This is a genomic window from Enterobacter sp. GER_MD16_1505_Eko_090 (genome assembly GCF_003331015.1).
Classification (GTDB): domain Bacteria; phylum Pseudomonadota; class Gammaproteobacteria; order Enterobacterales; family Enterobacteriaceae; genus Enterobacter; species Enterobacter roggenkampii.
Genome location: NZ_PUQF01000008.1, coordinates 115,343 through 173,013 on the forward strand (window position 1 = coordinate 115,343; position 57,671 = coordinate 173,013).

Annotated in this window: 51 protein-coding genes (2 of these 51 running past the window's edge); 17 read left to right on the plus strand and 34 right to left on the minus strand. The window is 57.1% G+C overall.

Translation table 11 applies throughout. The features are described from left to right. The 7 genes from C6A40_RS11205 to C6A40_RS11235 all read left to right on the plus strand — a co-directional run. Window positions 1-560, plus strand: the 3' portion of a protein-coding gene (locus C6A40_RS11205) for a MurR/RpiR family transcriptional regulator (protein WP_021241828.1). 274 nt of this gene lie to the left of the window's left edge; only the last 560 of its 834 coding nucleotides appear in the window; its start codon lies beyond the left edge, outside the window; the stop codon is at window positions 558-560. Window positions 561-787: 227 nt separating this feature from the next. Beyond that, window positions 788-2,026: a PfkB family carbohydrate kinase gene (locus tag C6A40_RS11210; RefSeq protein WP_025912804.1), complete on the plus strand. Its 1,239-nt coding sequence runs from the start codon at window positions 788-790 to the stop codon at window positions 2,024-2,026. A 229-nt stretch (window positions 2,027-2,255) separates the two neighbouring features. Continuing rightward, window positions 2,256-3,089: an ABC transporter permease gene (locus C6A40_RS11215; protein ID WP_224162564.1), complete on the plus strand. Its 834-nt coding sequence runs from the start codon at window positions 2,256-2,258 to the stop codon at window positions 3,087-3,089. Continuing rightward, on the plus strand, window positions 3,089-3,988 hold the full coding sequence (locus C6A40_RS11220; protein ID WP_021241831.1) for a carbohydrate ABC transporter permease: 900 nt from the start codon (window positions 3,089-3,091) through the stop codon (window positions 3,986-3,988). The genes C6A40_RS11215 and C6A40_RS11220 overlap by 1 nt, the downstream gene beginning before the upstream one ends. A 15-nt stretch (window positions 3,989-4,003) precedes the next feature. Next, window positions 4,004-5,416, plus strand: a complete 1,413-nt coding sequence (locus C6A40_RS11225) for an extracellular solute-binding protein (RefSeq protein WP_045335319.1) — start codon at window positions 4,004-4,006, stop codon at window positions 5,414-5,416. Beyond that, window positions 5,413-6,612, plus strand: a complete 1,200-nt coding sequence (locus C6A40_RS11230; RefSeq protein ID WP_032667598.1) for an ADP-ribosylglycohydrolase family protein — start codon at window positions 5,413-5,415, stop codon at window positions 6,610-6,612. Before C6A40_RS11225 ends, C6A40_RS11230 begins: the two co-directional genes overlap by 4 nt. A gap of 1 nt (window position 6,613) precedes the next feature. Beyond that, on the plus strand, window positions 6,614-7,669 hold the full coding sequence (locus C6A40_RS11235) for an ABC transporter ATP-binding protein (RefSeq protein WP_021241834.1): 1,056 nt from the start codon (window positions 6,614-6,616) through the stop codon (window positions 7,667-7,669). Between the two features lie 46 nt (window positions 7,670-7,715). Here the strand turns inward: C6A40_RS11235 and guaA are convergent, their stop codons facing one another. Beyond that, window positions 7,716-9,293: a glutamine-hydrolyzing GMP synthase gene (gene guaA / locus C6A40_RS11240; protein ID WP_008502126.1), complete on the minus strand. Its 1,578-nt coding sequence runs from the start codon at window positions 9,291-9,293 to the stop codon at window positions 7,716-7,718. A gap of 67 nt (window positions 9,294-9,360) precedes the next feature. Beyond that, window positions 9,361-10,827 (minus strand): IMP dehydrogenase, encoded by a 1,467-nt coding sequence (gene guaB, locus C6A40_RS11245; RefSeq protein ID WP_008502128.1) that lies wholly within the window; start codon window positions 10,825-10,827, stop codon window positions 9,361-9,363. Window positions 10,828-10,985: 158 nt separating this feature from the next. On the opposite strand from guaB, the gene xseA reads away from it, so the two are divergent. Genes xseA through C6A40_RS11260 form a run of 3 tightly spaced genes read left to right on the plus strand, consistent with a single transcriptional unit; the run spans window position 10,986 to window position 13,788 of the window. After that, on the plus strand, window positions 10,986-12,359 hold the full coding sequence (xseA, locus tag C6A40_RS11250; RefSeq protein WP_058657734.1) for an exodeoxyribonuclease VII large subunit: 1,374 nt from the start codon (window positions 10,986-10,988) through the stop codon (window positions 12,357-12,359). A gap of 58 nt (window positions 12,360-12,417) precedes the next feature. After that, window positions 12,418-13,437 carry a M4 family metallopeptidase gene (locus C6A40_RS11255; RefSeq protein WP_045335324.1) on the plus strand — a complete coding sequence of 340 codons (1,020 nt, stop codon included), beginning with the start codon at window positions 12,418-12,420 and terminating at the stop codon, window positions 13,435-13,437. Continuing rightward, window positions 13,438-13,788 carry a protealysin inhibitor emfourin gene (locus C6A40_RS11260; protein ID WP_021241848.1) on the plus strand — a complete coding sequence of 117 codons (351 nt, stop codon included), beginning with the start codon at window positions 13,438-13,440 and terminating at the stop codon, window positions 13,786-13,788. Here the strand turns inward: C6A40_RS11260 and C6A40_RS11265 are convergent. The 17 genes from C6A40_RS11265 to C6A40_RS11345 form a co-directional block, all read right to left on the minus strand. Further along, entirely contained in the window at window positions 13,785-14,006 is a 222-nt protein-coding gene (locus C6A40_RS11265) for a zinc ribbon domain-containing protein (RefSeq protein ID WP_045335326.1), read from the minus strand. The genes C6A40_RS11260 and C6A40_RS11265 overlap by 4 nt on opposite strands. 50 nt (window positions 14,007-14,056) lie before the next feature. Next, window positions 14,057-15,091, minus strand: coding sequence for an oxidoreductase (locus C6A40_RS11270; protein ID WP_114191283.1), 1,035 nt, complete (start codon window positions 15,089-15,091; stop codon window positions 14,057-14,059). Between the two features lie 57 nt (window positions 15,092-15,148). Further along, on the minus strand, window positions 15,149-16,693 hold the full coding sequence (locus C6A40_RS11275; RefSeq protein ID WP_021241851.1) for a peptide MFS transporter: 1,545 nt from the start codon (window positions 16,691-16,693) through the stop codon (window positions 15,149-15,151). A 300-nt stretch (window positions 16,694-16,993) separates the two neighbouring features. Further along, window positions 16,994-18,469 (minus strand): ribosome biogenesis GTPase Der, encoded by a 1,476-nt coding sequence (gene der / locus C6A40_RS11280; protein WP_008502134.1) that lies wholly within the window; start codon window positions 18,467-18,469, stop codon window positions 16,994-16,996. A 112-nt stretch (window positions 18,470-18,581) separates the two neighbouring features. Next, on the minus strand, window positions 18,582-19,760 hold the full coding sequence (bamB, locus tag C6A40_RS11285) for an outer membrane protein assembly factor BamB (protein WP_114191284.1): 1,179 nt from the start codon (window positions 19,758-19,760) through the stop codon (window positions 18,582-18,584). 10 nt (window positions 19,761-19,770) lie between these two features. Continuing rightward, on the minus strand, window positions 19,771-20,391 hold the full coding sequence (locus tag C6A40_RS11290) for a YfgM family protein (RefSeq protein ID WP_008502136.1): 621 nt from the start codon (window positions 20,389-20,391) through the stop codon (window positions 19,771-19,773). 13 nt (window positions 20,392-20,404) lie between these two features. Continuing rightward, window positions 20,405-21,679 carry a histidine--tRNA ligase gene (hisS, locus tag C6A40_RS11295; protein WP_045335329.1) on the minus strand — a complete coding sequence of 425 codons (1,275 nt, stop codon included), beginning with the start codon at window positions 21,677-21,679 and terminating at the stop codon, window positions 20,405-20,407. Between the two features lie 80 nt (window positions 21,680-21,759). Continuing rightward, entirely contained in the window at window positions 21,760-22,878 is a 1,119-nt protein-coding gene (gene ispG, locus C6A40_RS11300) for a flavodoxin-dependent (E)-4-hydroxy-3-methylbut-2-enyl-diphosphate synthase (protein ID WP_008502138.1), read from the minus strand. 26 nt (window positions 22,879-22,904) lie between these two features. After that, window positions 22,905-23,921 carry a cytoskeleton protein RodZ gene (gene rodZ / locus C6A40_RS11305; RefSeq protein ID WP_045335330.1) on the minus strand — a complete coding sequence of 339 codons (1,017 nt, stop codon included), beginning with the start codon at window positions 23,919-23,921 and terminating at the stop codon, window positions 22,905-22,907. A 292-nt stretch (window positions 23,922-24,213) separates the two neighbouring features. Continuing rightward, window positions 24,214-25,380 (minus strand): bifunctional tRNA (adenosine(37)-C2)-methyltransferase TrmG/ribosomal RNA large subunit methyltransferase RlmN, encoded by a 1,167-nt coding sequence (locus C6A40_RS11310; RefSeq protein WP_014171168.1) that lies wholly within the window; start codon window positions 25,378-25,380, stop codon window positions 24,214-24,216. A gap of 169 nt (window positions 25,381-25,549) precedes the next feature. Further along, window positions 25,550-25,981, minus strand: coding sequence for a nucleoside-diphosphate kinase (gene ndk / locus C6A40_RS11315; RefSeq protein ID WP_003860625.1), 432 nt, complete (start codon window positions 25,979-25,981; stop codon window positions 25,550-25,552). A gap of 121 nt (window positions 25,982-26,102) precedes the next feature. Further along, on the minus strand, window positions 26,103-26,978 hold the full coding sequence (locus C6A40_RS11320; protein ID WP_045335332.1) for a 4Fe-4S binding protein: 876 nt from the start codon (window positions 26,976-26,978) through the stop codon (window positions 26,103-26,105). After that, entirely contained in the window at window positions 26,978-27,766 is a 789-nt protein-coding gene (locus tag C6A40_RS11325; RefSeq protein WP_039266850.1) for a dimethyl sulfoxide reductase anchor subunit family protein, read from the minus strand. The genes C6A40_RS11320 and C6A40_RS11325 overlap by 1 nt, the downstream gene beginning before the upstream one ends. Next, window positions 27,759-28,388 (minus strand): DMSO/selenate family reductase complex B subunit, encoded by a 630-nt coding sequence (locus C6A40_RS11330; RefSeq protein WP_003860631.1) that lies wholly within the window; start codon window positions 28,386-28,388, stop codon window positions 27,759-27,761. The genes C6A40_RS11325 and C6A40_RS11330 overlap by 8 nt, the downstream gene beginning before the upstream one ends. Further along, entirely contained in the window at window positions 28,385-30,763 is a 2,379-nt protein-coding gene (locus C6A40_RS11335; protein ID WP_045335333.1) for a DMSO/selenate family reductase complex A subunit, read from the minus strand. The genes C6A40_RS11330 and C6A40_RS11335 overlap by 4 nt, the downstream gene beginning before the upstream one ends. Window positions 30,764-30,849: 86 nt before the next feature. Then, on the minus strand, window positions 30,850-33,177 hold the full coding sequence (gene pbpC / locus C6A40_RS11340) for a peptidoglycan glycosyltransferase PbpC (protein WP_045335334.1): 2,328 nt from the start codon (window positions 33,175-33,177) through the stop codon (window positions 30,850-30,852). 1 nt (window position 33,178) lies between these two features. Further along, on the minus strand, window positions 33,179-38,131 hold the full coding sequence (locus tag C6A40_RS11345) for an alpha-2-macroglobulin family protein (protein WP_045335335.1): 4,953 nt from the start codon (window positions 38,129-38,131) through the stop codon (window positions 33,179-33,181). Window positions 38,132-38,419: 288 nt separating this feature from the next. Between C6A40_RS11345 and C6A40_RS11350 the strand changes: the two genes are divergently transcribed. The 4 genes from C6A40_RS11350 (at window position 38,420) to C6A40_RS11365 (ending at window position 43,050) form a co-directional block, all read left to right on the plus strand. Next, window positions 38,420-39,964 (plus strand): PTS transporter subunit EIIC, encoded by a 1,545-nt coding sequence (locus C6A40_RS11350; RefSeq protein ID WP_045335336.1) that lies wholly within the window; start codon window positions 38,420-38,422, stop codon window positions 39,962-39,964. A 12-nt stretch (window positions 39,965-39,976) separates the two neighbouring features. Continuing rightward, window positions 39,977-41,344, plus strand: a complete 1,368-nt coding sequence (locus C6A40_RS11355; RefSeq protein WP_008502148.1) for a 6-phospho-alpha-glucosidase — start codon at window positions 39,977-39,979, stop codon at window positions 41,342-41,344. A 90-nt stretch (window positions 41,345-41,434) separates the two neighbouring features. Beyond that, window positions 41,435-42,280 carry a 3-mercaptopyruvate sulfurtransferase gene (gene sseA / locus C6A40_RS11360; RefSeq protein ID WP_021241863.1) on the plus strand — a complete coding sequence of 282 codons (846 nt, stop codon included), beginning with the start codon at window positions 41,435-41,437 and terminating at the stop codon, window positions 42,278-42,280. Further along, window positions 42,280-43,050 carry a MurR/RpiR family transcriptional regulator gene (locus C6A40_RS11365; protein ID WP_021241864.1) on the plus strand — a complete coding sequence of 257 codons (771 nt, stop codon included), beginning with the start codon at window positions 42,280-42,282 and terminating at the stop codon, window positions 43,048-43,050. Before sseA ends, C6A40_RS11365 begins: the two co-directional genes overlap by 1 nt. A gap of 17 nt (window positions 43,051-43,067) precedes the next feature. Here C6A40_RS11365 and sseB read toward each other — a convergent pair whose 3' ends face one another. The 11 genes from sseB to trmJ all read right to left on the minus strand — a co-directional run bounded on the left by sseB (window position 43,068) and on the right by trmJ (window position 51,863). Beyond that, window positions 43,068-43,844 carry an enhanced serine sensitivity protein SseB gene (gene sseB, locus C6A40_RS11370; RefSeq protein WP_023325875.1) on the minus strand — a complete coding sequence of 259 codons (777 nt, stop codon included), beginning with the start codon at window positions 43,842-43,844 and terminating at the stop codon, window positions 43,068-43,070. A gap of 141 nt (window positions 43,845-43,985) precedes the next feature. Beyond that, window positions 43,986-45,272, minus strand: coding sequence for an aminopeptidase PepB (pepB, locus tag C6A40_RS11375; protein WP_032663032.1), 1,287 nt, complete (start codon window positions 45,270-45,272; stop codon window positions 43,986-43,988). Between the two features lie 60 nt (window positions 45,273-45,332). Continuing rightward, window positions 45,333-45,533 carry a Fe-S cluster assembly protein IscX gene (gene iscX / locus C6A40_RS11380; protein ID WP_003860650.1) on the minus strand — a complete coding sequence of 67 codons (201 nt, stop codon included), beginning with the start codon at window positions 45,531-45,533 and terminating at the stop codon, window positions 45,333-45,335. Window position 45,534: 1 nt separating this feature from the next. After that, on the minus strand, window positions 45,535-45,870 hold the full coding sequence (gene fdx / locus C6A40_RS11385; protein WP_003860652.1) for an ISC system 2Fe-2S type ferredoxin: 336 nt from the start codon (window positions 45,868-45,870) through the stop codon (window positions 45,535-45,537). Between the two features lies 1 nt (window position 45,871). Further along, window positions 45,872-47,722 (minus strand): Fe-S protein assembly chaperone HscA, encoded by a 1,851-nt coding sequence (hscA, locus tag C6A40_RS11390; protein ID WP_045335337.1) that lies wholly within the window; start codon window positions 47,720-47,722, stop codon window positions 45,872-45,874. Window positions 47,723-47,736: 14 nt separating this feature from the next. Next, a complete protein-coding gene (hscB, locus tag C6A40_RS11395) occupies window positions 47,737-48,252 on the minus strand; it encodes a co-chaperone HscB (RefSeq protein WP_008502155.1) in 516 nt (171 codons plus the stop codon). A gap of 80 nt (window positions 48,253-48,332) precedes the next feature. Next, window positions 48,333-48,656 (minus strand): iron-sulfur cluster assembly protein IscA, encoded by a 324-nt coding sequence (gene iscA / locus C6A40_RS11400; RefSeq protein ID WP_008502156.1) that lies wholly within the window; start codon window positions 48,654-48,656, stop codon window positions 48,333-48,335. A 13-nt stretch (window positions 48,657-48,669) separates the two neighbouring features. Continuing rightward, window positions 48,670-49,056, minus strand: coding sequence for a Fe-S cluster assembly scaffold IscU (iscU, locus tag C6A40_RS11405; RefSeq protein ID WP_003860661.1), 387 nt, complete (start codon window positions 49,054-49,056; stop codon window positions 48,670-48,672). Between the two features lie 24 nt (window positions 49,057-49,080). Next, window positions 49,081-50,295 (minus strand): cysteine desulfurase, encoded by a 1,215-nt coding sequence (iscS, locus tag C6A40_RS11410; RefSeq protein ID WP_008502157.1) that lies wholly within the window; start codon window positions 50,293-50,295, stop codon window positions 49,081-49,083. 119 nt (window positions 50,296-50,414) lie between these two features. Further along, window positions 50,415-50,906: a Fe-S cluster assembly transcriptional regulator IscR gene (iscR, locus tag C6A40_RS11415; protein ID WP_008502158.1), complete on the minus strand. Its 492-nt coding sequence runs from the start codon at window positions 50,904-50,906 to the stop codon at window positions 50,415-50,417. A 231-nt stretch (window positions 50,907-51,137) separates the two neighbouring features. After that, window positions 51,138-51,863: a tRNA (cytosine(32)/uridine(32)-2'-O)-methyltransferase TrmJ gene (gene trmJ / locus C6A40_RS11420; RefSeq protein ID WP_008502159.1), complete on the minus strand. Its 726-nt coding sequence runs from the start codon at window positions 51,861-51,863 to the stop codon at window positions 51,138-51,140. 131 nt (window positions 51,864-51,994) lie between these two features. On the opposite strand from trmJ, the gene suhB reads away from it, so the two are divergent. Further along, window positions 51,995-52,798 carry an inositol-1-monophosphatase gene (gene suhB, locus C6A40_RS11425; protein WP_003860668.1) on the plus strand — a complete coding sequence of 268 codons (804 nt, stop codon included), beginning with the start codon at window positions 51,995-51,997 and terminating at the stop codon, window positions 52,796-52,798. Window positions 52,799-52,857: 59 nt separating this feature from the next. Here the strand turns inward: suhB and C6A40_RS11430 are convergent, their stop codons facing one another. Both C6A40_RS11430 and C6A40_RS11435 read right to left on the minus strand, forming a co-directional pair. Then, window positions 52,858-53,838: a nickel/cobalt transporter gene (locus tag C6A40_RS11430; RefSeq protein ID WP_045335338.1), complete on the minus strand. Its 981-nt coding sequence runs from the start codon at window positions 53,836-53,838 to the stop codon at window positions 52,858-52,860. Beyond that, on the minus strand, window positions 53,829-54,467 hold the full coding sequence (locus tag C6A40_RS11435) for a DUF1007 family protein (protein WP_045335339.1): 639 nt from the start codon (window positions 54,465-54,467) through the stop codon (window positions 53,829-53,831). The genes C6A40_RS11430 and C6A40_RS11435 overlap by 10 nt, the downstream gene beginning before the upstream one ends. 125 nt (window positions 54,468-54,592) lie before the next feature. On the opposite strand from C6A40_RS11435, the gene csiE reads away from it, so the two are divergent. After that, window positions 54,593-55,870, plus strand: coding sequence for a stationary phase inducible protein CsiE (gene csiE, locus C6A40_RS11440; protein ID WP_008502162.1), 1,278 nt, complete (start codon window positions 54,593-54,595; stop codon window positions 55,868-55,870). On the opposite strand, the gene C6A40_RS11445 is transcribed toward csiE, so the two are convergent. After that, entirely contained in the window at window positions 55,865-57,010 is a 1,146-nt protein-coding gene (locus tag C6A40_RS11445) for a 3-phenylpropionate MFS transporter (RefSeq protein ID WP_008502163.1), read from the minus strand. The genes csiE and C6A40_RS11445 overlap by 6 nt on opposite strands. Before the next feature lie 173 nt (window positions 57,011-57,183). Between C6A40_RS11445 and C6A40_RS11450 the strand changes: the two genes are divergently transcribed. After that, a complete protein-coding gene (locus tag C6A40_RS11450) occupies window positions 57,184-57,606 on the plus strand; it encodes a DoxX family protein (RefSeq protein WP_008502164.1) in 423 nt (140 codons plus the stop codon). A 54-nt stretch (window positions 57,607-57,660) separates the two neighbouring features. Here the strand turns inward: C6A40_RS11450 and glyA are convergent, their stop codons facing one another. Next, window positions 57,661-57,671: the 3' end of a serine hydroxymethyltransferase gene (glyA, locus tag C6A40_RS11455; RefSeq protein ID WP_008502165.1), read on the minus strand. 1,243 nt of this gene lie beyond the right edge of the window; the window shows 11 of its 1,254 coding nt (coding positions 1,244-1,254); its start codon lies off the right edge, out of view; it ends in the stop codon at window positions 57,661-57,663.

A 57,671-nucleotide genomic window follows, 5' to 3' on the forward strand; every position in this document is an offset into this window, starting at 1 on the left:
CCCGACTGTTCCGCGAGATGGAGAGCGAGGCCGTGCCGGAAACGCCGCTCGATATCCTGCAGGAGTTTGCCCGTTCAAACGCGCAGGCGCTGCAGCAGCTGGCCGCCCGCGCCGAGCCGGAGATGCTGGAGCGCGCGGTACAGCTGCTGGCCGACGCCGACACCATCTACATCGCCGGACTGCGTCGATCCTTTAGCGTCGCCGCATACCTTACCTATGCCCTGAGCCATCTGGAGTGCCGCCCTATCCTGCTTGACGGCATGGGCGGGATGCTGCGCGAGCAGATCAGCCGCATTAAGGCGCGCGACATTGTGGTGTCGATCAGCTTCTCGCCGTACGCGGAAGAGACGGTGATGGTCAGCGAAACCGCCGCCAGCGTTGGCGCGCGGCAGATTGTGATTACGGACAGCCAGATCAGCCCGCTGGCGACGTTCAGCGATCTCTGCTTTGTGGTGAAAGAGGCGCAGGTGGACGCGTTTCGCTCTCAGTCGGCGACGCTGTGCCTGGTGCAGTCGCTGGTGGTGGCGCTGGCGTATCGCCGGGATAACAGCGAAAAATAGCTCACTTCCGGCCCGGTCCCCCGGGCCGCGGATTTAATCAGTGAATGCTCTCCTCCATCACGAAAAACAATAAAATAATTCCCCTCCGTAACAACATTTAATCAATTGATTTTCATAATCTAATTGCCATTTCATTTCCGATTCCTTTTGCTTTGCCAATCAATCTGTGAATACCCTCAAGGAATTAACACCACTGAAACAATAATATAACTTTCAGAGGTGACATCATGCTCAATAAAGAACGTCATTACGCAATACTGACCTACCTCAACCGATATGAGCGCGCGACGGTAAGCCATCTCGCTAAAATTTTTGGCGTCACCCGCGAAACTATTCGCAGTGACCTGAATATATTATCGAAAGAAGGGAGCGTTGAGCGTTGCCATGGTGGCGCCCTTATTAAGCGCCGTATTTTTCACACCCAGTCCGTCAATAACCTTGATAGCAATATCATTCATTTTTTTGAATCTGCTCAGTCAAAAAAAACAGCCAAATCTCGACATAAAGGGCGAAAGATGAAAGGCAAAGTCTGTATTTTAGGGTCGTTCAACGTCGATATTATTGCGAATGTGGATCGTTTTCCACAAAGCGGTGAATCGATATTTTCAGAAAATACCATTATCGGGCCGGGGGGAAAAGGCGCGAACCAGGCGCTGGCAGTGAGTAAATGTAATGTGAAAACGCACTTTGTCGGGAAAGTAGGAAACGACCAGTTTAGCCAGATGGCCTATGAGCATCTTACCTCGTCGGCAATTAACAGCTTTATGCTTTATCAGGACAAAGACAAGAAAACCGGTACGGCGCTTATTTATGTTTGTCAGGGCGATGGTGAAAATATGATTGCCATTAGCCCAGGAGCTAATCAATCGATTACCGCAGATGAGGTTGAAGCCATTATTCCAGAGTTAAAAAACTCGGATATCTTTTTAACCCAACTGGAAAATAATTTACCCGCCACGTTCCGGGCCATTGAACTTGCTCGTTTCTGCGATATTAAGGTGGTTTTAAACCCGGCCCCCTTCTCTTCTGAGGTGGCAAGCTGTCTGAAAAACGTTGATTTTCTTACGCCTAATGAAACAGAAGCATCTTTGCTATCGGGTATTGCCGTTACTGATATGGCCAGCGCGAAAGCGGCAGCAAAAGCGATAAAAGCCAAAGGCGTGGGCTGCGTCATTATCACGATGGGAGCCAAAGGCGCGCTTATTTATGACGGCGAGCAGTTTATTCATATTCCTGCGCTAAAAGCGTTATGCGTGGATACAACAGGGGCGGGAGATGCCTTTAACGGTGCATTTACGGCCAGTATGGCCAAAGGAGAGTCTCTCGTTCAGGCCGCAAAATTTGCCTGCGCCTTTGCCTCCCTGGCCGTCGAAAAAGAAGGAGCGTCAAATATGCCAGAGTACAAAGATGTGCTCACTCGTCTGACGCAATATGAAAACATCGCCATTCACATTGAGAAAAATTAACACCACGTTTTTTTCGCTTTTTTACGTCCGATGCAGGTTATACATTGCATTCGCTGCAACCATTAAAGTAATGGGAGTAAGTTCGATGAAGGCTTTAACTGAAACAAAACCCAGCGAGCGGATATCCCTTGCAAGCCACATATCACAGCAACGAACCGTTACTCGCGCCGCACGCTTTCGTCAAAAGATGCGCAGGTGGTGGCCATTTTATGTGATGGCGCTGCCGGGAGTGATTTACTTTTTTATCTGGCACTATTTACCCATCTGGGAAACGAAAATCGCTTTTGAGCAATACCGGATCATTCCTCCCAATATTTGGGTAGGCATGCAATATTTCACCACGCTGATGTCTTCTCCCGTTTTCTGGCAGGTAATACAGAATACGGTCATCATTGGCGCGATGAAACTGGTCTTTATTTTCCCGGTACCCATTATTCTCGCCCTGCTGCTCAATGAGGTGCGTTCATCCGGTTATCGTAAATTCGTCCAGTCGGTCATTTATTTACCGCACTATTTATCATGGGTTGTTATTGCCAGTATTGCTATCGCCACGCTGTCGCCCGTCGACGGCGCGATTAACGACGTCATTAAATCTATGGGATACGACCCGATTCCGTTTATGACGGATACTGGCACGATTCGCTGGGTGCTGGTTTTCACTGAAATGTGGCGCAGCGCCGGATGGGATTCTCTGCTCTATATCGCGGCAATTCTGGCCATTGACCCGCAGCTGTACGAAGCGGCGGAGATGGACGGCGCAGGCCGCTGGCGAAAAATCTGGCATATCACTCTGCCAGCCATTACGCCCACTATCGCAACGCTGTTCATCCTCAACGTCGGGCTGTTCCTGAGCCAGGGCTTTGATCAGGTGTTCAACATGAGCAACGACGTGGTGAACGGGCAGATAGATATCATCGACACCTATGTATACCGCATGGGCCTGCGCACCGGCGAATTCTCACTAGCAACGGCGGCAGGGTTATTCAAAGGCGTGATTGGCATGGTCCTTATCGTGCTGGCTCACAACGTCTCTAAACGCCTGACGGGTAAAGGAGTCTGGTAATGCGTTGGTCATCTCGAAGCACCCCATTTGAACGCATTGAATATGTTCTTATTCTCTCCGTTCTGCTGTTGCTGGTCATCGTTACGCTTCAGCCTATTCTGAATCTGGTAGCCGTCTCCTTCTCAAGCCCGGCGAAGGTCGCAGGCATGAGTGGCCTTGCCATTATCCCGGAGGGTTTCTCACTCGATGTCTGGAAGCTGCTGCTGAGCAATAAGGCCGTTCTTCGCGGGTTTGGAAACGCGATGCTCATCACCGTGGTGGGCACGATCGTCAACGTGATTTTCACCGTGCTGCTGGCCTGGGCGCTGGCGCAAAAACGCCTGCCGGGGCGCCGCCTGCTGTTTATGTTCGTGCTCTTCACGATTGTTTTTGAGCCGGGCATCATTCCCGATTTTTTGGTGATGAAGAAACTGGGCCTGCTGAACAGCTATTGGTCGGTCATTCTCTATCGCGCTGTTTTCGCATGGTACCTGATCATTCTGGTGCGTCTGTTCGAAGAGATCCCGGAAGAGCTGCTGGAAGCCGCCGAGCTGGATGGCGCGAATCCTTTCCAGACGCTATGGCACGTCATTCTGCCGGTTGCCAAATCCTCTATTGCCATGATCACGCTGTTTTATATGGTGCTGCACTGGAACGAATTTTTCCGCGCCATGGTGTATCTCAACGATCCGGACAAGTGGCCGCTGCAGGTTGTGCTGCGTCAGTTTGTCGTTGAGGGAGATAAGTTATCCATGGTCGGTGTGGAAAGTATGTCTAACTACACTGATGCCAGCCAGATCAGTATCAAGGCGCTCAAAGCCGGCATGATTACGCTGACGATAGCCCCTCTTATCGCCATCTACCCCATTATTTTGCGCTTCTTCACCAAAGGCACCATGTCCGGTGCGGTGAAGGGTTAACAAGGAGCGATGACGATGAACGTATTCAATATCCTTACCCGTGTCCTGCTGGGCAGTCTGCTACTGTGTCAGGTTGCACAGGCAGAGCCGGTGACGATCAGGGTGGTGGAGAAAGATCTGCTCACCACCAACCGGGAAGACGTGGAGCATATCCACCGCATAGAACAGGCGCTGGCGCGGCAGGGTCACGATATCAAAATTGAGATCGTGAATCTCTCCTCCTCCGGCTATTCCGACGTGCTGAACGTGATGCTGCTTTCCGGCACCATCCCGGATCTGATCTACTTCAACGGCAGCGATCAGAAAATGGTTGAGCAAGGCATTCTTGAGGACTGGCGTCCGTGGATCGCAAAGACCCATTATCTGAAAGAGGCGCTGTGGCCGCACAACAAGCTGCGGCTGCAAAACCATCCGACGCTGCTTTATGTCTATCCGCTGCGGGCGCGCCAACCGGTGATCCGCGAAGACTGGCTGCAAAAAAGTGGCTTCGGCGCGTCCCCCAAAACGCTGGAGGAGTACGTTACGCTGTTTAGCGCCATTCACAGCGGTGATTTCAACGGCGATGGCAAAGCGGATACGGCCGGGATCACCTCTGAAAAAGATCTCCGCGATCTGGATGGTTTTTTAAATCCGGCCTTTGGGCTCCGCGCTACGTGGCTTAAGGACGCGCAGGGTCAGTGGACACACGCGCAGATTAGTCCGCAGGAGCGCGACAAGCTGCAGTATTACCACTCACTGTATGAGAAAGGACTGCTCTCTTCGCAGTACATCACCACCAACTGGGAGCTGAAAGAAGATCAGTTTTACACCGGTAAAGTGGGCGTCGTTTCCGTCTCATCACCGGGGAACGTGGGGGTCTATCAGGAGAAAATGCGCCAGGTCCACCCGGATGCCACGCTGATGCTGCTCGATCCCCCCAAAGGTCCGGGAGGGCAAGGTCTCGCAGCGGTGGATGTGTCGATGGAGACCCGCGGTTTCGCAATGTCGACGCTGTCGAAGCATAAGAAAGAGGTCATGATTTTGCTTGATTTCCTGGCAAGTCCGGAAGGGCAAATGATGGAGCAGATGGGGTTTGAAGGCACTCACTACGTTCGTAAAGGCGATGCGGTTACCGTCACGCCAAAGATTAATGCCTGGTATCCGCGATTTATCTATGCCGCAAACTGGAAACCGCCAGTGGAGTGGCGCTCGCCCGCCATGCTGCGCTACATCGACAATTCACAACGCTATTTTGCGGCAGACAACGCGTTTATTTTCCCGTCAACCTTTGCGGCCGCGCTCGATTCCACCAGCAGCATTTATAACGAATGGGCCTACAAATTTGTCTCAGGCAAGGCCTCGTTCGATATGTGGGATCAATACGTCAATGCCTGGAAATCTGCCGGGGGTAACGCCATGACTCAATACGCACAGGAAAAATTAAAATGACAGATAACTTATCTTTCAGCTCCCGGGTTCTTGGCATGCTCTACGGCGTTGCATTTGGTGATGCGCTGGGTGGCCCGGTCGAGAAACTGTCCGCCCGTCAGATTCAGGAAAAATATGGCAAAGTCACCTCCATCAACCAGCGCTGGCACCGGATGGACGAGCCGTCCTCACGTCGCAATAACCGCATTCGCGGTAATGGGATCATTACCGATGACACGTTAATGACGCTGTGTCTGATGGAAGTGTACGACGAGCTGGGCCGCCATATTGATGCCTGGGACATGGCGGGACCGTTTGTCCGGAAAATCGCCTGGGAACCCCGCTGGGTGCCGGAGCTGGACAGAGAAGCGCTGGTCATTGAGCGCCTGTTTTACCCAGAAAAATGGATATTTCATCGTCTGCAACTTGCGGCCTGCGATCCTCGTCAGGGCGGGGTTGGTAATATGGTCAACTGCGGTGCCGCCATGTACGCCGCGCCCATCGGCGTAATTAACGCCTGTAACCCCACCGCCGCCTATCAGGAGGCTATCAACTTTACGCTGGGGCACCAGCAGAGCTATGGGCTGGAAGCAGCCGGCGTGTTCGCCGCCTGCGTCTCGGCGGCGTTCATCCCGGGGATCACCCTGGATGCCATCATTGATATTGCCCTGCAGCTGGCAAAAGACGGCACGCGTAAGGCTATCAACGCCACGCTGGATGTCGCCTGCTGCTACCGCGGGCAACCCTGGGATTACCTGCAGGTTGTCGATGCGCTCCACGAGGCGCTTCTGCCCTGGTCTCCAATGGGTGATGACCTGATGCACGGACCGGAAAAAGCCGGGGTGCCAACCATGGCGTACCAGCCTTCACGTCTGATGTCGATCGAAGAACTCCCCATGGCGCTGGCGTTCTGCCTGCTTCGGGAAGGTGACTTCCGTGGCGCGGTAGAAGATTCCATCAACTCGGGGCGCGACACAGATTCTATCGGGGTCATGAGCGGAGCCATTCTCGGTGCCCTCCACGGTAACACCATTATCGAGCCGGACGTGCTTGCCGGGATTGAACACGCCAACCGCCTCGATCTTCGCGACGCCGCGCGACGCTTTACTGAAACAGCGCAGCGCATTATTCAGCAGGATCTCTGTGCCGCAGAGGAATACCGCCAGCACGTCACCCCGTTTTTGCAACCGGAGCATCGCGCCGGTCGAGGAGAGTAACATGAGCCAAATCGTATTGAACCACCTGGGTAAATCCTACGGCAACGTCAGCATCATCAAAGACATCTCGTTGAATATTCATGAAGGTGAATTTATTGTGCTGGTCGGCCCTTCCGGGTGCGGTAAATCCACGCTTTTGCGGATGATAGCCGGACTTGAGGATATCACCTCTGGCGAGCTGCTCATGCAGGGCGAAGTGGTGACCACCCTGCCCGCAAAAAAACGCGATATTGCGATGGTATTCCAGAGCTACGCGCTCTACCCGCACATGAAAGTGCGGGACAACATGAGCTTTGCCTTAAAACTCGCCAACGTGCCCAAAGCAGAGCGCATGGCGCGGGTTGAAGAAGCGGCTGAAATTCTCGGGCTGACACATCTCCTTGACCGGGTGCCGCGTGAGCTTTCCGGGGGTCAGCGCCAGCGCGTCGCAATGGGCCGGGCCATTGTCCGCGATCCGAAAGCCTTTTTGTTCGATGAACCGCTGTCCAACCTGGACGCTAAACTGCGCCATAAAATGCGCGGCGAAATTCGCAAGCTCCACCAGCGAATCGGGCGCACGACAATCTATGTCACCCACGATCAAACCGAAGCAATGACCATGGCGGATCGCATCGTGGTGCTGAATGCAGGCAATATTGAACAGGTCGGGACACCGGAAGAGCTTTATCATAATCCGGACAACCTCTTTGTCGCAGGATTTATTGGCACCCCGGAGATCAACACCCTAAAAGGCGTAATCCAGGCCGGTAGCGTGGTGCTGGCGAACGGCTACCGCTTCCCCTGCCCGCTCAAATCCTATATTGACGGGATGAAGATCGTCTGCGCTATTCGTCCACATCACCTTCGAATCAGCAATACCGGGGTAGCAGCAGAAATTGTACTGGTCGAGATGACCGGCGAAGGGCAGGAGATTCTGGTTCGCGTCGGCGACCAGGAGATGATTGTCGTGTCGCATGAAAAACTGGATGTCAGCCCTGGCGATGCGGTATTGCTGGAAGCCGAGCTCTCCAGGGTCTTCCTGTTTGAGGAGAAAAGTGGGCGCAGGTTGCGTACGTAAATGACAAAAAGCCCGCATCATGCGGGCTTTTTTTAATGCAGGGGGATTATTCCCACTCAATCGTAGCCGGTGGCTTACCGCTGATGTCATACACCACGCGGGAAATGCCGTTCACTTCGTTGATAATGCGGTTAGACACGCGGCCCAGGAAGTCATACGGCAGGTGCGCCCAGTGCGCGGTCATGAAGTCGATGGTTTCCACCGCACGCAGGGAAACAACCCAGTCGTACTTGCGGCCATCGCCCATTACGCCGACGGAGCGAACCGGCAGGAACACGGTGAACGCCTGGCTTACCTTGTTGTACAGGTCAGCTTTGTGCAGCTCTTCGATGAAGATCGCGTCCGCACGACGCAGCAGGTCGCAGTACTCTTTCTTCACTTCACCCAGCACGCGCACGCCCAGACCCGGGCCCGGGAACGGGTGACGGTAGAGCATGTCGTACGGCAGACCCAGTTCCAGACCGATCTTACGCACTTCGTCTTTGAACAGCTCGCGCAGTGGTTCAACCAGGCCCATCTTCATCTCTTTCGGCAGGCCGCCCACGTTGTGGTGAGATTTGATGACGTGTGCTTTACCGGTGGCGGAAGCCGCAGACTCGATCACGTCCGGATAGATGGTGCCCTGCGCCAGCCACTTCACGTCGTCCAGCTTCAGCGCTTCTTCGTCGAACACTTCCACGAACACGCGACCGATGATCTTACGTTTCGCTTCCGGATCGTTCTCGCCTTTCAGCGCGTCCAGGAAGCGCTGCTCGCCTTCCACGTGAACGATGTTCAGACCGAAGTGGTCGCCGAACATGTCCATAACCTGCTGGGCTTCGTTCAGACGCAGCAGGCCGTTGTCCACGAAGACGCAGGTCAGGTTTTTACCGATGGCGCGGTGCAGCAGCATCGCGGTCACGGAGGAGTCCACGCCGCCGGAGAGGCCGAGGATCACTTTGTCATCGCCAACCTGCTGGCGGATACGCTCAACGGCGTCGTCGATGATTTTTGCCGGGGTCCACAGGGCTTCACACTGGCAGATATCACGCACGAAGCGCTCCAGCATGCGCATACCCTGACGGGTGTGGGTCACTTCCGGGTGGAACTGTACGCCGTAGAAGCGTTTTTCTTCGTTCGCCATGATGGCGAACGGGCAGCTCTCGGTGCTGGCAACGGTCACGAAGTCAGACGGGATAGCGGTGACTTTGTCGCCGTGGCTCATCCACACGTCCAGCAGCGGTTTGCCGTCTGCGGTCAGGGAGTCTTCGATACCGCGCACCAGCGCGCTGTCGTTAACCACTTCAACCTGCGCATAGCCGAACTCGCGCTCGCTGGAGCCTTCTACGTGGCCGCCCAGCTGCATGGCCATGGTCTGCATACCGTAGCAAACGCCGAATACCGGCACGCCAGCTTCGAATACGTACTGCGGCGCGCGCGGGCTGTTCTCTTCGGTGGTGCTTTCCGGGCCGCCGGACAGGATGATGCCGCTTGGATTGAATTCGCGAATCTGTGCTTCCGTGACATCCCACGCCCACAGCTCACAGTAAACGCCCAGTTCACGTACGCGACGCGCCACCAGCTGAGTGTACTGAGAACCGAAGTCCAGGATGAGAATGCGATGTTTATGAATGTTTTCCGTCATTGACGCTAATTCCGAGGCAAGTGAAACAAAAACAGAGCGCCCGGCAGAAGCCGGGCGCGGAAATTAATCAGGAGCCCAGACGGTAGTTCGGGGACTCTTTGGTGATCGTCACGTCGTGAACGTGGCTCTCCTGGATACCCGCACCGCTGATGCGTACGAATTCCGCTTTTGTACGCAGCAGGTCAATGGTACCACAGCCGGTCAGACCCATACAGGAGCGCAGGCCGCCCATCTGCTGGTGAATGATCTCTTTCAGACGGCCTTTATAGGCAACGCGACCTTCGATACCTTCCGGCACCAGTTTGTCTGCGGCGTTATCGGTCTGGAAGTAACGGTCAGAGGAACCTTTGGACATCGCGCCCAGGGAGCCCATACCGCGGTAAGATTTGTAAGAACGGCCCTGGTAGAGTTCGATTTCACCCGGGGATTCTTCGGTACCGGCCAGCATGGAGCCTACCATCACCGCCGCTGCGCCCGCAGCGATCGCTTTCGCGATGTCGCCAGAGAAGCGGATACCGCCGTCAGCAATAACCGGAATACCGGTGCCTTCCAGCGCTTCAACCGCGTCAGACACGGCGGTGATCTGCGGAACGCCCACGCCGGTCACGATACGCGTGGTACAGATAGAGCCAGGACCGATACCCACTTTCACCGCGCTGCAGCCAGCGTCAGCCAGCGCACGAGCGCCTGCGCCAGTAGCTACGTTACCGCCGATGATCTGCAGGTCAGGGTATTTGGCACGGGTATCACGGATACGCTGCAGAACGCCTTCGGAGTGGCCGTGAGAGGAGTCAATCAGCAGGACGTCAACGCCCGCGGCAACCAGCGCGTCAACGCGCTCTTCGTTACCGGCACCTGCGCCAACCGCAGCGCCTACGCGCAGACGGCCATGCTCGTCTTTACAGGCGTTAGGCTTACGTTCTGCTTTCTGGAAATCTTTAACGGTGATCATACCGCGCAGGTGGAAGTTGCTGTCAACAACCAGCGCTTTTTCAACGCGTTTTTCGTGCATTTTTGCCAGCACCACGTCGCGGGTTTCACCTTCGCGAACGGTAACCAGACGCTCTTTTGGCGTCATGTACACGCTGACAGGCTGGTTCAGGTCAGTCACGAAACGCACGTCACGACCGGTAATAATACCGACCAGTTCGTTCTCTTCGGTCACCACCGGGTAACCGGCGAAGCCGTTACGCTCGGTCAGGGCTTTCACTTCGTGCAGGGTGGTGGTTGGCAGAACGGTCTGTGGATCGGACACGATGCCGGATTCATGTTTCTTCACGCGGCGAACTTCTTCCGCCTGACGTTCGATAGACATGTTTTTGTGAATAAAGCCAATGCCACCTTCCTGTGCCAGGGCAATTGCCAGGCGCGCTTCAGTCACGGTGTCCATTGCCGCAGAGAGCATAGGAATGTTCAGGCGAATGGTTTTCGTCAACTGCGTGCTGAGATCGGCAGTATTCGGCAGAACGGTGGAATGAGCGGGAACGAGGAGGACGTCGTCAAACGTCAGTGCTTCTTTAGCGATACGTAGCATGGGCAATATCTCTGACCTGGGTGGTTAAATATTGCCGTGGCATTATACAGAGCGTAACCGATTGCATCTACACTTTTTTATAAAAAAGCTTGCGATTGCCTCTCAGCAGGTTACTATCGACTGAATAACTTGCTGATTTAGAATTTGATCCCGCTCACATGTTATCCTCTCAATCCCCCTCAATTTATACCGTCAGCCGCCTGAATCAGACGGTGCGTTTGCTGCTTGAGCAGGAAATGGGGCAGGTCTGGATCAGCGGTGAGATCTCTAACTTCACGCAGCCCTCCTCCGGCCACTGGTACTTTACGCTAAAAGACGATACCGCCCAGGTGCGCTGTGCGATGTTCCGCAACAGCAACCGCCGCGTGACGTTCCGTCCACAGCACGGCCAGCAGGTTCTGGTGCGCGCCAATATCACCCTCTATGAGCCGCGCGGTGATTATCAGATTATCGTCGAGAGCATGCAGCCTGCGGGCGAAGGTCTGCTGCAGCAGAAGTATGAACAGTTAAAGGCTAAGCTCTCGGAAGAGGGACTTTTCGACCAGCAGTTCAAAAAGCCGCTGCCCTCCCCTGCCCACTGCGTGGGGGTCATCACCTCGAAAACCGGTGCGGCACTGCACGATATTTTGCACGTTCTGAAGCGTCGCGACCCTTCCCTGCCCGTCATTATCTACCCGACCGCCGTGCAGGGTGACGATGCGCCGGGCCAGATTGTGCGCGCCATAGAACTAGCGAACGCGCGTCAGGAGTGCGACGTCTTAATCGTCGGACGCGGCGGCGGCTCGCTGGAAGACTTGTGGAGCTTTAACGACGAGCGCGTGGCGCGGGCAATCTTTGCCAGCCTTATCCCCGTGGTGAGCGCCGTCGGCCACGAAACGGACGTGACGATCGCCGATTTTGTCGCGGATCTCCGCGCGCCGACGCCGTCCGCGGCGGCAGAGGTGGTCAGCCGCAACCAGCTGGAGCTGCTGCGTCAGATCCAGAGCGGCCAGCAGCGTCTTGAGATGGCGATGGACTACTACCTCGCCAACCGGACCCGGCGCTTTACCCAGCTTCATCACCGTCTACAGCAGCAGCACCCGCAGCTGCGCCTGGCGCGTCAGCAGACCGTGCTGGAGCGCCTGCGCCAGCGCATGAACGTGGCGGTGGACACGCAGATCAAGCGCGCGGTGTCGCGCCAGCAGCGCGTGACGCAGCGTCTGAACCAGCAGAACCCGCAGCCGAAAATTTATCGTGCGCAAACGCGGATTCAGCAGCTTGAGTACCGCCTGGCGGAAACTCTCCGTGCGCGACTGAGCGCCACCCGGGAACGCTTTGGCAATGCGGTGACCCACCTTGAAGCGGTCAGCCCTCTCTCCACGCTGGCGCGCGGCTATAGCGTGACGACGGCAACGGACGGCAAGGTGCTCAAGCAAACCAAACAGGTGAGTACCGGCGATGTGCTGACGACGCGTCTGTCGGACGGCTGGGTAGAAAGCGAAGTGAAATCAATTAAACCGGTGAAAAAGACGCGTCAGCGTAAAACCGGATAATTCTTCGTAGGTTACTTACTATACTGCTGCTATTCCCTTTTTTAATAAGGAGAGCAGCATGCCCCATCTTCATAGCGTTATTCCCCCGTATATTCTTCGCCGTATTATCGAAAGCGGTTCCGAACCGCAGCAGCGCTGTGCCCGCCAGACCTTAACCCACGTCCAGACGCTGATGGCCCATATGCCGGGCAAACCCGCCGCGCCGCACGTGAATAAAGCCGGACAGCTGGAGCGCGATATCTACGACGCGAAGCAGACCCAGAAGCTGCCGGGCACGCAGGTGCGTTATGAAGGTCAGCCGTCGAACGGCGATGTGGCGGTGGACGAAGCGTACGAGTATTTGGGTATTACCCATGATTTCTTCTGGAAGGAATATCAGCGCGATTCGCTCGATAACAAAGGGCTTATTTTAACCGGCACCGTTCACTACGGTCGGGAATATCAGAACGCCTTCTGGAACGGTCAGCAGATGGTATTTGGCGACGGCGACGGGGAAATATTTAACCGCTTTACCATCGCCATAGACGTCGTGGCGCATGAGCTGAGCCACGGCGTGACCGAGACCGAAGCCGGGCTTATCTACTTTGAGCAGTCCGGCGCGCTGAACGAGTCGCTGTCGGACGTGTTTGGCTCACTGGTGAAGCAGTACCGTCTGAAGCAAACCGCCGAGAAAGCAGACTGGCTGATTGGTGAAGGGCTGCTGGCAAAAGGCATCAACGGCAAAGGGCTGCGCTCGATGTCTGAACCGGGCACCGCCTATAACGATCCGCTGCTCGGCAAAGACCCGCAGCCTGCACACATGAAGGATTTCATTAAAACGCGCGAGGATAACGGCGGCGTGCATCTGAACTCCGGTATTCCCAACCGGGCATTTTATCTGGCCGCGACGGCGATTGGCGGCTACGCCTGGGAAAAAGCGGGTTATGCCTGGTACGACACGGTTTGCGATCGCAATCTGGCGCAGGATGCGGATTTTGAGGCCTTCGCAAAACTGACGATCGCGCACGGAGAGAAACGCTCCGGCGGCGACGTTGGGGCGGCCATAAAACAAGCCTGGGAACAGGTGGGAGTGTTGTAAATGCAGGTTCCGGAACTGACGGATGACGCCGTGGTTGAGCTGGCCCGGGAAGGCGGCGTCGCTTATATTCCCAAGCTGAGCGGCCAGCGCACCATCGCGCTCTCCTCGCTCAATGAGGCCCAGCGCCAGCGCCTGGTCAGCATCCTGGAGCAGGCCTTTCCGCGCGGCCAGCCGCCGGGACAGGCCTCGTCACCCGGCAGCGGCGACCAGCGCTATTTCCGCATCCAGATTATCTGGACCGGCCAAAATCAGGCGCACTACGCCGATATCATCGTGCTGGTTCCCGAGCAGGAGGCGCCCGAGTCGCTGGTCGAGCTGTGGAAGAAAGGCGAAGGCTGCGTGTGTGATTAACCTTCGGCCCGAACAAACTCCACGCGTTTTTTGGAGATAAGACCGTGGCCGTTCTGGCAGAAATAATCCACTGCCCCGCAGGCTTTTAAGACCTGGAGTGGCTGACGGCACTCCGGGCAGCGGGCTTCAAGCGCAATATCCTTATTACAGCTCTCGCAGTGTGCCACCCCGTTCAGGGGCTCAAGCGGTGCCTGGCAATCCGGGCAGGTAATCGTCATGGTGACTCCTTAAAAGCATTCTGGTCTGCGATCATTTTACCACGTCGCGTTCAGTGCGGGCCACGCAGCTGTTGCTGCAAGGTCAGCAGCAGCTCAACTTCCTCGATTCGGCGACGCGTCGTGCGGCTCACCTCGTGCGGATCCCGTTCAAAAAGACTGTTGGTGCCCATAATGGGCCCGGCAAGACAGTGCTCGTAGAGTGTCCCGGGAATATGCCAGCGCTGAATGTTCTCACCCTCAATCAGCTCAAGCACATCCTCCGCGCCGCGCCGGTCGTGGCTGATGATGCGCCCGTCGCGCAAACAGAGCCGTAATCCTTTTTGCCCGCCCGCGGGTCCCGCGTATTTGTTCAGCCAGATATTCACCGGCACGCCGCTGATGCGGCCCTGAAGATGCGCCTCGCCCTCCGCCGTGGACAGGTCGCCTTTTGCGATAGCGCGGCCCAGGCGGTCTTTAGCCGTGACGACCTGCAGGGTCATATCATCACTTCCGCCCAGATAACGCACCGTTTCGCGCAGCATCGCCAGCACGTGCGTACCGATATCCAGAATCACGCCGTCCGGGTGGCGAAGCGTACGCGCGTCCGGCTCGCCGGTGGCAAAGTTAAGCGCGATGGGTTCCCTTGCGGCGTTAACTCCGCTCGGCTCCTGCAAAAAGCCGTCGATTTTGACGATGTCAGAGACGCTGCCAACCAGCGACCGCTTTACCGTTTCGATGCGCGCCATCCAGTGATCGAGCGCCAGCACGCGGGAAGCAGCGTCGGGGTTTGCCAGCAGCGCGTTGAGCTTTTCGATTTGGGGAAGCGTGGCGACGATCGGTTTTTCAATCACAATCCGCGGAACGGCCGAGGCTATGGCCTGTTCCAGCACCTCGAGGTGGTGCAGCGATGCGGTGGTAATAAAGAGAGTATCAAGCGGTACGGCGAGAAGTTCCGTAAGCGAAGCGCAGCGCGTGACGCCTTCAGGCTGCCTGGTGGGGAGAACATCAAATCCAAAACAATGAACCGCGTGACCATAAAGGCGACGTAAGGCGGGCAGATACGCGGTTTCCACGACCGCACCAAGACCGACAAATCCTAACTGCATAGTTTCACCTCAGGGAATCGATGCCGGGGCATAACGCCTGCCCCGGCATGCTGAGGTTTAAGAGGCGTTAGCTGCCGGTTTAGTCTGCGCATTTTCCAGCATGCGGCGCACCGGAACAATGAGGACGATCAGTACCGCGGCACAAATCAGCAGCGCGACGGAGCAGCGCGCAAAGAGATCCGGCAGCATATCCAGCTGGTCGGCCTTCACGTGGCCGCCAATCAGACCCGCCGCCAGGTTACCCAGCGCGCTCGCACAGAACCACAGCCCCATCATCTGGCCGCGCATTCTCTCCGGCGCCAGCAGCGTCATGGTCGCCAGGCCAATCGGGCTGAGACACAGCTCGCCGAGCGTCAGCATCAGGATACTGCCCACCAGCCAGAACGGCGATACGCCCGCCCCACCGCTGCTCAGCACGTTCTGTGCCGCCAGCATCATCAGGCCAAAGCCCGCTGCGGCACACAGGATACCGATAACAAACTTGGTGATGCTGCTCGGACGAATGTTCATGCTCGCCAGCTTCGGCCACGCCCAGCTGAACACCGGTGCCAGCAGGATGATGAACAGGGCGTTGATTGACTGGAACCACACCGCCGGGATTTCGAAATCGCCGATCATGCGGTTAGTGTAGTCGTTGGCAAACAGGTTGAACGAGGTTGGCTTCTGCTCGAACGCGGACCAGAAGAACGCCGCGGAGATCAGCAGAATAAAGCAGACCAGCAGTCTGGCGCGCTCTTTACGGTTCAGTCCAGCAAAAACAAACAGATAAATGAAGTAGAGGGCAACGGATGCCGCAATCACGTAAACCAGCACGCTGGCTACCGCGACCGGGTTAATCACAATCACACCCTGCGTAATCAGCGTCACGATCGTTGCCACGCCTGCCGCCAGCGCCAGCAGCCAGGCGCCCACGCCGTTACGCTTCACCACCGGGCTGTTCCAGGTGGAGTCGAGGCCGACTTCGCCGTCATAGCGTTTCATTGCCGGAACGGCAAACACGCGGAAGATAATCAGCGCCACCAGCATCCCGATACCGCCAATACCAAAGCCCCAGTGCCAGCCGTGGGTTTTGATCAGCCAGCCGGAAATCAGCGGGGCAATGAACGAGCCCATGTTGATGCCCATATAGAACAGCGAGAAACCGCCGTCACGGCGCGCGTCGCCTTTTTTATAAAGGGTACCGACCATTACCGAGATACAGGTCTTAAACAGCCCGGAGCCGAGCACGATGAACATCAGGCCGATAAAGAACAGGTTATTGCCCATGATGGCCGAGAGCGCAATCGACAGGTGACCGAGCGCAATCAGGATCGAACCGTACCAGACGGCTCTCTGCTGGCCGAGCCAGTTATCCGCCAGCCAGCCGCCCGGCAGCGCGGCCAGGTACATGGTACCGGCAAAGATACCGACAATCGCCGAGGCGTTTTCACGCGCCAGGCCCATCCCGCCGTCATAGACGGTGGCAGCCATAAACAGGATCAGTAACGGACGAATGCCGTAAAACGAGAAACGCTCCCACATCTCGGTGAAGAACAGCGAACCGAGCGGATACGGATGGCCGAAGAACGTTCGGCTTTCTTTTTGATTAACAGAGGATTGCATATTTCTCCCGAAAGGTATGTCGTCGTGCTTGTAAACACCAGCATGTACGCCGGCCAGTTACGTATCTGGCCGATTTTTTACATGCGGCGAAAAGTTGGTTAACCATTTGATAACCAGGCGCTAGTTTTGTCTAGTACCGGACTCTGGACTTTAAGATGAAAATTCGACGATTGTCTACTTTCTTAGATTTAAACTTGGTTAAAAGTGAATAGTGATTGACTTCACACAGAGAAAACCGGCGGTATGAATGGGCAAAAAAAAGCCCGCGAGAGTCGCGGGCTTTCGTGCGTTCAGCAAAGCTTATTTGCTTTTCTTAATGTGCTTAATCAGACGCTTACGCTTGCGCATCTGGTTCGGCGTCAGGGTGTTGCGCTTGTTGGCGAACGGGTTTTCCCCTTCCTTGAACTGGATACGGATAGGCGTGCCCATCACGTCCAGCGATTTACGGAAGTAGTTCATCAGGTAGCGCTTGTAGGAATCCGGCAGGTCTTTCACCTGGTTGCCGTGAATCACCACGATTGGTGGGTTATAACCACCGGCGTGGGCGTATTTCAGCTTCACGCGACGGCCGCGCACCAGCGGCGGCTGATGGTCTTCCGCAGCCATATTCATGATACGGGTCAGCATGGCGGTGCTCTGACGACGGGTGGAGCTGTCGTAAGCTTCGCGCACGGATTCGAACAGGTTACCCACGCCGCTGCCGTGCAGCGCAGAGATGAAGTGTACGCGAGCAAAGTCGATAAAGCCCAGACGGAAGTCGAGAGTCTCTTTCACCTGCTCACGCACTTCATTGCTCAGGCCATCCCATTTGTTGACCACGATAACCAGTGAGCGCCCACTATTGAGGATAAAGCCGAGCAGAGAGAGGTCCTGATCGGAGATCCCTTCACGCGCGTCGATAACCAGCAGCACGACGTTGGCATCTTCGATCGCCTGCAGGGTTTTGATAACGGAGAATTTTTCCACCACATCGGTGATTTTCCCGCGCTTACGCACCCCGGCGGTGTCGATGAGGACATACTCACGCTCATCGCGCTGCATCGGGATGTAGATGCTGTCGCGGGTGGTGCCCGGCATGTCGTACACGACCACGCGCTCTTCACCCAGAATACGGTTAGTAAGTGTAGACTTACCTACGTTTGGACGGCCCACGATAGCCAGCTTGATCGGCAGATCCTGCGGGTTGAAGTCGTCTTCAGGCTCTTCTTCTTCGCCCGCTTCTCCGTCTTCGAACTGCGCCCAGTATTCCGCGTCTTCGTCCACCTCTTCCGGCGGGTTCACTTCGTCAACCCACGGCAGCAGAACGGTTTCCAGCAGGCTGGTGACGCCACGGCCATGCGATGCCGCGATAGGGTAGATCTCACCCAGACCCAGTGACCAGAAATCTGCGATGGCCTGATCGGCATCGATGCCGTCGGTTTTGTTCGCCACCAGGAAGGTCGGTTTTTCACGCGAACGCAGGTGTTTTGCGATAGCGGAGTCCGCCGGCATCAGGCCAGCGCGCGCGTCCACCATGAACAGCACGACGTCCGCTTCTTCAATCGCCAGCAGCGACTGTTCCGCCATGCGGGTTTCCACGCCGTCTTCCGTACCGTCAATACCGCCGGTATCAATACAGATGAACTCGCGTCCTTCCACCTCTGCACGACCGTACTTACGGTCACGCGTCAGCCCCGGGAAATCCGCAACCAGCGCATCACGGGTGCGTGTTAAACGGTTAAAAAGAGTGGATTTTCCAACGTTAGGGCGCCCGACAAGCGCGACCACAGGTACCATGTTTGAAGCCTCATAAAATTCAAAATAACGTCGCTTTCGCGGCGTTTTTAAAAATGTCAAAACGGCTCCTGAGTGAACAGGAGCCGTTTAGTATACTACAACCGCCGGGTAATTAACGCGTGATCGCGTACAGCGTGCCGTCTTTTGCCTGAATCAGCAGTTTGCCGTCGGCCACGACCGGGTCGGTCAGGAAACCAGAGCTGTCGACTTTTTGCTGTGCAACAAAGCGGCCATTATCCGGATCGATCCAGTGCATATACCCTTCGCTGTCGCCGACAACCAGGCTACCGTTGTACAGCGCTGGCGCAGTCAGCAGACGGTGCAGCAGATCGCTTTGCGTCCACAGCGTCACGCCGCCTTCGGTGCTCAGGGCCAGCAGACGGTCGTTCTGGTCAACCATATAGATACGGTTACCTTCAACGATGAAATCATTTACCGAGCCCAGCTCACGTTTCCACATGATCTGGCCGCTGCGCAGATCCAGCGCGGTCAGGTTGCCGTTGTAGGCCAGCGTGTAAACCACACCGTTAACGATGACCGGCGTTGTGTCCACGTCGCTCAGACGGTCAATTTCCGTTGAGCCAGTGGCCTGAGAGATACGCTGCTGCCAGATCATCTGGCCCTGCTGCATCAGCACGGCGCTTACGCGACCGTTGTCGCCGCCGACAATGGCAGCACCAAATGCGGTAGCCGGGGCAGATTCGCCGCGCAGAGAGAGCGCAGGCATATCAAGGTTAACGGTCCATTTCACCAGGCCGTCCGCTTCGTTCAGCGCCTGCAGCTGGCCGTTGCTGGTATGAATCAGCACCAGGCCATCGCTCACCACCGGACGAGAGAGGGATTCACCCGCCACGGTCGTTTGCCAGGCAATGGAACCGTCGCTGCTGTTCAGGGCATAAACCTGCGCTTTTTCGCTGCCCACGTAGACGTGGCCACCGGCAACGGTCAGGCCGCCAGACAGCAGTGCTGGCTTACGGGAGAACCAGCCGTCTTTTTCCGCCAGGTTAACGGACCACACTTCTTTTCCGTCATCCGCGTTCACCGCTTTCACGGTACCTTTGCGATCGGCCGCATAGACAACGCTGTCTGCATATGCAGGATGAAGGTTGGAATAGAAATCACCAATCCCATTGCCCACGGAGACATCCCACGCGGTGGATGGGGTAAACTGGTTTTCAACCGTCGGCAGTGGGGACATTTTCACAACGTCTTCTTCGCCACTGAACAGTGAACAACCACTCAATAACGTAACAGAAAGCAGTCCTGGCAGAAGTAATTTACGCAATTGCATCGGGTCCCTCTCAGACGGACAAATTATTTATTTTCATCTGCATCATTTCGCTCAGCGCAGGTGAGGCATTGCTCTCTACGCCAGCTTGCCACGCTTTACGCGCGCCCGCTTTGTCACCTTTGCTCAGCAGTGCTTCACCGCGCAGATCGGCAACGATGGCAGCAAAACCTTCGCCTTTGATGGTATCGAGCGTTTTCAGCGCATCGTCAGCTTTCTTCTGCTGAACCTGAATACGTGCCAGGCGCAGATTGATCACCGCTTTCAGATTTTCATCACTGGCGGCAGCAAGGCCCTGAGACAGCTGAGCAACGGCTTTATCCAGTTCGTTCTTATCAACGTACTGCTGAGCCACTTCCAGCGCAGCCAGTGCACCGTAGGTGTTTTTGTTGTCAGCCGCAAATTTTTCTGCCGCCGTCAGCGTTTGCGGCTGATCGGCACGAATTGCGCTCACGGTATTTTCATAGGACAGGGACGCGCCGCGCGCGGAATCCGCCTGATGATTGTTCCAGTAACGCCAGCCTACCAGCGCACCGACACCTAAAATAACCCCAACAACCAGCGCTTTGCCGTTTTCAGCAAAGAAGCGTTTAATCGCGTCGACCTGATCGTGTTCGTTCTCGTAAATTTCCACGCAGTCCTTCTCCTTAGCCCAATAGAGTGCGCAAGTGCGCCGCAACGCCGTCCTGCGTTACCGTTGTCTGCTCACCAGAGCGCAGGTCCTTCACCACCACTTCGCCGTTAGCCACTTCGGACTCGCCCAGCACCAGTGCAATACTTGCGCCCCACTTATCGGCACGAGCAAACTGTTTTTTGAAGTTGCCGCCGCCATGGTTGGTCATCAGCTTAACGCCCGGCAGCGCATCGCGCACGCGTTCGGCAAGCTGCATCGCCGCAGACTGCGTTTCCGCGCCTGAGGCCACCAGGTATATATCGACAACGGATTCTGCTTTAAATTCCGGATTAACTGCCTGAACCAGCAAAACAAGTCGCTCAAGGCCCATTGCAAAGCCAACAGCAGGCGCTGCGCGACCACCAAGTTGCTCAACCAGACCGTCATAACGGCCGCCCGCGCACACGGTGCCCTGAGAGCCGAGGCTGGTGGTGACCCACTCAAACACGGTACGGTTGTAGTAGTCCAGACCGCGCACCAGACGCTGGTTTACGGTGTAGGCGATGCCCGCCGCTTCAAGCAGCGTGCACAGGCCCGCGAAGTGTTCGCGAGATTCTTCATCCAGGTAATCACCCAGCGCAGGCGCATCGTTCAGCAGTGCCTGAACATCGGCGTTTTTGGAATCCAGAACGCGCAGCGGGTTGCTGTACATGCGACGTTTGCAGTCTTCGTCCAGTTTCTCTTTATGCTGTTCCAGGAACGCCACCAGCGCATCGCGGTAGTTCGCACGCGCTTCCAGAGAACCGATAGAGTTCAGCTCGAGGGAAACGTGATCGGCGATACCGAGCGCACGCCACCAGCGGGCGGTCAGCATAATCAGTTCAGCGTCGATGTCCGGGCCCTGCAGGCCAAAGACTTCCACACCCAGCTGATTAAACTGGCGATAACGCCCTTTCTGAGGACGTTCGTGGCGGAACATTGGGCCGATATACCACAGACGCTGCTCCTGATTGTACAGAAGACCATGTTCGATGCCGGCGCGTACGCAGCCCGCCGTCCCTTCCGGACGCAGGGTCAGGCTGTCGCCGTTGCGGTCCTCAAAGGTGTACATCTCTTTTTCAACCACGTCGGTCACTTCACCGATCGCGCGTTTGAATAACGGGGTCTGCTCTACAATCGGCAAACGAATTTCGCTGTAACCGTAGCTGCCGAGCACCTGCTTCAGCGTGCCTTCAATGCGCTGCCAGATGGCGGTTTCGCCAGGCAGATAATCGTTCATGCCGCGGATGGCTTGAATGTTTTTTGCCACGTTTATTCTCTTTCTATATACAAAAAAAACCCAAAGAATGGGTTCAATCATACATGGGAAGCTCACGGCTTCCCATCACGTTATTTTTCAACCTGCTGAACGTTGATACGCTGTGTCTCGTCCATCATGGCGGCTTTGGCGCGGATGCGGGCTTCAAGCTGGTCGATCATGTCGCTATTATCCAGACGATCTTTTCGAACGCCATCTTCATAGAGACCACTTTTCTTGTTACCGCCGGTCACGCCCAGGGTTGACACCAGGGCTTCACCCGGACCGTTCACCACGCAGCCGATGATGGAGACGTCCATCGGGGTGATAATGTCTTCCAGACGTTGCTCCAGGGCATTCACCGTACCGATCACATCGAACTCCTGACGTGAACAGGTTGGGCAGGCAATGAAGTTGATCCCACGCGCGCGAATACGCAGTGATTTCAGGATATCGAAACCGACCTTGATCTCTTCGACAGGATCCGCCGCCAGCGAGACGCGCAGGGTATCACCGATCCCTTCAGAGAGCAGCAGCCCCAGACCGATCGCGGATTTTACCGAGCCGCTACGCAGGCCGCCCGCTTCGGTGATCCCGAGGTGCAGAGGCTGATCGATCTGCTTTGCCAGCAGGCGATAAGATTCTACGGCCAGGAACACGTCGGACGCTTTTACGCTGACTTTGAACTGATCGAAGTTAAGGCGATCGAGATGATCGACGTGACGCATCGCGGATTCGAGCAGCGCCTGCGGCGTAGGCTCACCGTATTTTTCCTGCAGATCTTTTTCCAGGGAACCGGCGTTAACGCCGATACGGATAGGAATATTTTTATCGCGGGCGCAGTCCACAACCATGCGGATACGCTCTTCGTTACCGATGTTGCCCGGGTTAATACGCAGACAATCGACGCCGTATTCGGCCACTTTCAATGCGATGCGGTAGTCGAAGTGAATATCCGCCACCAGCGGAACGCTGACCTGCTGTTTGATCAGTTTGAACGCCTCAGCGGCATCCATGGTCGGGACGGAGACGCGAACAATGTCCGCGCCTACACGTTCTAATGCTTTGATTTGATTGACCGTCGCTTCCACATCGGTGGTGCGCGTGTTGGTCATCGACTGAACGGCGATAGGTGCCCCATCGCCGATTGGCACATTCCCAACGTAAATCCGTTTCGATTTTCTACGTTGAATCGGAGCCTGGTTATGCATGAAAAATCTCCCGCGTTGCCCGTCTGTTACTGTGCTGCTGATTGTTCGGCATTAACGGTAAGACGTGCAACCTGGTTAGTTCTGATAAAGCGGCTCAGGTCGACAGGTTTTCCTTGATACTGAATCTGTACCGCTGCCGGAGCGCCGATTTTAAGTTTATAGGGAGCCTGGCCTGTTAGGTTTAACGTGCCATCTTTGCGCTGCAGGCCGCTGAACAGTTTTTTACCTGTCGCGTCAGTGACTTCCAGCCAGCAGTCGGCGCTGAAGTTCATTACCAGCGCATTAGGGTCGACTGCTGTGGTCGCCGTACCCGCCGGGCTGGTTGGCAGAGACGCTGCGGTATTGTCTGCAGGCTGAGTAGCTGCAGGCGCGTTCGCCGCCGTATCAACATTTGCCTGAGAAGGGGCAACCACCGCATTTTGATCCTGAGCCTGCGGCGCAGCGGTGTTAGCCGTTGCTGCCGGAGCCTGCGCAGCATTGGTCGCTGTCGCATCTGGCGCTGCGGTCTGTGGCTCGCTGGAAGTCGCTGCACCGTCGGTATTCAGCGGCACGCTCTGGGCGTTATCCGTTCCGGCCTGGTTGAGTTCGGCGGAGGATTGATCGGCCATAGTGGTGATCTCTTCCTGCTGCGCCTTGTGGTTTTGCCACCACCACGCACCGGTCAGACCGACTACCACAAACAACACCAGCCAGGTAAAGCTCATCAGCCAGCCATCACGTTTTTTACGACGTTTCCCCAGGGAGAAGGTCTGCATCGGCGCAACTTTTGCTGCACGGACCGGCGCCTGCTTCTCCATCATTGGCAGTAATTCGTTTTCGGGGATGTGCACCAGTTTTGCGTAAGAGCGGATATAACCGCGCAAGAACGTTGAAGCCAGATCGGCGGGTGCCTTATCTTCTTCAATATCGCGAACCGTGGAAACCTTCAGGCACAAGCGTTCTGCGACGGCTTGCTGGCTGAGTCCGAGTTGTTCACGGGCGTTGCGAAGACGAACGCCAGTGGAGAGTGCTTCATGTTGGTCGTGAGTGGCTTCAGTATTCATTCGCTACAACTACTGGTACGTGAAAAAAAGGGTTCAGGCGCCGGTGAGTCACAATGCCACCCGCACCGCGAAACTTCTGGTCAGTTAACCTTGAACACAGAGTATAAGACTGTCAGCCCGGAGATGACAGTACAGCCCTGCCCGTACGGCTAAACTGTTGTTACGTCGTTACATACTGCCCGAAAGTCGGATGAAACGCACCGTAATTATTGATCAGTCTTCACGAATCTGACTGATTATTCAGTAAGGTTATGTCTCACGGCGCAGATAATGCGCCGTGAGTGCATAATAATCAAACAGCTTTAACCGCGATCGTCTCGCCCTGCATGCGTTTACGCAGGGTACGCTTGGTACGGTCAATAACATCACCAGCCAGCTGTCCACATGCGGCATCAATATCATCACCACGCGTTTTACGCACGATTGTGGTGAAACCATACTCCATCAGCACCTTGGAGAAACGGTCGATACGGCTGTTCGAGCTACGGCCATACGGCGCGCCCGGGAACGGGTTCCACGGGATCAGGTTGATTTTACATGGCGTATCTTTCAGCAGTTCAGCCAGCTGATGCGCATGTTCGGTACCGTCGTTGACGTGGTCCAGCATCACGTACTCGATAGTGACGCGACCCTGGTTGGCGTTGGATTTCTCCAGATAGCGACGTACGGCAGCGAGGAAGGTTTCGATATTGTACTTTTTGTTGATCGGCACAATTTCGTCACGAATTTCATCGTTTGGCGCGTGCAGGGAGATCGCCAGCGCGACGTCAATCATATCGCCGAGCTTGTCCAGCGCAGGCACAACGCCTGAGGTCGACAGCGTGACGCGACGCTTGGACAGACCAAAGCCGAAGTCATCCAGCATGATTTCCATCGCCGGAACGACGTTGGTCAGGTTCAGCAGCGGCTCACCCATCCCCATCATCACCACGTTGGTGATTGGGCGAGTGCCGGTCACTTTTGCCGCGCCTACGATTTTCGCAGCACGCCAGACCTGGCCGATAATTTCTGAAACACGCAGGTTACGGTTAAAGCCTTGCTGCGCGGTTGAGCAGAATTTGCACTCCAGCGCACAGCCCACCTGAGAGGAGACGCACAGCGTCGCGCGGTCTTCTTCCGGAATGTAGACGGTTTCAACGCGCTGATCGCCCACCGCAATCGCCCATTTGATGGTGCCATCTGCGGAGCGCTGCTCTTCCACCACTTCCGGGGCGCGGATTTCAGCCACTTCTTTGAGCTTATTGCGCAGGACCTTGTTGATGTCAGTCATGTCATCAAAATTGTCGCTGCAGTAATGGTACATCCACTTCATGACCTGATCGGCACGAAACGGCTTTTCGCCCATCTCTTTGAAGAACTCGCGCATCTGCTGACGGTTCAGATCCAGCAGGTTGATTTTTCCATTTTTATTGGGAACCGCAGGAATGGCGACTTCGGAGGTATTCACTAATTCAGACATAATATTTACCGGCCTCGTTGTTACACGTTATGGCCCATGGAGGGTTGAATAGAAACGCCCCGGAAAGCGGTCTGCTCGTCCGGGGCGTTGCATTGTACAAAGTCTGGCGCAGGGATGCCACGTCTGGACGCGGCATTTACGAAAATAATGTGTAAACGAAACCGTTAAATTAACGGGTACGTGGACACACTTCGCCTTCAGCGAAGAAGAATGCGATTTCGCGTGCAGCAGATTCAACAGAGTCAGAACCGTGGGTGCCGTTCTCGGTGAAGCTGTCAGCGTAATCAGCGCGCAGAGTTCCTGCCAGCGCGTTGTCCGGGTTGGTTGCGCCCAGCAGGTCGCGGTGACGCTGTACGGCGTTTTCGCCTTCCAGTACGGATACCACGATTGGACCGGAGGTCATGAACTCCACCAGGCCGTCAAAGAATGGGCGACCTTCGTGCTCAGCGTAGAAGCCGCGAGCCTGCTCAACGGTCAGGTGCAGCATTTTGGTACCAACAATTTTGAACCCTGCAGATTCAAAGCGAGCGAAGATGCTGCCAATAACGTTTTTTGCCACCGCGTTTGGTTTGATGATGGAAAAAGTACGTTCAATAGCCATGATAACCTCTGTCAATGTTCTGTTGTTTTGCATACCTGAGTATGGTGTGGCGCGGATTATAAAGAGCTATAGCGCTATTGCCTATGGTTCTGCATAACATTTTTTTAAAATGAGACGAAGATTAGCAACAGTCCGGGTTTCGCATATCGTGTTGATGATGAAAACAGAGCGGACACTGCTTTTCATCAGGCGTAAATGACCAGAAATGACGGCGGCACGTCAGGCAAACGGCTTCATATGCCAGTATGGCCACGTTTTTCGCCGTTCCTTCTCTTTGCGTCACTTTTATCGCCGCATGCTGGCATACCGCTTCGCAGCCGCCGCAACCGGTACAACGTCCGGTTTCGACGATCAGTTCAGCGTTCTCAAACCGAATCGCGTTTTCCGTACAACTCCGCCAGCACGCGCCGCACAATACACACTTTCCGGCGTCGAGAGCTATCTCTGCCTCACTAACCCCAGAAAACGCTCTGCGCAGTTCACGCTGACCGGGCACGACGCTACAGGTCCGGACATCCTCACGGGGAACGTGCATCAGCGCACGGCGGGCGATATTAACCTCGTTGACGGGTAAAAGTTTAAACGCCCATGCCGCTTCACCGCGTCGACGAAGCACAAGATTAAGCCGGGCAATCGCCAGCAGCCAGTCAGGATACTGCTCCACGTCGATACTGATAAAACGAACATGGTGCTGTGCATGCCAGAGCAGCAGCTCATTCACATCCGGCGCACGTTCAGTAAAAGGCCCGACAAGCGTATCGCCACACAAAAAGCGTTGTCGCGGCGTGATGCCGGTGATGGCATCAGTGGGGCAAACAAACAGGCAGTCACCGCATTCAATACAGCGGTTCTCATCAACCGAGATATCTGCGTCCGTAAAAGAAAAAGCCTGCACGGGACAAACGTCTGCGCAGGCACAACAGGAAGCATGGCGAAAACGGCGACGGACGCACGCATGCGTCACGTCCATCGCCGGGCCAAACGTCAATCTGCCCATCAGCCAATACTGAAGAAAACGAAGCGCAGCATCAGCTCACCCGCAATCAGCAAGGCGCTGCCCAGCAGCATTGTGCCTCGCGCCGCTTTTAACCCGCCTGCAGCAAAGCACAGCATACCCACGACAGACACACACCAGCTCAGCAGATGCACGGTGCGCAGTTGTTGCAGCATCTGTAACGGCGCATGAGGGAACGTCACCACGGTGTTGTCCATAGCCGAGATGTCGGCCAGCCAGACGGGCTGCATCACCAGACGCACAAGCACCAGCAGCGTGATAATGACCACCGCCGCACGCAGAGTAGCCCGGGAACGCATCCCAACCGCCATGCAGGCTGAACCAATAATGCCCACCGAGCCGATAAACAGCACCAGCGTGTTGATATGCTGCCACGTCACCACGGACGCATGCATGTAGATCTGCGCCATGCAGAACACATCCACCAGCCCGACAAGGCCCGCCGCCGCCAGAAGCAGCTTCCAGCCTGGCTTTTTGGCGAACATCAGCAGCGTCGCGAGACCCAGCGCCGCCAGGTAAAGGCTGGCAAAGATAATCTCACGGCTCAGCCAGGAGCTGGAGACATGGCGCAGCGCGTTGAGAGCATTGAGCGGATAGCCCATGTGCAGCGCCGAGGCGAGCAATCCGAGGCTTGCGAGCACAAACGCCCCGGCAGCAGGCAGAAGCGCGCTACGCTGCAAAACATGCGCCCCCCCGAACGCCAGCCAGAGCGTCACGCCTACCGAGCCCTGCAGGAACAGCGTAAAAATCAGCAGCGGTAACTCATGCATGGCGTTTGCCCTCTTTCTCTGCACCCTGATGCGCTTTGATCACCAGATTCGGTTTTGTGATGGAAGAATCAGGCAAGCCTTTCACGTCACAGACCGCACCATACTTCGCCCGCAGTTCATCAATCGGCCCGAATTTAATCGCTTCGAGTGGACAGGTTGCCACACAGACGGGCTGCTCCCCCTTCGCCTGGAGATCCACGCAGAAATCGCATTTTGACATTTGCCCGGTCTGCTCGTTGAGCTGTGGCGCGCCGTAGGGGCATGACCACGCACAGTAGCCGCAGCCGACGCACTTATCTGTATCAACGCGCACAATGCCGTCTCCCGGACGCTTGTGCATCGCCGTGGTCGGACAGTTTTTAGTGCAGATGGGGTCTGCACAGTGGTTACAGGAAATAGAGAGCGTGTAAGCAAACACATTGTTGCTGACGCCGCCCTGCCCGGTGGGGATGAAATTCCCGCCGTTGACTTCGTACACGCGACGGAAACGACGTCCGACCTCAAGGTTGTTTTTATCTTTGCATGCCACCTGGCAGGCTTTACACCCTGAGCAGCGTGAAGAGTCGATATAAAAGCCCAGCTGTTTGTCGCTCACCGGCGCGTAGTGTTTAAACTGACTCATGCTTTTGCCACCTCCACCAGCATGGTTTGATGTGAATTCCCTTTCGCAAGCGCGGTAATACGAGCCGAACTGAGCACGTTCGCGCAGCCGCCTTTATCAATGCCCTTCTCATCCGGCTGCCACCAGGCACCTGCCTGCATGGCTACCACGCCAGGAATGATGCGCGGCGTAACCTCCGCCGGGATCTCACAAATGCCGCGTGCGTTATGGATACGCACGGTATCTCCCTGCGCAATGCCGCGCTTCTGCGCGTCCTGAGGGTTAATCCACAGCTTTTGCTGCTGCGCCTCAATCAGCCACGGGTTGGCGTACTGGGTAGAGTTGGCGCGGTTTTTCCCTTTCCAGGTGATCAGCTGCAGCGGGAAGGTTTTCGCCAGTTCGTCTTCCGGCCCTTCGTGGGCAGGCACGTAGTGCGACAGCGCCGGAATTTCCGGGTGCTGCATGTCGTACAGACGCTTCGAGAAGATCTCAATTTTTCCGGACGGCGTCGGGAACGGATGATTTTGCGGGTCGCGAATGTTGTCTTCAAAAGCAACGTACGGCGCGCTTTTGAAGAGATGCTGACGCGTCTTTTGTAACGTCGCGAAGTCCGGCAGGTTTTCATCTGGCATGGAGAGCCGCGTCTGCTCCCAGATGTGCTCAATCCACGCCTTTTCGTCACGCCCTTCGCTGAATGCCGGTTCGACGCCAAGCTTAGCAGCGACCTCCCGCAGCCAGTCGTAGTCTGAACGGCGCTCAAATTCAGGCTCAATCAGCTTTTCGGACAGGATCAGATAGCTTGCAGTACCCCAGGTTTCGCCGATATTCCAGCGTTCCATAAAGCTGGTTTCCGGCAGGAGAAGATCGGCGTATCGGGCGCTCGGCGTCATAAACAGATCGCTCGCGACGATAAACTGGATTTTCGACTCGTCTTCCAGCACGCGGGTTGCCTGATGAAGATCCGGGTTCTGGTTAGCCAGATAATTGCCCGCCAGCGAGAAGAGGATGCGGATATTGCTGTCCAGCTTTTCGGCATCCTTCAGGCCGACTTCCGCCGTTACCTTAGAGGCATCGTCGGCGGCCTGCACCCAGTTCATCACCGATATTTTGGCTTTCACCGGGTTATCCGGCATCTCCGGGCCTGCGGCAAATTTACGGTTAGCACAGCCGCCATAGCCAGCCGCCCAGCCGCCTTTCACCCCAACGTTACCCGTCAGCGTGGCCAGTATCGTCGAGCCGCGCGCGGTGCGCTCGCCGCAGTTATGGCGCTGCGGTCCCCAGCCCTGGATCAGCGCGGCGGGCTTCGTCGTGGCATAATCGCGCGCCAGCTGACGAATGGTTTGCGCAGGCACGTGGGTGATCTTCTCTGCCCACTCAGGCGTTTTCGCCACGCCATCTTTTGCCCCGCTCAGGTAAGCCATCAGGGATTCATTGGCCGGAACGCCTTCCGGCATAGCGTCTTCATCAAAGCCCAGGGTATAGCGCAGAATAAAGTCGCGATCGTGCAAGTTCTCCGTGACGATCACGTACATCATGGCGTCCATCAGGGCGTTATCGGTTGTTGGCAGCAGCGGGATCCACTGGTCAGCAAGGGAGGACACCGTATCTGAATAGCGCGGATCGACAACGATGAAGCGGGTGCCGTTTTGCTTCATCTTCTGGAAGAAGTAGTTGCTGTGACCAAAAATCGTTTCCGTCGGGTTATGTCCCCAGAGGATGACCAGTTTGGTGTCCAGTAACGTGTCCAGCGAGCTGCCGCTGGCGGCGGTACCGTAGGTATAGGGCGTTGCCGCTGCGGTGTTGCCCATACTGACCGAGTGATAGCTTTCGAGATAGCCACCCGTTAAATTAAGCAGACGACGAACCATTTTATCGCCGGAGAACGTTCCTCCCGAAACTGCGGTGCCAACATGCACATAGCGCGAAGCAGCACCGTATTTTTGCGTAATGGTTTTTAATTGATTCGCAATAAGCGTTGTAGCTTCATCCCAGGTAATACGTTCGAATTTTCCTTCGCCACGTTTACCCACGCGTTTCATTGGATATTTAAGCCGATCGGGATGATAAACAAATTTCCGATACGCGCGTCCGCGAACGCAGGCGCGCATCACCGGCATTTGAAGATCCAGTTCATTATCCGGACGCGTAGAGATGCGTGTGACCACGCCGTCGCTGACGTGCGCCCGAATATCGCATTTCCCGCCACAGTCAAAGGTGCTGCAGGTTTGAATGACTTTTTCTTCGGGTTCGTTCACTGCCGCAGGCATTGTCGCCGCCTGCGCTTTTCCGCCTTTTACCACAAACGGCAGAGCGGCAAGCGCGGACCCGGCCTGAATAAAGTGACGCCGGGAGAGAGCGGGATTAAGACTCTCTCTCAGTTTCTTATTTTTTTTCATTGCTCGTTCCTTCAAATAAAAACGCATTCTCGTTTTTTTGCAGAACCGAACATTGATAATTATCAAGCTAACCCTTCTGGATTATTTTAATAAGCCATTTCGAAATTCACCGTCGCTATTTGGCCGGTTTCATCCATTACCATTAATTGATATTCACCCGGCAAATATAATTTCAGCGAATATTTATATTCATGTCCCTCTAAAGGCTCGCCATTTAAAAACCACCATCGCTGCCCTTCTCCACCGCTGGTTGAGAGAGAAAGCGTTATAGTTGTCTCACCCGGAAGACGCTTGATGACGGCCCCCTCTCTGACCCCTGACAGCATAAGCGGCGCGATATTGCTGTTATCCAGAGGCGGGCAAACTGTTGATGCTGCCGGGAGACGCGCCGCTCTTTTTTCCGCAGCGGGCAGCCACGGCTCCAGCGGCAGCGGCCAGACATCCAGGACTTTTTCAGTAGCATCCGGGCAATCTGCGGCCACGCGTTTGCCGGTTTTATCCAGCCAGACCGGGAAACGAATGCCGCGTATGCCCTCCTGTTCAGGGAGAAGCAGCGTGGGCGGTTCACTCCCTTCCAGCAGCCAGGTCGACAGGCGACGTCGACAGTTTTCACTGCCTTCCGGTAGCGACTGGCCGCCCGGCCAGCAGATCACGCCCCGCCCGACGCTCTCCGGACGCGGATCGCGCGGCAGGCGGGCTTCGTCTACCGTTGAACGCGACTGAAGCAGATTATTGACCTGGTTTAACAGCGGAACCGCGCTGGCAAACCCAAACTGTCCCGCCACGGGCGTGCCGTCCGGTCGTCCGGTCCAGATGCCTATCACATAACGGGCATTCAGACCGATGGCCCAGGCATCACGGTACCCGTAGCTGGTGCCGGTTTTCCACGCCAGCGGCGCAATCTGTGGCAGCGCATTATCCGGCAGCGGCTGCGCTTCATTGGCCAGAATACGGCGAATAATCCACGCCGAGCCTGGCGATAACAGCGGGCGTTCAGTCAGCGGATCGCCCGGCTGTAACCGCAGCCTTCCCGCCTTACCGTGTCGGGCAAAGGCGCTATAGGCCGCAGCGATATCTGCCAGCCGCGCGCCCGCCCCGCCGAGGATCAGAGACAGATTCGGCTGCGCCCCCGCAGGCAAGATCAGCGGCAAGCCTGCGTTGCTCAGCATCCCGGCAAATCGTTTTGGTCCGTAGGCTTCCAGCACCTGAACGGCCGGCAGGTTGAGGGAGCGGACCAGCGCTTCACTCATGCTGACCGGCCCATGGAACCCGCTGTCAAAATTCCCGGGACGATAATCACCGGTTTTTCTTGGCACATCCTGAAGCAGCGAGGCGGGATGGATCAGGCCATCATCCAGCGCCATGCCGTAGATAAAGGGTTTTAACACCGATCCCGGGGATCGGATCGCATTGACCATATCCACATGGCTAAAACGCGTGTCATCGTTGATATCCACCGATCCAACCCAACCGCGCACTTTCATATCGGTATGATCGACCACGATCATCGCCAGCGAGCTGCGGGCCGGCAGACGCGATTTCCAGTTCATCGCCAGCTCTTCCAGCTGCCGCTGCAGTCCGGCATCCAGCGTGGTGACAATTTTCGTGTCGCGACTTTTGCCGAGCATCATCCGAGCAAAGAGCGGCGCCAGCTGCGGCATCTGCCGGGGCGCCAGCCATACTGATTCTTCACGGGACTCTTTGACCTGCTTTGCGGACCAGACGCCCTGCGTCGCCATGCGGTCGAGCACTTTATTGCGCGCCGCTTCGGCCCGTTCAGGCCAGCGGTCCGGGCGTAATCGACTCGGCGCCTGCGGCAGCACCGCCAGCAGCGCCGCGTCGGAATAGCTGAGCTGCGACGGCGGCTTGCCCAGATACGTCCAGCTTGCCGCTCCCACGCCCTGCAGCGTACCGCCAAAGGGGGAGCGATTGAGATAGAGCGTCAGGATTTCGCGTTTGGAAAGATGCCACTCCAGCTGCATGGCACGCCAGAGCTGGCGAATTTTGCCGCCAAAGGTGCGCGGATGCGGGTCCAGCAGTCGCGCGACCTGCATGGTGAGCGTGCTTCCGCCAGAGATGACTTTCCCGGAACTGAGATCCTGCCAGGCGGCGCGCAGGACAGAGAGCGGGTTTACGCCGGGGTGATCCCAGAACCAGCGATCTTCGTACTGGATCAGCGCCTCAAGATAACGGGGAGAGACCTCTTCGATCGTCACCGGATAGCGCCAGATCCCGTCGCTATCGGCAAAACGCCAGAGCGGCGTGCCCTTCTCATCCACCACCACCCGGGCAGGGTTAACCTCTTTCAGCGGCAACGGCCACAGGCGGTCGGCAGCGATAATCAGCCCCCCTAAAACGAGAAGCGCTCCCGCCAGCCACAGCCAGCGGGAGCGTGTCAGACGTGCCATTCGCATATTACGGAACAACAATCAGCGGGCCGCTGGCCGCACCCGTTGCCCGCCACTGCGGCACATACATAGACTCGACCATCGGAACCGGCACCTGGTAGGTTCCCGGCGTCACGGCGCGCGCCAGATAAACCAGCGTGACCGGCTGACCTTCATTTACCGGCACGGCGGCCACAAAGCGGTCGTCGCGGAATTCCATATGCTGAATGTCCGCCTGCTGCATCTGGCTGAGAAGGTTCTGCACCTCACTGCCGCTGTCCTGCAGGCTGGCGCTGCTGCTTGCCAGGTTCTGGTTTTCCAGCTCCAGCCCCGCAGGCAGGAGATCTACCACCAGCGCGTCCGGCACGTTCTGGCTGGCTTTAACTTCCAGCCACACCAGCACCAGCTCGCCGCTCTTCAGCGAAGAGAGTGATTTCGTACTGCCGTCGGTTGCCAGGATATGACGTTCGACCTGCAACACGTTCGCGCTCGGCTGAGGAGCATAGTCAGGATAACCGGTGCTATCAAGGCGTACCCACAGCGGTGAAGTGCCGGTATTGGTGACCTGCAGCGCGCCAAGCTGGTCGCCGCTCACGTTTTGTACCTGCGCTTTATCGCCACCTGATGCGGAATCTGACAGGGAGGTTTTCGCCTGCCATGCACCGGACAGAGTTTGCAGCGAACGTCCGGCCAGGAACAGCGCGTTGCTCTCCTGAGTGGACAACCAGCGCTGGCTGAAGGCCTGTTCAGAAAGAGCATTCAGCAGCGTATTTTGCGCATCCGGCAGAAGTTTGTACTCCTCCAGCAGGGAGAGCATCAGCGCGTTATCGCGAAGCTGGCTACCGTAATCGGCCATCCAGGTTTTGCTGTCGTTGCGCGGCGTTTTGAGCGCCAGATCCAGCGCCTGCTGGCTGCGCGGGGCATCGCCCATCAGCCTGAGCGCCATGCCCAGCTGCATCAGCGGCAGACCGGACGCCGCCTGAGCGTGACGATCCCAGATTTCACGCAGCGCGCCCAGCGGCGCTTTTTGCTGACGAGCCAGCACCAGGGCGGCATAGGCCTGAACGGCAAATTTACTGGCCTGAGTATCGTCGCTGTAGCGGATGGACATCATGCCCGGGTCCTGCAGATAGCGCAGCAACCGGCTATTGGCGTTATTCACCGCATCGGCAGGCACGCTATAGCCCTGCTCGCCCGCCCGCACCAGGAAGTCGGTCACATAAGCCGTCAGCCAGTACTCTTCCGGACCGTTTTTATCCCACAGCGCGAACCCGCCGTCTTCACGCTGCATCTGCAGCAGACGGGAAATACCGATATCAATGGCGGCACGGCGTTTATCGTCCGTATCACCTTTAATGCCAAGCGCCGTCAGCTGCGCCGCGTTGGTGTAGAGCGACGGGAACAGGCCGCTGGTGGTCTGCTCCAGGCAGCCATACGGATAGGCCTGCAGTTCGCGAATATAGCGCGCCAGGTTGAGCGGTGGTTTGCCGCTCAGCAGCAGTTGTCCCTGCAGGGTGGCAGGAGAGAAACCGTTACTGTGCTGCGCCGGTGCGGTCCAGGATTCGCCAGGGTTGAGCATGGCACCGGTATTCACCGTCTGTGCCGGGAATGCCGGACGCACGCCGATTTTCCAGCTCTTCTGCTGTGGTGCAAAGGTCTCGCCCGGAAGCTGCAGGCCGGTAACCTGTGCTGTTACCTCTCCGTCACCATACCCCTCCAGCGCACGCACCGGAATAAACAGGGTGGTCCGCGCCCCCGGAGGCAGCTGCACCGGCTGCGGCTGTCCACCTTCCAGCGACAGTTTGCCTGTCGCGGTCAGGGCAACGTTCAGCGTTTGCGGCTGGTCGGTCAGGTTGGTGAGATCCAGCGTCAGGCGTGAGGTGTCTCCACTTGCCAGGAAGCGCGGCGTGTTGAGCTCGGTAATAACCGGTGCGGCCACCACAACCTTGCTTTCGCTGCTGCCGAAATCGTCTTCCGTCCAGGCCTGCGCCATCAGACGCAGTTCGCCGTTGAAATCACCAATCGGCAGCGTAATCGTGCCTTCCCCGTTGGCATCCAGCGTAACCGGCTGTGCCTGCTGGGCAATGATGGTGACGTGGTTCACCGGCGGTTTGCCGCCGCGCTTCAGTTCATCCCCATCGCCACCGAAGCGCAGCGAGGCCAGACGGCCCTGCCCTTCAATGACCTGGCCGTATATATCGTAGATATCCGCGCCGTAACGCTTCTGGCCAAAGAAAGCCTGCCACGGATCCGGCGTGACGTAATCGGTAATGTTCAGCACGCCGCTGTCCACCGCCGAGACCAGCACGTTCACCTTCTGCGGCACGGCCCCCTCTTTCACGCTGGCTTTCACCTTCACCGAGAGCGTCTGGTTTGGACGCATTTTCTGCGGGTTATCGAGCGCAATATTCAGGCGGCGATTTTCATCGCCCATCGGCAGATGCAGCAGACCGACCGCACGTTTCGGCGTGGCGGATTTGGATTTATCTCCGGGACGCACCACCAGCGTGCTGAGGTAAAGATCGTGACGTTTCCAGGCTTTATCCACCGGAATGGAGAGATCGAGACCGTTTGCCGGCACGTCGATCTCTTTCCACCACAGCGGCCCTTCGCTGGATTCGATCATCGCATAGCCCTTGCCTGCGGCCGGCGCGGCGATGTGCAATTGGATGGTGTCGCCCGGCTGATAGGCTGGCTTATCCAGTTTCAGCGTCACACGGTCAGGGCGCGCGGCCCCAGTGCCGTCGCTGTTATCCTGCCAGCTGTAGCCTGCCCAGAAGCGCACGCTGCTGACCATTTCATCAGGCGCTTTGACTTCCAGACGATAAGAGCCCCACTCTACCGGGAAGGTAACTTTACCCGTTTCATCGGCCTTAAGCGTCAGCTCCTGCTCGCCTTCGACGAGGTCTTTCTGATCGAACTGAGACTGCCAGCCTTCGCTCTCAGACCAGTTCCAGAAGTAGTCCCGACGCTCGCGAATCAGACTAACCTGTAATCCGGAAACGGCCTTTTTCGCGCCGCTGGCATCGGCATACACGATGTCGAAGCTGGCGTTGCCGTTCTCATCAACAATCGGCTGGTTGACGGTCGTATCGGTGCGGTAGTCGTAAACCGCCTTGCTGGCGAACTGAGGGCGAATACCCGGCAGCTCAGCCGCCGGCCAGATAGCCTGCTCAGCGCGACGCGTCACCGGACGACCACCTGATTCCAGCAGGCTGGCCTGCAGGATCAGCTGCAGCGGAGAGTGCACGTCTTTCCACTGGCTTTCGGTAGAAACCTGCCCACGCCCCTGCTCGTCCAGCGTAAGCTGAACTTCATCCAGGCTGCGGCTCAGGTTCTCTTCGGCGATATCACCAAACTGGAAGCCCGGCAGCGCGGCCACCGCGTCACGCAGCGGACGCAGGAAGAGCTGGCCCTGCAGAGAGTTACCGTTGGCCGGTGCGCCATACAGGTAATAGCCGACCACGTTAAAGTCGACGTTATCCTGCGGTGAAACCGGCGTTTTTTGTCCGCTCAGGTTGAGCGCCATGCGCTCTGGCATGAAGTCTTCGACGTGGAAGTCCCACAGGCGCTGCAGGTTATCGCCCGTGTTGGCGCGGATATGCCACATGCCGGTCTGCGCCCCGCTGTCCAGCGGGTAGTTGAATCGGTAGAGACCGTTTTCAGGCTGAACAACGATCGAGCGAGCCACCTGACCATCAGGGCGCAGCACGTCAAGCTTCACGGGCTGATCGGGAAGCGGCTTACCGTCACTGTCGCGCAGCAGGCCGTTGAGGATCACCGTTTCGCCCGGGCGATAGAGATCGCGTGGGCCAAACATGAAGAACTGCTTGCTGTAGCCCGGACTCCCGGCGATATCAAACTCCGCCAGGTCGAGGGCCGGTAGCTTGAGGTCAAGCAGCGTGGTCTGGCCGTCTTTACTGGCCAGAATCAGGGCAGCCTCTTTGTCGGTCTCAAGCTTTGCGTGGCCATCGCCGTCGCTGTTCGCTTCGGCAAGGGTCTGCCCTTTGTCATTCAACAGGGTAACGGTAACCCCTGACTGCGCCGCACCGTTCTCCAGACTCTGGGTGAAGATGTCCAGGCGATTATGATAACGGTGAGCGGACAGGCCAATATCGCTTAAGGTAAAGAGCGTTGCGGCGTTGCTGTAGTTATAGTGCCCGGCCTGGTTCATGACCGCGATGTAAACCCCAGACTGCTGGAGTGGTTTAATATCCTTCAGGGGCAACAGCAATTTTTCGCGCGTGTTGCGCGCCGGATTAAGATCGAAGCGACCGGTGTAAACCAGCTCCGCCATCTTTAGCAGGTTGTCGGATTCCCAGTTGGTGAGGGAGTTGCGGTATTCCCACTGGCTGACAAAAGAGGCCAGCGATTCCGGCTTCACGCGGTAGAAATTGACGTCCACGTTGTTGACGTTAAGCGCCATTACCGGCAACCCTTCCACCACCTTGCCCGGCAGCAGCGAGCCGCGGCTGGCAAACCCGACGGTAGGCTCGACGTCCCGGGTGGTGAGAGCTTTTTCATAATCAATGCCGAACGTCGCCTTGTTCAGCGCCTGCAGGCCCCGTTCAACGGTGACGACCAGGTTGCGGTTGGGCTCCAGATGACGCAGGCGAAGCTCTTTCAGGTTAGGCGCAAGTTCCCACGCCCCGTCAACTTTGCCGCTTTTTTTGTCCACGACATGCACGGTTTTCGCGAAATCCTGATCGGGATTCAGCGGAACCGAGAATGTCAGCACCAGCGTGGCGGCACCGTCGAGCTGAACTTCAGAGGCATCCAGCAGGGTCAGCGCTTTTCCCTGACTCTGGGCGGCTAGCTTAGCCAGCGTTTCAGCATTTGGCTTTTCCGCGGCTTTTGGTGTGGATGCAGTGGATGCCGCGGGAGCCGCAGCCTGAGGTTTATCGTCGCTGTTATCACAGCCGACAAGCGTAAACGTGGTAAGCAGCGCAAGAGAGAGCGCGGCTAAGCGAAACGGTTTCATCCTTTGTCCCTGGCCCAGAGGGGGCCTGTTGGTCGTCGTCCGGATAAGTATTATCCGCAAGTTTCATTAATTCAAAAAGTCCAATTTTAGAATCTGGAAAGCGCCTCGCAGAATGGCATCACGCCGCTACGCCGTGATGGAACCGCGATCACAGCGCATAACGTCACATGTTACCTTTCACGTCATTTGTTTTTAAAACAAGAGGATAGATGGATAAACACATCTAAAGACTGCTAGTTTTATGACCATGACGCACCCCGAGTGCGCGGTTCAAAAAGAGAGAAAGCCATGAAACGAGCCGTGAACGCCCTACAAAATTTCGGAAAATCATTGTACGGACCGGTGCTTATCTTACCGATCGTCGGTCTGTTTATCGCCTTTGGTAACGTGCTGGGTAACGGTAATCTCGCCGAGTACCTGCCGTTTCTCGGTCATCCGCTGATTCAGCATCTTGGTCAGTTGATCGCAAAATCTGCCGTGTCGGTGCTGGTTAACCTGGCGCTGGTGTTTGCCGTCGGTATTCCGATTGGCCTGGCGACGCGCGATAAAGGCTATGCCGCGCTGATTGGCCTGGTCACCTTTGTCGTATTCATCAACGCCATGAACGTCACGCTGCAGCTGCAGGGCGCGCTGGCGCCAGCGGCGCAGATGAAAGCGGCCGGACAGACGATGGTACTGGGCGTGCAGGTGCTGGAGATGGGGGTCTTTGCCGGGATACTGACCGGAGCGCTTTCCGGCTATCTGTACAACAAATACTCCGGCGTACAGTTTAACGGCGCGATGGCGATTTACTCCGGCCACTGTTTTGTCGCCATCGTCATGCTCCCCGTCTCCATGCTGCTCGGCGTGGTGATGAGCGAACTGTGGCCCTTTGCCCAGCACGGCATTAGCGCCCTGGCGCTGGCCATCAAAGGCTCCGGGCCGTTTGGCGTGGCCATCTACGGTTTCCTGGAACGCATTCTGGTCCCCACCGGCCTGCACCATCTGGTTTATACGCCGTTCCTCTATACCGAGCTGGGCGGCACGCAGGAGGTATGCGGCGCAACCTATCAGGGCGCGCGCAATATCTACTTTGCCGAGATGGCCTGCCCGGACGTGAAGCAACTCAGCAGCACCGTGGTGTGGGACGCACGCGGCATCAGCAAAATGTTTGGCCTGCCTGCCGCGGCGCTGGCGATGTATATGACCGCCAGGCCAGAGCGTAAAGCGGCGGCGAAAGCGATTCTGATCCCGGCGGCGCTGACTTCGCTGCTGGTCGGCGTGACCGAGCCGATTGAGTTCTCCTTCCTGTTTGTCGCCCCGCTGCTGTTCATGGTGCACGCGGTGCTGACCGGCATCGGCATGATGCTGTTCTCGCTGCTGGGCGTTCACGCCATCGGCGCCAACGGGATTATCGACTTCATCCTTTACAACCTGCCGCTCGGCACGGCCAAGTCCAACTGGCCGATGTACATCGTTGTCGGGCTGATCATGTTCGCCCTCTACTTTGTGGTGTTCCGCTTCCTGATCCTGCGCTTCAACATGAAAACGCCGGGCCGTGAAGATGAGGACCAGGAGACGCGCCTCTACAGCAAGCAGGAGTACCAGGCGAAGGGCAATAACGACGGTCTGGGCGAGTCCATCGTGGTGGGGCTGGGCGGTCGGGAAAACATTGAAGTGGTGGACAACTGCTACACCCGCTTGCGCGTCACGGTAAAGGACGTCGCCATTATCGACGAGCCGCGCCTGAAGGCGACTGGCGCGAAAGGGATTATCAAACAAGGTAACAACGTTCAGGTGGTCTACGGGCTGCATGTCAAAAAAATGCGAGAAGCCGTTGAGACGTTTCTCTGAAAGGAGCTAAAGATGTTAACACCCCCATTCATTCTGTCGATTGCCGGCGGCGGCAGCACCTACACGCCGGGCATTGTGAAAAGCCTGATGGTGCGCCTGCAGGATTTCCCGCTGGCCGAAATTCGCCTTTACGATATCGACGAAGCGCGTCAGAACACCATTGCGCCGGTCGTCGAGAAGGTCATTCGCGACCACAGTCAGCGCATCACATTTACCGTCACCAGCGACCCGGAAGTGGCCTTTAGCGGCGCGCATTTTGTCTTCGCCCAGATGCGCGTCGGCCAGTACAAAATGCGTGAGCAGGATGAGAAGATCCCGCTGCGTCACGGCGTGGTGGGCCAGGAAACCTGCGGCCCTGGCGGGCTGGCTTACGGCCTGCGCACGATCCTGCCGATGGTGGAGCTTATCGATCTGGTCGATCGCTACGCGCACGAGAAAGCCTGGATCGTGAACTACTCCAACCCGGCGGCGATCGTCGCGGAAGGCGTGCGCCGCCTGCGCCCGAACGCGAGGGTGCTGAACATCTGCGATATGCCGGTTGCCGCGATGCGCAATATGGGCGCCATTCTGGGCGTGGATCGTCATAAACTGGAAGTGGACTACTTCGGCCTGAACCACTTCGGCTGGTTTACCCGCGTGCTGGTGGACGGCGAAGACAAGCTCCCGGCGCTGCGTAAGCATATCGCGAAGTTTGGCCTGCTGACGGAAGATGCGGCTAAAACCGACCCGCAGCACTCGGATCCGTCGTGGGTGAAAACCTGGCGCAATATCAAGCCGATCATGGACAACTTCCCCGAGTATCTGCCGAACCCGTATCTGCAGTATTACCTGATGCCGAACCAGATTGTGGCGCATCAGAACCCGGACTATACCCGCGCCAACGAAGTGATGAACGGGCGCGAGAAAAAGCTGTTCGCCGCCGCCGAAGAATATCAACGCACCGGAATTTTACCGGATGCCTTCCACGTGGGCGTCCACGGTGAATTTATCGTTGACGTCGCCTGTTCGCTGGCGTTCAACCTGCGAAGCCGCCATCTGGTGATGGTGGAAAACCGCGGGGCGATTACCAACCTGCCGTACGATGCGGTGGTGGAAGTTCCCGCTTATATCACCGCCGAAGGCCCGGAACCGATTCGCGTCGGCCAGGTGCCGCTGTTCCATCAGACCCTTTTGCAACAGCAGCTCGCGTCTGAACAGCTGCTGGTGGAGGCGACTATCGAAGGGAGCTATGAAAAAGCGTTGCAGGCATTTACCCTGAACCGCACCGTGCCGACCATGGAACATGCAAAAGCGATTCTGGATGAGATGATTGAGGCCAACCGCGACTACTGGCCAGCGCTGCAAAAAGCCTGGCAGGACGGCGAACCGGTGAAAAAATAGGGGCTTGCTCGCGAGTTGAACGTGGTTTGCTTGTCGGTGTCAGAAAAAACACCGACAATCCTTTTTTACGGAAAAGAATGGAGGCAACCCATGTCCACCTCATATTTTGTCGCCGCCGACTGGCTGATTGAGCACGGCGACGATCCGGAAGTGCAGATTATCGACGCGCGTATGGCCCCTCCGGGACAAGAGCATCGTGACGTGCCCGGTGAATACCGCGCAGGGCATCTGCCTGGCGCGGTATTTTTTGATATTGAAGCCCTCTCCGATCACACCTCTCCCCTGCCGCACATGCTGCCGCGCCCGGAAGCGTTTTCCGTGGCGATGCGCGAGCTGGGCATCAGCAAAGACAAACACCTCGTTGTCTATGATGAAGGTAACCTCTTCTCGGCGCCGCGCGCGTGGTGGATGCTGAAAAACTTCGGCGTGGAAAAAGTCTCGATTCTTGCCGGCGGGCTGGCGGGCTGGAAGCGCGACGAGCTGCCGCTTCAGCAGGGTGACGTCACGCTGCCGGAAGGCGAATTCGATGCGACCTTTGACGCCCACGTGGTAAAACGCCTGACCGACGTGCTGGTCGTGAGCCATGAAAAAACGGCGCAAATCGTCGATGCCCGTCCTGCGCCGCGCTTTAATGCCGAAGCGGATGAACCGCGTCCGGGGCTGAAGCGTGGACATATTCCGGGCGCGCTGAACGTGCCGTGGGGCGACCTGGTGTTTGAGGGCGAGCTGAAAACCACCGACGAGCTGCGCGCTATTTTTGAACGTCAGGGCGTGGATTTGCATCGTCCGATTATCGCCAGCTGCGGTTCCGGCGTAACGGCCTGCGTGGTCATTCTGGCGCTCGCCACGCTCGGCGTAAGCGACGTCACGCTCTACGACGGCGCCTGGAGCGAATGGGGCGCGCGTGACGACCTGCCGGTTGAACCCGCGAAATAATGGATAACCGCCTGGCCACGCTGTTAACGCGCGGGGCGTCATTGACCCGCGCGGAGTATCGCGTCCTCGCCCACCTCACGGAGCATCCGCTGCTGGTGGGCAACATCACGGTTCGCGAGCTGGCGCAGGCGACGTTCGTTTCTACCGCCACCATCATGCGGCTGTGTCAGAAGCTGGGGTTCAGCGGCTTTAGCGAGTTTATCTGGCACTGCAAGCAGCTGCTCTCCGACACGCCGCATATTGCCGCTCAGGCGCAGTCGCGCCCTGAACTCCCGGTGTTGTTTAACCAGTTTATCGCCAACTATCAGCACACCTTTCAGTGGGTTACCCAGGACAAACGCCAGCAGTTTTCCGACCTGCTGCGCCAGAAAGAGAGCTTCTTTCTCTACGGGGCCGGGTTTTCTTATCTGTTTGCGGAGTACCTGACCAAGAAGCTACAGGTAATGGGCAAAACGGCGTTTATCTCCGGACCGGGCGACAGCCGGAACATTTTTCTCAGCAATGCCGCCCGCTATCAGGTGTTTATTGCCGTCTCGCGCAGTGGCGAAACGGAGCAGGTGCTGGATAAAGCGCGGATAGCCAAAAACGTCGGCATGACGATCGTCGCGTTTACCCGCGCCTCGGCCAACACGCTGGCGGAGATGGCCGACGTGCACTTTGCGCTCTATGACGAAGCGGTGCACTTTGCCGCCGAAGCCGCAGGGGTGACGTCGTTTGAGTCGAATCTGGTGCTGCTGATGGATTTACTGCTGCTGGAAGCAACGGGGTGATATTCACCCCGCTGTCATCAGATAATGCGGTTGGTCTTGAGATCGCGCAGGAAGCCGCCCCAGCGACGCTCGTAGAACGGCGTAATGTGCTCGGTAATAAAGTGGCTGATGCCCTTCTCACCGTTTTTCACCTGGCAGATATCAATTGGTTCATCGCCCGGTAGCGTGTCGGTCGCCACGCTGCCCGCTGCCTGAACGATCTCGTCGAAATCGCCATCGGCTTCAATACCGATCAACAGCACCGGCTTTTCGTCCGCGCGCTCTTTAATGGAGCAGAGAAAGGCGCGCCTGACGGGCTTGAGCGTTTTGAACAGCGTCGTCAGGGAATCAATCATCTGCGCGGGCGGCTCGGCCACTTCAGAAAGCAGCAGCGTTTCGCCCCCTTCCAGCACTTCCTGCGTGCTGAGCGGGTTGCCCTCTTCGCCAATCAGGTGGCTGATTTCACGCGGCGTAAACTCTTTCCCGGTCGGCAGCTTCGCGTTCAGGAACAGCGTCTGGCCGAGCGTCATTTCAAACAGGGTACGCACCGGCATCACCACGAACGCCTGTTCATCTTCTACCGCTTTCTGCAGCGCGTCCAGCGAGGTGAAGAACGGGATCACCGACGTGCCGTCGTCTTTCTCCCAGTGCAGCAGATCCAGCGCGCTGTCTTCTACGACCTGTTCACCTTCAGCCGCAGTGCCCGGCACCCAGACGGTGGATTCCAGCAGCGTGCGGAAAAAGGCCGGACGGTGGGCGGGCTCGGTCGCCGCCTGCTCCAGCAGGGTTTCTAATTCGTTTTTGGTTTCTGACATAGTTTGGCTACTTCAAAAAACGCCGGGTGGCGCTTCGCTTATCCGGCCTACAAAACCGTAGGCCCGTGCAAGCGCAGCGCCGCCGGGCAATATGATGACGCCGAAGGCGCGCGTAAGCGTAGCGCCACCCGGCAAAAAAGATTACTCAGCCGTCAGCAGGTTCGCCACGGTACGCACGCCCAGACCGGTCGCGCCCGCGGACCACTGTTCTACCGCCGCTTTACGGTAGGTTGCAGAGCAGTCAATGTGCAGCCAGCCCTCGTGGTAGTTCTCAACAAAGTGAGACAGGAACCCTGCTGCGGTGCTTGCCCCCGCCGGGTACGCCGCGCTGGCGGTGTTGTTCAGCTCGGCAAAGTTGGACGGCAGCTGGCTGCGGTGGAACTCGGCCAGCGGCAGACGCCAGAACGGTTCGTTTTCCGCCGCGGCGCTGGCCAGCAGGCGTGCGGCCAGCTTGTCGTCAAAGCTGAACAGCGCGTGGTAGTCGTTACCCAGCGCGGTTTTCGCCGCACCGGTCAGAGTCGCCATGTCGATGATCAGCTCAGGCTTCTGGGCAGATGCGTCGATCAGGCCATCGGCCAGCACCAGACGGCCTTCGGCGTCAGTGTTCATCACCTCAACGTTTTTGCCGTTACGGTAGCGAATGATGTCGCCCAGCTTGAAGGCGTTGCCGCTCACCATGTTGTCCGCGCAGCACAGGTACAGCTTCACGCGCTTTTTCAGACCGCGGGTGATGGCAAAGGCCAGCGCGCCGGTGATGGTGGCCGCGCCGCCCATGTCGGACTTCATGGAGTCCATGAACGCGCTCTGCTTCAGGCTGTAGCCGCCGGTGTCGAAGGTGATGCCTTTCCCGACCAGGCAGGCAAAGACAGGGGCGTCTTTATCGCCGGTTGGGTTGTAGTCCAGCGCCAGCAGCACCGGAGGACGCTCGGAGCCGCGGCCCACGGTGTGGATACCCATGTAGTTCTGCTCGCGCAGGTCTTCACCCTTGGTGATGCGGTAGGACATCTTGTCGCCCGCCACGCCGCACAGCAGGTCAACGGCGCGCTGCGCCAGCTGCTCAGGGCCTAACTCTTCCGCCGGGGCGTTGATGGTGTCGCGCACCCAGTCGATAATGTTCAGGCGGCTTTCCAGCTCTTTCTGACCGGCTTCGTCGAGGTTCGCCCACTCAATTTTGCGGGTGCCTTTCGGCCCTTTGTAGCCTGCCCAGAACGCCCAGCTGCGGTCGGTGTCCCACCCTTCGCCTTCCAGCGAGACATGCTTAATGCCCAGACCGTCAATTTTACGCGCGGCGCGCTGGATCAGGCCCAAATCATCATTGCCCGTCAGGTGCAGGGTAATACCGTCGTTATTAATGCTGTAGGTGGCTTTCTCGCCCCAGCGCGCGTCGGCAGGCTGATTCGAGAGCGTAATCTTCATCGCTTCGGTCATTTTATTTTTCCTTATTAGCAACTAGCAAACGGGCCGCCTGAAGGCAGCCCGTTTTGTTATTTATTCTGCTTCATCTAACCAGACTAACAGAATCGCCTCCAGAATTTTTTCATTGGATGCGTTTGGATCGTCGTCGAAATCCTCTAAATCGCAGATCCACTGATGCATATCGGTGAATCGTACGGTCTTCGGATCGAGATCCGGGTTCGCGTCGTAGAGCGCTTCGCCGATTTCACGGCTGTCTGTCCACTTCAGTCCCATATTAATGCTCGCGTGCGTGGTTGATGGTGTAGCGTGGGAACTCCACGACCAGATCTTCATCGGTCACCGCTGCCTGGCAGCTTAAGCGGCTGTCCGGCTCCAGACCCCATGCTTTATCCAGCATGTCGTCTTCGTCTTCGGTGCTCTCGGCAAGAGAGTCAAAACCTTCACGCACGATGCAGTGGCAGGTGGTGCAGGCACAGGATTTTTCACAGGCGTGTTCCACTTCGATACCTGCACGCAGGGCAACATCGAGAATGGTTTCACCGGTCTTCGCTTCCAGAACAGCGCCATCCGGACAGAGGTCCGCATGAGGCAAAATTACAATCTTTGGCATATTAAACCTCGTCCACGGACTGGCCTTTCAGCGCGACGCGGACAGATTTGTCCATGCGGCGAGCAGCGAAGTCCTGGGTTTGTTTATCAACGTTTTTAATGGCTTCTTCTATTGCGTCAGCGTCATCGCCTACTGCGACAGCGCTTAAGCGCGCGGCAGCGTCGTCAATCACCTGGCGCTCAGCGGCGCTTAACAGCGCGGCATCGGCAGCGAGCGCGCCGTTCAGGCTCTCCAGCACGCGGGCGGCTTCAACTTTTTGTTCAGCCAGCATACGCGCCTTCACATCCTGCTCGGCGTAGCTCATTGAGTCCTGAATCATGGAGGCGATTTCGCCATCGGTCAGGCCGTAGGACGGCTTCACCTGAATAGACGACTCGACACCGGTCGATTTTTCCATCGCCGTGACGCTCAGCAGGCCGTCGGCATCCACCTGGAAGGTGACGCGAATATGCGCCCCGCCCGCCGGCAGCGCCGGGATTCCGCGCAGCGCAAAGCGCGCCAGAGAACGGCAGTCCTGCACCAGCTCGCGTTCGCCCTGCATCACGTGGATGGACATCGCGGTCTGGCCGTCTTTAAAGGTGGTGAACTCCTGCGCGCGCGCCACCGGAATGGTGGTGTTCCGCGGGATCACTTTCTCCACCAGGCCGCCCATGGTTTCTAAACCGAGAGACAGCGGGATGACATCCAGCAGCAGCATTTCGCTGTCCGGCTTGTTGCCAACCAGAATATCGGCCTGAATCGCGGCGCCGACGGCAACCACTTTGTCCGGGTCGATGGAGGTCAGCGGCGTGCGGCCAAAGAATTCGCCCACGCGCTCGCGCACCAGCGGCACGCGGGTCGAACCGCCCACCATGACCACTTCCAGCACCTCGTTCGCCTCAACGCCGGCATCTTTCAATGCGCGACGGCAGGCCAGTAAGGTGCGTTTCACCAGCGGGGCAATCAGATCGCTGAACTGGTCGCGGGTGATGTCACCCTGCCAGCCCGCAACATTGACGGTAACCGTCTGCGCATCGCTCAGGGCGATTTTAGCGTCGATGGCCGCATCCAGCAGTTCACGCTGTATGCGGGCATCGCTGCGATCGCTGATGCCCGCCTGCTCGCGGATGTAGTCCGCCAGCAGATGGTCGAAGTCATCGCCGCCCAGCGCGGAATCCCCGCCGGTCGCCAGCACTTCAAATACCCCGCGGCTCAGGCGCAGGATGGAGATATCAAACGTCCCGCCGCCGAGATCGTAAACCGCGATCACCCCTTCCTGACCGGAATCGAGGCCGTAGGCAATCGCCGCCGCCGTCGGTTCGTTCAGCAGACGCAGCACGTGCAGGCCCGCCAGACGCGCGGCGTCTTTGGTGCCCTGACGCTGTGCATCATCAAAGTAGGCAGGAACGGTGATCACCACGCCGTCCAGATCGCCGCCGAGCGTGACCGTAGCACGCTCCGCCAGCGCTTTGAGGATGTCAGCAGAAACACGAATCGGGTTCAGCAGACCGGCCGCGGTCGCAATCATCGGCAGGCCGTTTTCACTGGCCTGCAGCTGATACGGCAGATGCGGGTAGCGGGTCTGAATATCGGCCAGCGAGCGGCCCATCATGCGCTTGACGGAGCTGATGGTGTTTGCCGGATCGCGCGCGGCGTTAGCGCGGGCGTCATAGCCGACCGCGTGACCCTGCTGCTGGTAGTGGACCACGGAAGGCAGCAGATGGCGGCCCTGCTCGTCAGCCAGCGTTTCCGCCTGGCCGCTGCGCACGGTCGCCACGAGGGAATTGGTGGTACCCAGATCAATACCCACCGCCAGACGACGCTGGTGCGGTGCGGCACTTAAGCCAGGCTCACTAATTTGTAATAAGGCCATAATTGCTTCCGAAATTAAAAATCGAGCAGCTTTTCTTCGAGTTGTTCAGCACTGCTTCGCAGTTTATCGAGAAAACGGAGTTTGCGCACAGTGTCTGCCGCCACGTCCCAGGTCTCGTTGTTCAGTTGCTCCACCATCTGCTGATGGCGGGTATCGAACATGCCCTTCACGCGCGTGATGAAGCTTTCCAGACGCGCTTCGTCTTTGGCCTGTTCAATCTCATCCAGTTCTTCGCGCAGCTCCAGCTGCTCCATCAGAAACGCCGTGTCGCGGACGGTATGCTGTTCGCTCGCCAGATCAAAACCGTGGAGCGAGAGCAGATACTCAGCGCGCGCCAGCGGATGGCGCAGCGTCTGCCAGGCCTGGTTGATGGTCGCGGATTGCGACACCGCAGCCAGCTGCTCTGCCTGAGTACCGCTCGCGAATTTGTCCGGATGGTACTGACGCTGCAGATCCTGAAAACGGATCGTCAGCGCCTGGAGATCGATCGGGTATTGAGCGGGTAGTCCGAAGAGAGTGAAGTAATCCATAACAATCTCAGGGGTAGCCTGTTAAAACAAACCCCACGCGTAGCGGGTAACGCCACGGTGGGGTTTCGGATGACGCGCGGTTAAACGTGGAAGCTTTCGCCGCAACCACACTCGTCTTTGACGTTCGGGTTCGTAAATTTGAACCCTTCGTTCAGGCCTTCTTTGACGAAGTCCAGCTGAGTGCCGTTGAGGAATTGCAGGCTTTTGCCATCGACCACCACCTTCACGCCCTTGTCTTCAAACACGATGTCGTCAGACGCCGGCTCGTCAACAAACTCCAGTACGTAAGCCATACCAGAACAGCCGGAGGTACGTACGCCCAGTCGCAGGCCAAAGCCTTTACCACGGTTCGCCAGAAAAGAGCTTACTCGCGCGGCAGCGCTGTCGCTAAGGGTAATCGACATACTCAAACCTCAATTATTTTGCTTCACGTTTGCTTTTGTAATCCGCAATGGCGGCTTTGATCGCGTCTTCTGCCAGAATTGAGCAGTGAATTTTCACCGGTGGCAGTTCGAGTTCTTCAGCAATATCCGTGTTCTTGATTGCCTGTGCTTCGTCCAGAGACTTGCCCTTCACCCATTCGGTGACGAGGGAGCTGGACGCGATAGCAGAACCGCAGCCGTAGGTCTTGAAGCGCGCGTCTTCAATGATACCTTCATTGTTGACTTTAATCTGCAACTTCATCACGTCGCCACACGCTGGCGCACCGACCATGCCGCTACCAACAGATTCGTCGCTGTTGTCAAAAGAGCCAACGTTGCGCGGGTTTTCGTAATGATCGATGACTTTTTCGCTGTATGCCATGATTGAATTCTCCTTATGTACCGATTAGTGATGTGACCATTCAATGCTGTTCAGATCCACGCCCTGTTTGAACATTTCCCACAGTGGAGAAAGGTCGCGCAGACGGCCAATGGAGTTGCGAACCAGCTTGATGGTGTAGTCAATCTCTTCTTCGGTAGTGAAACGACCTAAAGAGAAACGGATAGAGCTGTGTGCCAGCTCGTCAGTCATACCCAGCGCGCGCAGCACGTAGGATGGCTCAAGGCTTGCAGACGTACAGGCAGAACCGGAAGAAACCGCCAGGTCTTTCAGCGCCATGATCAACGACTCGCCTTCAACATAGTTGAAGCTGACGTTGAGGATGTTCGGTGCGCCCTGCTCGAGATCGCCGTTCAGATACACTTCTTCCATATCTTTCACGCCGTCCCACAGACGGTTACGCAGCGTGCGCAGGCGTGCCATCTCGGTTTCCATCTCTTCTTTTGCAATGCGGTAGGCTTCGCCCATGCCCACGATCTGGTGAACAGGCAGCGTACCGGAACGCATGCCGCGCTCGTGACCACCGCCGTGCATCTGTGCTTCGATGCGGATACGCGGTTTACGACGAACGTACAGCGCGCCGATGCCTTTCGGGCCATAGATTTTGTGGCCGGAGAAGGACATCAGGTCAACTTTCAGCTGGCTCAGGTCGATAGGCAGTTTGCCCACGCTCTGGGTCGCGTCCACGTGGTAGATGATACCGCGCGCGCGGCACATTTCGCCGATGGTCGCGATGTCTTGTACCACGCCGATTTCGTTGTTGACGTGCATGATGGAGACCAGAATGGTGTCATCACGCATGGCCGCTTCGAGCTCTTTCAGATCGATAATGCCGTTGCTCTGTGGCGCCAGATAGGTGACTTCGTACCCTTCACGCTCCAGCTGGCGGCAGGTGTCCAGCACGGCTTTGTGTTCGGTTTTGCTGGTGATAATGTGCTTGCCTTTTTTCTGATAAAAGTTGGCTGCACCTTTAATCGCCAGGTTGTCGGATTCGGTCGCACCGGAGGTGAAAACAATCTCACGCGGGTCGGCACCCACCAGGTCAGCAATCTGATTACGGGCGATATCAACCGCCTCTTCAGCATGCCAGCCAAAACGGTGTGAACGGGAAGCTGGGTTACCAAAGTTTCCGTCCAGGGTCAGACACTGCATCATTTTCTCGGCAACACGCGGGTCCACCGGCGTGGTTGCGGAGTAATCGAGATAAATCGGTAATTTCATTGCTCTTTAAACTCCGTACATCGCTTCAATGCAAGGAATCAGGCAACCGGCTGGATGTACGACCGAGTACACGGGGCGAGTCTACGCCCCGGCCTGATTCTGAAATACTTATCGTTTTATTACGCGCGTAATTTGACGTCGATAGCGTCCTGCGCGCGGGTGCTGCGTTGGGAATCATGGCTGTGCTGACGGCCCGAAACATCCAGAACTTCCTGGTTATTCACCAGCTCACCGAGGGTGATGTTGTTCAGGAAGCCGGTCAGACGGTCGCTCAGATCGCGCCACAGCGCGTGGGTCAGGCATTTATCGCCGCCCTGGCAGCCGCCTTTACCCTGGCAACGGGTCGCGTCAACGGATTCGTCAACGGCGCTGATCACTTCGCCAACTGCAATACTGCCCGCGTCTTTACCCAGCAGATAACCGCCGCCTGGGCCACGAACGCTGGAAACCAGTCCATTTTTACGCAGTCTGGAGAACAGCTGTTCCAGATAAGAGAGGGAGATCCCCTGTCGTTCAGAAATATCAGCCAACGGAACCGGGCCCGCTTCGGAGTTGAGCGCAACGTCCAGCATCGCGGTCACGGCATAACGCCCTTTAGATGTCAGTCTCATGTCTTACTTAACCTCAAACTCGCCCCTGCCCGGGGTTTTTTATTGTAAAATGGGGTATTGCATAGCAGGGCCAAGTCTGACATTCCTGACTAAAATGGTCAACTATTTACTTGACTGTTTTAGTCAGGTATTTAACCTTCTGTGCCGTTTTTTGTCGGGTGGCGCTTCGCTTACCCGACCTGCGGTTTTGTAGGCCGGGTAAGCGGAGCGCCACCCGGCGAACAGGCGACACTACTCTTTATTTTTCTGCTCAATCGACGCCAGGATCCCGCGCAGGATGTTCAGCTCCTGGCTTTCCGGACGCGCGCGGGTGAACAGACGGCGCAGCTTGTTCATCACCTGACCCGGGTGGCCTTCGCGGATAAAGCCGGTCGAGAGCAGCGTCTGCTCCAGGTGACCGTAGAAACGCTCAAGGTCGTCCACCAGCGGGTAAGCCGTCTCTTCTTTAGGCTCAACCTCTTTTTCCTGCGTTGCCAGCCACGCCATACGCACTTCATAGGCGATAACCTGCACCGCCATCGCCAGGTTCAGCGAGCTGTACTCCGGGTTTGCCGCAATCGCCACGTGATAATGACACTTCTGCAGCTCGTCGTTGGTCAGGCCAACGCGCTCGCGGCCGAACACCAGCGCAACCGGTGCTTGTTCAGCCTCAGAGACACTTTTCAGGCCGCATTCACGCGGATCGAGCATTGGCCACGGCAGCGTGCGCGAACGGGCGCTGGTACCGACAACGAGGCTGCAGCCGGCCAGCGCTTCGTCAAGGGTATCGACGATCTGGGCGTTGCCGATCACGTCGCTGGCTCCGGCCGCCAGGGCGATGGCCTGCGAGTCTGGCTTCACCAGCGGGTTAACCAGCCACAGGTTCGTTAAGCCCATGGTTTTCATAGCGCGGGCAACGGAGCCCATGTTGCCGGTGTGCGATGTTTCGACCAGCACGATTCGAATGTTTTGCAGCATAATTTTTAATGTCTGGATTCAGTGTCTGAAGAATATTCGGGCATATTATCATAAACGGGAGACATAATCCGATCCCGCTGCTATACTCTGCGCCGATTTTCCTGTTCTTTAACATCCAGTGAGAGAGACCGATGCATCCGATGCTGACCATCGCCGTGCGCGCAGCGCGCAAGGCGGGTAATGTAATTGCCAAACACTACGAAACGCCAGACTCCGTAGAAACCAGCCAGAAAGGCAGCAATGATTTCGTGACGAACGTCGATAAAGCCGCAGAAGCGATTATTATCGAAACGATCCGCAAATCTTACCCACAGCACACCATCATCACCGAAGAAAGCGGTGAACATGAAGGTACCGATCAGGATGTTCAATGGGTTATCGATCCACTGGATGGCACCACCAACTTCGTCAAACGCCTGCCACACTTCTCTGTGTCTATCGCCGTACGCATTAAAGGCCGTACTGAAGTCGCCGTTGTGTACGATCCAATGCGTAACGAACTGTTCACCGCGACCCGCGGTCAGGGCGCGCAGCTGAACGGCTACCGTCTGCGCTGCAGCAACGCACGCGATCTGGACGGCACCATCCTGGCGACCGGTTTCCCGTTCAAGGCGAAACAGCACGCGACCACCTATATGAATATCCTCGGCAAACTGTTCACCGAATGCGCGGACTTCCGTCGCACCGGTTCTGCTGCGCTGGATCTGGCCTACGTTGCCACCGGCCGCGTTGACGGTTACTTCGAACTCTCACTGAAGCCATGGGATTTTGCAGCGGGCGAGCTGATCGCGCGTGAAGCAGGCGCCATTGTGTGTGACTTCACCGGCGGCCATAACTATATGTCTACCGGCAACATTGTTGCGGGTAACCCACGCGTTGTTAAAGCCATGCTGGCCAACATGCGTGATGAACTGAGCGATGCGCTGAAGCGTTAATCCAGTTTGTTAAGCCCGGTGGCGCTACGCTTACCGGGCCTACAAAATCCCTCAGTACGCTAGAAAGGCCGCAATCCCCTTCCCACCGGCACCGCGCTCATCCACATCGTCACCGCTGCCACCAGCAGAATCACTCCCCCCGCCAGCGCAAGCGTTGTCCACCCTATCTGTCGCCACAGCACCGGCGTTTTACTGCCGCTGAGTTTGACCGCCAGCTGACGGAAGCTGTGAACCAGCAGCGCTAAAGACGAAATGGTGAGAGAGGTTCCTGCCGCCATCGCCAGCGCCGAGAGCATTCCCCAGCCAAAGACACCGATTATCTTACTGAACAGCAGAACCATAATGGCACCCGAGCACGGGCGCATCCCCATCGAGAGAATAATCATCAGCCGGGCGCGCCAGTCGTCGCCGTTCTGTAATTGTTCCTGCGTGGGCAGATGCTGATGACCGCAGCCGCAGTGTTCATCATGAACGTGGTGCGGCGTAAAGGATTTGAACGTGGGCTTTTTCAGCAGCGCGCGCAGTTTTTTCAGCGCCCGCCAGCAGAGGATCAGCCCCAGCACGCCCACCAGCGCATAGCTGCCCTTCTCCAGCCAGAAGCTGCTCATGTGCAGCTGGCGCGCCGGAAGCTGTAACAGCGAAAGCACCACCACGACCAGCGCAATCGCCACGCCGCCCTGAAGCAGCGAAGAGGCCAGCGTCAGGCCGATGCTCGATTTCAGCTTAGACGGATGGGTGGCAAGCCAGGTGGTGATGACGATTTTGCCGTGCCCCGGCCCCAGCGCGTGCAGAACGCCATAGACAAAACTGAACGCCAGCAGCGAGCCGCCCGCTTTGGCCGGGTTCTCGGCCACCGCCTTCAGCAGTCCGCTCATCTGCTGGTTGATCTCACGCTGCCAGATAATGCTTTTCATCATCACCTGCGGCCAGGCCTGCCACAGCCACAGCGCCCCGCAAACCGCGAACAGCAAAAAGAGCGCCAGCGGCCAGAGGTGAAGCCAGCGACGCGGCTTGCGGATCGGAGAGGAGATTACTGACATTGTAACGTCACCTCCTGCGCGAACTGTTTACCCAGCTCCATGTCCTCAGGCGGGGCATCTGCTTTATCCAGCGAGATCGCAAAGTTCAGCGTCTCTTCGCTGGGTTTCGGGGTGTGCACGCCAATTTTGCAGCTTTTTTGCAGCGCGTCCGGCAGCCGTACGTCGCTGTCTTTGTCATAGCGCATGTCGACATAGTAGGTTGGGTCAAAAGTGGAAAAGCGGTACGTTTGCCCCGCCAGCGGCTGAGGATGCGCCAGCGGAAGCACGAACGTCAGCACCGCCTGATGCCCGTCACGCGTCATCCCGTATTCCGTTGGACGATTCTGAAATTTGACCTTTTGGCCGTTATGCCAGAATTCGGTGAAGTAGTGCTGGCCGAGCACGTTGGCCATTACTTCCGCCGCCAGATTTTTCCAGATGTCGTCGCCGGGCTTCGCGTTTCCCGCATCATAGAGCAGGTCAGCCGAGGTGATTTCATCCATCGTCCAGCGCATTTTCAGGCCGCTCAGCTGCGTGCCGTCGGTGACCAGCTCGGTCTGGAGGCCAATAAAACTGTGAGGGTGGGCGCTGGCGGTGAAGGTGATAACCGCCAAAAATAACGCCATCGCACTTTGTTTAACTGTTTGCATCAATTCCTCACGTCAAAAATTCTGTGATGTTCCCCTGCAATCCTGAGTGAAAGGCCTGCCGGCGCGCTTTTCAGCGCTCATCCTTTAGCTATTCTTATCAAACATTCACACTGGATACCCGACAGATGATGACGACGCTTGAAATTCCATCTGTGCTTTCCAGTTCGCAGCGCCGCTGCCAGGTGCTTTTGATGCTTTACCTGCCCGATGCTGCCGTCACCGCACAGAGCATAATCGCTGCCAACGGCGTGGACGACGCGATGGCACGGCAAGATATAGCCGAGACGCGCGATGAAATCCAGCGCTATCACCGGCTGGATATCGTCACGCACCACGACGGCTGCTACCGGATTGAAGGCACAGCCCTGAATCAGCGTTTATGCCTGCTGCACTGGCTGCGCCGGGCGCTGCGGCTTTGTCCGCAGTTTGTCTCGCACCAGTTTACCCCCGCATTAAAAACCGCGCTTAAACAACTCGGCATCGCGCGCCCGCTTTACGACGATGCGAACCTGCGGGCGCTGATCGGCTTCTGCTCTCGCAAGCTGCAGCGCCAGTTTGAATGCCGCGATGTGCAGTTTTTACAGCTCTATCTGCAATATTGTCTTATTCAGCACCAGCTCGGGAATACGCCGCAGTTTTCGCATGCCCAGCGCAGCTGGACCCAGTCGCGGGGAGAGTATTTTACGGCGCAGGAGATTGTCCGCCACTGGAAGCGGCGCGTGCCACAGGGCGCGCACGTGGATGAACAGCTGTTTCTGGCGCTGCTGTTTATGATGCTCCGCACGCCCGATCCGGTGCTCGATAAGCACCAGCAGGATCAGCGTCTACGCCGGGCCATCGTGCGCATGGTGGCCCGTTTTCGCTCGCAGACCGGAATGAACTTCAGCGATGAGCAGGGGCTGACCGATCAGCTGTATATCCATCTGGCTCAGGCGCTGGACCGTTCGCTGTTTGAGATCGGCATCGACAACAGCCTGCCGGAGGAGATCCATCGCCTTTATCCCCGGCTGTTACGTACCACGAAAGAGGCGCTGTTTGAGCTGGAGGCGGAATTCGGGCTGCGTTTTTCCGACGAAGAGATGAGCCTGGTGGCGGTAATTTTCGGCGCCTGGCTGATGCAGGAGACCGATCTGCATGAAAAACAGGTGATCCTGCTGACGGGAGACGATAAAGCCAGTGAGGAACAGATCGAACAGCAGCTTCGCGAGCTGACGCTGCTGCCGCTCAACATTCGCTACCTGACGCTGCAGGCCTTTCAGAAAGAGGGGGCGCCGCGCGAAGCCGCGCTGGTTATCACCCCCTACCCTACGGCCCTGCCGCTGTTCTCGCCGCCGCTGATCCATGCCGTTGAGACACTGAACGCGCAGCAGCAAGAACATATTCGCGCCATGCTGGAATCATAGCGACGCGCGGGCGGCCACTTTAGGGCGAACAACAATGGCGGGCAAGGCAACGAGCGCCATCACCCAGAAGACGCCGTGCCCCAGATGCTGATAGAGGAACCCCGCAAAGACCGTCATGATCGCAATACTGCCCCCCATTGCCACTGCCGAATAGACGGCCTGCAGGCGAATCACGTCCCCGCCCTCGCGCGCAGCGATATAGCGCATGGCCGCCAGATGGCACACGGTAAAGGTGCCGCAGTGAAGAATTTGCGCCACAATCAGCCACGGCAGATCTGTCGTCCAGCCCATAATCCCCCAGCGCGCCACGCCGCACACGGCGGAAAGCAGCAGCAGGTCACGCGCGCCAAAGCGACGGAACAGTTTTTTGCTCAGGGCAAAGATAATGACTTCGGCCACCACGCCCAGCGACCACAGATAGCCCACGGCGGAAGCGGAATATCCTGCGCCTTGCCAGTAGATGGCGCTGAAACCATAGTACGCCGCATGTGCCCCCTGAAGGAGGCATACGCACGCCAGAAAACGCCAGCTCTGTGCGACCAGGCTCCGCCATGCGGGCCAGCCCGCGCTCTCCTGATGGCGACTTTCCCCTTGCGGCATCACCGACGGTCGCAGAAGCATGCCCAGCAGCATCGAGGCAATACCGATACTCAGCAGGGCAAGAATGGCGCGGTAATCGTAAAGACTGACCAGTTTCCCCACCAGCGCCGAGCCAATCACAAAGGCGATAGAGCCCCACAGGCGCACGCGACCGTAGTCCATGGTGATCTGTTTCTGCCAGGTGTTCGCCAGGGCATCCGTCAGCGGCACCAGCGGTGAGAAGAACAGGTTAAAGCCGACCATCACCACCATCAGCCAGGCAAACTGGTGGCTGACCCAGAAGCAGGCCACAAAGACCAGGGTCAGCAGAGCCAGAATGCGTACGGCCTTGATCAGTAAGGAGGGATCGCTGACCCGCGGGGCGATCAGCAGGCTGCCGAGGAAACGCGCCACCAGCCCGGCCCCCAGCAGGACGCCGATGGTCTCGGGCGTGAGGCCGATACCCTTAAGCCAGACGCTCCAGAAAGGCAGAAAAATGCCGTAGCTAAAGAAATAGGTGAAATAACTGAGCGCCAGCCAGCGCGTGGAATGCAAGACCATGAATCCCTCCCGAAATCGAGGCCATAGTCTGGCGAGAATATAAAAATTAAGCAAGTAGATAGCCTGCTATAAATTAACGAAAAATTAACATCTTGTGCAGTCGTCTGGCTTATGGCAGGGAATGAAAATGTGTATTACGTTTAAATTACTCCACTTGCAGAGGTATTTCTGCCATGAACTCACTACGTTATCTCGATTTTGGTCAGTCGCGTCATCTGCTGCTGCTCATTGGCCGCATCGCGCTTGTCGTGCTGTTTATTATCTTTGGTTACCCGAAACTGACGGGGTTTAGCGGTACCGTACAATATATGACCTCGCTGGGTACGCCTATGCCCATGCTGGCGGCCATTATTGCGGTGGTGATGGAAGTGCCTGCTGCGATCCTGATCGTACTGGGCTTTTTCACCCGTCCTCTCGCGGTACTGTTTGTGTTCTACACCCTCGGAACGGCGGTGATTGGGCATCACTACTGGGATATGACCGGTGATGCAGTCGTACCGAATATGATTAACTTCTACAAAAACGTCAGTATTGCTGGCGCCTTTATTTTGCTGGCGATTGTCGGACCTGGCGCCATCTCCCTGGACCGGCGTTAAGCCATAAAAAAAGGCCGCATGCGCGGCCTTTTTTATTTCTGCAAAGCAGAGGAATTATGCGTATA

Coding starts and splice junctions, on each gene's coding strand:
- C6A40_RS11210 (WP_025912804.1), top strand. CDS start 788: ATGCTCAATAAAGAACGTCATTACGCAATACTGACCTACCTCAACCGA.
- C6A40_RS11220 (WP_021241831.1), top strand. CDS start 3,089: ATGCGTTGGTCATCTCGAAGCACCCCATTTGAACGCATTGAATATGTT.
- C6A40_RS11225 (WP_045335319.1), top strand. CDS start 4,004: ATGAACGTATTCAATATCCTTACCCGTGTCCTGCTGGGCAGTCTGCTA.
- C6A40_RS11230 (WP_032667598.1), top strand. CDS start 5,413: ATGACAGATAACTTATCTTTCAGCTCCCGGGTTCTTGGCATGCTCTAC.
- C6A40_RS11235 (WP_021241834.1), top strand. CDS start 6,614: ATGAGCCAAATCGTATTGAACCACCTGGGTAAATCCTACGGCAACGTC.
- guaA (WP_008502126.1), bottom strand. CDS start 9,293: ATGACGGAAAACATTCATAAACATCGCATTCTCATCCTGGACTTCGGT.
- guaB (WP_008502128.1), bottom strand. CDS start 10,827: ATGCTACGTATCGCTAAAGAAGCACTGACGTTTGACGACGTCCTCCTC.
- xseA (WP_058657734.1), top strand. CDS start 10,986: ATGTTATCCTCTCAATCCCCCTCAATTTATACCGTCAGCCGCCTGAAT.
- C6A40_RS11255 (WP_045335324.1), top strand. CDS start 12,418: ATGCCCCATCTTCATAGCGTTATTCCCCCGTATATTCTTCGCCGTATT.
- C6A40_RS11260 (WP_021241848.1), top strand. CDS start 13,438: ATGCAGGTTCCGGAACTGACGGATGACGCCGTGGTTGAGCTGGCCCGG.
- C6A40_RS11265 (WP_045335326.1), bottom strand. CDS start 14,006: ATGACGATTACCTGCCCGGATTGCCAGGCACCGCTTGAGCCCCTGAAC.
- C6A40_RS11270 (WP_114191283.1), bottom strand. CDS start 15,091: ATGCAGTTAGGATTTGTCGGTCTTGGTGCGGTCGTGGAAACCGCGTAT.
- C6A40_RS11275 (WP_021241851.1), bottom strand. CDS start 16,693: ATGCAATCCTCTGTTAATCAAAAAGAAAGCCGAACGTTCTTCGGCCAT.
- der (WP_008502134.1), bottom strand. CDS start 18,469: ATGGTACCTGTGGTCGCGCTTGTCGGGCGCCCTAACGTTGGAAAATCC.
- bamB (WP_114191284.1), bottom strand. CDS start 19,760: ATGCAATTGCGTAAATTACTTCTGCCAGGACTGCTTTCTGTTACGTTA.
- ispG (WP_008502138.1), bottom strand. CDS start 22,878: ATGCATAACCAGGCTCCGATTCAACGTAGAAAATCGAAACGGATTTAC.
- rodZ (WP_045335330.1), bottom strand. CDS start 23,921: ATGAATACTGAAGCCACTCACGACCAACATGAAGCACTCTCCACTGGC.
- C6A40_RS11310 (WP_014171168.1), bottom strand. CDS start 25,380: ATGTCTGAATTAGTGAATACCTCCGAAGTCGCCATTCCTGCGGTTCCC.
- ndk (WP_003860625.1), bottom strand. CDS start 25,981: ATGGCTATTGAACGTACTTTTTCCATCATCAAACCAAACGCGGTGGCA.
- C6A40_RS11320 (WP_045335332.1), bottom strand. CDS start 26,978: ATGGGCAGATTGACGTTTGGCCCGGCGATGGACGTGACGCATGCGTGC.
- C6A40_RS11325 (WP_039266850.1), bottom strand. CDS start 27,766: ATGCATGAGTTACCGCTGCTGATTTTTACGCTGTTCCTGCAGGGCTCG.
- C6A40_RS11330 (WP_003860631.1), bottom strand. CDS start 28,388: ATGAGTCAGTTTAAACACTACGCGCCGGTGAGCGACAAACAGCTGGGC.
- C6A40_RS11335 (WP_045335333.1), bottom strand. CDS start 30,763: ATGAAAAAAAATAAGAAACTGAGAGAGAGTCTTAATCCCGCTCTCTCC.
- pbpC (WP_045335334.1), bottom strand. CDS start 33,177: ATGCGAATGGCACGTCTGACACGCTCCCGCTGGCTGTGGCTGGCGGGA.
- C6A40_RS11345 (WP_045335335.1), bottom strand. CDS start 38,131: ATGAAACCGTTTCGCTTAGCCGCGCTCTCTCTTGCGCTGCTTACCACG.
- C6A40_RS11350 (WP_045335336.1), top strand. CDS start 38,420: ATGAAACGAGCCGTGAACGCCCTACAAAATTTCGGAAAATCATTGTAC.
- C6A40_RS11355 (WP_008502148.1), top strand. CDS start 39,977: ATGTTAACACCCCCATTCATTCTGTCGATTGCCGGCGGCGGCAGCACC.
- sseA (WP_021241863.1), top strand. CDS start 41,435: ATGTCCACCTCATATTTTGTCGCCGCCGACTGGCTGATTGAGCACGGC.
- C6A40_RS11365 (WP_021241864.1), top strand. CDS start 42,280: ATGGATAACCGCCTGGCCACGCTGTTAACGCGCGGGGCGTCATTGACC.
- sseB (WP_023325875.1), bottom strand. CDS start 43,844: ATGTCAGAAACCAAAAACGAATTAGAAACCCTGCTGGAGCAGGCGGCG.
- pepB (WP_032663032.1), bottom strand. CDS start 45,272: ATGACCGAAGCGATGAAGATTACGCTCTCGAATCAGCCTGCCGACGCG.
- iscX (WP_003860650.1), bottom strand. CDS start 45,533: ATGGGACTGAAGTGGACAGACAGCCGTGAAATCGGCGAAGCGCTCTAC.
- fdx (WP_003860652.1), bottom strand. CDS start 45,870: ATGCCAAAGATTGTAATTTTGCCTCATGCGGACCTCTGTCCGGATGGC.
- hscA (WP_045335337.1), bottom strand. CDS start 47,722: ATGGCCTTATTACAAATTAGTGAGCCTGGCTTAAGTGCCGCACCGCAC.
- hscB (WP_008502155.1), bottom strand. CDS start 48,252: ATGGATTACTTCACTCTCTTCGGACTACCCGCTCAATACCCGATCGAT.
- iscA (WP_008502156.1), bottom strand. CDS start 48,656: ATGTCGATTACCCTTAGCGACAGCGCTGCCGCGCGAGTAAGCTCTTTT.
- iscU (WP_003860661.1), bottom strand. CDS start 49,056: ATGGCATACAGCGAAAAAGTCATCGATCATTACGAAAACCCGCGCAAC.
- iscS (WP_008502157.1), bottom strand. CDS start 50,295: ATGAAATTACCGATTTATCTCGATTACTCCGCAACCACGCCGGTGGAC.
- iscR (WP_008502158.1), bottom strand. CDS start 50,906: ATGAGACTGACATCTAAAGGGCGTTATGCCGTGACCGCGATGCTGGAC.
- trmJ (WP_008502159.1), bottom strand. CDS start 51,863: ATGCTGCAAAACATTCGAATCGTGCTGGTCGAAACATCGCACACCGGC.
- suhB (WP_003860668.1), top strand. CDS start 51,995: ATGCATCCGATGCTGACCATCGCCGTGCGCGCAGCGCGCAAGGCGGGT.
- C6A40_RS11430 (WP_045335338.1), bottom strand. CDS start 53,838: ATGTCAGTAATCTCCTCTCCGATCCGCAAGCCGCGTCGCTGGCTTCAC.
- C6A40_RS11435 (WP_045335339.1), bottom strand. CDS start 54,467: ATGCAAACAGTTAAACAAAGTGCGATGGCGTTATTTTTGGCGGTTATC.
- csiE (WP_008502162.1), top strand. CDS start 54,593: ATGATGACGACGCTTGAAATTCCATCTGTGCTTTCCAGTTCGCAGCGC.
- C6A40_RS11445 (WP_008502163.1), bottom strand. CDS start 57,010: ATGGTCTTGCATTCCACGCGCTGGCTGGCGCTCAGTTATTTCACCTAT.
- C6A40_RS11450 (WP_008502164.1), top strand. CDS start 57,184: ATGAACTCACTACGTTATCTCGATTTTGGTCAGTCGCGTCATCTGCTG.